Annotated in this window: 61 protein-coding genes (2 of these 61 only partly in view); 34 read left to right on the plus strand and 27 right to left on the minus strand. The window is 65.5% G+C overall.

Features of this window, described 5'->3' with window-relative positions; translation table 11 throughout:
- Positions 1-1572 carry the 3' portion of an ATP-dependent DNA helicase gene (locus ACP97_RS12635; protein WP_049998154.1) on the plus strand. It extends 657 nt beyond the left edge of the window, so 1572 of the gene's 2229 nt are visible here — the last part of the coding sequence; its start codon lies off the left edge, out of view; it ends in the stop codon at positions 1570-1572.
- A gap of 25 nt (positions 1573-1597) precedes the next feature.
- On the plus strand, positions 1598-2095 hold the full coding sequence (cgi121, locus tag ACP97_RS12640; protein WP_049998155.1) for a KEOPS complex subunit Cgi121: 498 nt from the start codon (positions 1598-1600) through the stop codon (positions 2093-2095).
- A 108-nt stretch (positions 2096-2203) separates the two neighbouring features.
- On the opposite strand, the gene ACP97_RS12645 is transcribed toward cgi121, so the two are convergent.
- Complete coding sequence (locus ACP97_RS12645) at positions 2204-2731, minus strand: hypothetical protein (protein WP_049998156.1); 528 nt, start codon at positions 2729-2731, stop codon at positions 2204-2206.
- 311 nt (positions 2732-3042) lie between these two features.
- Here ACP97_RS12645 and ACP97_RS12650 point away from each other — a divergent pair, with 311 nt between their 5' ends.
- A complete protein-coding gene (locus tag ACP97_RS12650; RefSeq protein WP_049998157.1) occupies positions 3043-3888 on the plus strand; it encodes an alpha/beta fold hydrolase in 846 nt (281 codons plus the stop codon).
- On the opposite strand, the gene ACP97_RS12655 is transcribed toward ACP97_RS12650, so the two are convergent.
- Positions 3885-4460 carry a MaoC family dehydratase gene (locus tag ACP97_RS12655; RefSeq protein WP_049998158.1) on the minus strand — a complete coding sequence of 192 codons (576 nt, stop codon included), beginning with the start codon at positions 4458-4460 and terminating at the stop codon, positions 3885-3887. The two genes, ACP97_RS12650 and ACP97_RS12655, sit on opposite strands and share 4 nt — an antisense overlap.
- Positions 4461-4679: 219 nt before the next feature.
- Here ACP97_RS12655 and ACP97_RS12660 point away from each other — a divergent pair, with 219 nt between their 5' ends.
- From ACP97_RS12660 to ACP97_RS12685, 6 genes are all read left to right on the plus strand, one after another.
- Entirely contained in the window at positions 4680-4985 is a 306-nt protein-coding gene (locus ACP97_RS12660; protein ID WP_049998159.1) for an AbrB/MazE/SpoVT family DNA-binding domain-containing protein, read from the plus strand.
- On the plus strand, positions 4982-5650 hold the full coding sequence (locus tag ACP97_RS12665; RefSeq protein WP_049998160.1) for a hypothetical protein: 669 nt from the start codon (positions 4982-4984) through the stop codon (positions 5648-5650). Before ACP97_RS12660 ends, ACP97_RS12665 begins: the two co-directional genes overlap by 4 nt.
- Positions 5651-5690: 40 nt before the next feature.
- Complete coding sequence (locus tag ACP97_RS12670) at positions 5691-6233, plus strand: poly(R)-hydroxyalkanoic acid synthase subunit PhaE (RefSeq protein ID WP_049998161.1); 543 nt, start codon at positions 5691-5693, stop codon at positions 6231-6233.
- A complete protein-coding gene (phaC, locus tag ACP97_RS12675) occupies positions 6233-7630 on the plus strand; it encodes a class III poly(R)-hydroxyalkanoic acid synthase subunit PhaC (protein WP_049998162.1) in 1398 nt (465 codons plus the stop codon). The genes ACP97_RS12670 and phaC overlap by 1 nt, the downstream gene beginning before the upstream one ends.
- Before the next feature lie 105 nt (positions 7631-7735).
- Complete coding sequence (locus ACP97_RS12680; protein ID WP_049998163.1) at positions 7736-8872, plus strand: glutamate-cysteine ligase family protein; 1137 nt, start codon at positions 7736-7738, stop codon at positions 8870-8872.
- Positions 8873-9067: 195 nt separating this feature from the next.
- Positions 9068-9748, plus strand: a complete 681-nt coding sequence (locus tag ACP97_RS12685; protein WP_049998164.1) for a type 1 glutamine amidotransferase — start codon at positions 9068-9070, stop codon at positions 9746-9748.
- A 13-nt stretch (positions 9749-9761) separates the two neighbouring features.
- Here the strand turns inward: ACP97_RS12685 and ACP97_RS12690 are convergent, their stop codons facing one another.
- Complete coding sequence (locus tag ACP97_RS12690; RefSeq protein ID WP_049998165.1) at positions 9762-10361, minus strand: SCP2 sterol-binding domain-containing protein; 600 nt, start codon at positions 10359-10361, stop codon at positions 9762-9764.
- An 84-nt stretch (positions 10362-10445) separates the two neighbouring features.
- Between ACP97_RS12690 and ACP97_RS12695 the strand changes: the two genes are divergently transcribed.
- Both ACP97_RS12695 and ACP97_RS12700 read left to right on the plus strand, forming a co-directional pair.
- Positions 10446-11609, plus strand: a complete 1164-nt coding sequence (locus ACP97_RS12695) for an acyl-CoA dehydrogenase family protein (RefSeq protein WP_049998166.1) — start codon at positions 10446-10448, stop codon at positions 11607-11609.
- Positions 11610-11649: 40 nt separating this feature from the next.
- Positions 11650-12603 (plus strand): nucleoside hydrolase, encoded by a 954-nt coding sequence (locus ACP97_RS12700; protein WP_049998167.1) that lies wholly within the window; start codon positions 11650-11652, stop codon positions 12601-12603.
- Positions 12604-12627: 24 nt separating this feature from the next.
- Here the strand turns inward: ACP97_RS12700 and ACP97_RS12705 are convergent, their stop codons facing one another.
- Genes ACP97_RS12705 through ACP97_RS12715 form a run of 3 tightly spaced genes read right to left on the minus strand, consistent with a single transcriptional unit; the run spans position 12628 to position 13840 of the window.
- Positions 12628-12996: a DCC1-like thiol-disulfide oxidoreductase family protein gene (locus ACP97_RS12705; RefSeq protein WP_049998168.1), complete on the minus strand. Its 369-nt coding sequence runs from the start codon at positions 12994-12996 to the stop codon at positions 12628-12630.
- 56 nt (positions 12997-13052) lie between these two features.
- A complete protein-coding gene (locus ACP97_RS12710; RefSeq protein WP_237561160.1) occupies positions 13053-13289 on the minus strand; it encodes a hypothetical protein in 237 nt (78 codons plus the stop codon).
- Between the two features lie 59 nt (positions 13290-13348).
- Positions 13349-13840, minus strand: a complete 492-nt coding sequence (locus tag ACP97_RS12715) for a cupin domain-containing protein (protein ID WP_049998169.1) — start codon at positions 13838-13840, stop codon at positions 13349-13351.
- Positions 13841-13941: 101 nt separating this feature from the next.
- Between ACP97_RS12715 and ACP97_RS12720 the strand changes: the two genes are divergently transcribed.
- Entirely contained in the window at positions 13942-14571 is a 630-nt protein-coding gene (locus ACP97_RS12720; protein ID WP_049998170.1) for a hypothetical protein, read from the plus strand.
- A gap of 3 nt (positions 14572-14574) precedes the next feature.
- On the opposite strand, the gene ACP97_RS20470 is transcribed toward ACP97_RS12720, so the two are convergent.
- A complete protein-coding gene (locus tag ACP97_RS20470) occupies positions 14575-14742 on the minus strand; it encodes a DUF6757 family protein (RefSeq protein WP_202593609.1) in 168 nt (55 codons plus the stop codon).
- Positions 14743-14819: 77 nt separating this feature from the next.
- Positions 14820-15623, minus strand: coding sequence for a PHP domain-containing protein (locus ACP97_RS12725; RefSeq protein ID WP_049998171.1), 804 nt, complete (start codon positions 15621-15623; stop codon positions 14820-14822).
- A gap of 122 nt (positions 15624-15745) precedes the next feature.
- On the opposite strand from ACP97_RS12725, the gene ACP97_RS12730 reads away from it, so the two are divergent.
- On the plus strand, positions 15746-16033 hold the full coding sequence (locus tag ACP97_RS12730; protein ID WP_049998172.1) for a DUF5789 family protein: 288 nt from the start codon (positions 15746-15748) through the stop codon (positions 16031-16033).
- 1 nt (position 16034) lies between these two features.
- On the opposite strand, the gene ACP97_RS12735 is transcribed toward ACP97_RS12730, so the two are convergent.
- On the minus strand, positions 16035-17033 hold the full coding sequence (locus ACP97_RS12735; protein ID WP_049998173.1) for a DUF5784 family protein: 999 nt from the start codon (positions 17031-17033) through the stop codon (positions 16035-16037).
- Between the two features lie 127 nt (positions 17034-17160).
- On the opposite strand from ACP97_RS12735, the gene ACP97_RS20475 reads away from it, so the two are divergent.
- Entirely contained in the window at positions 17161-17325 is a 165-nt protein-coding gene (locus tag ACP97_RS20475; RefSeq protein ID WP_202593610.1) for a DUF5786 family protein, read from the plus strand.
- On the opposite strand, the gene ACP97_RS12740 is transcribed toward ACP97_RS20475, so the two are convergent.
- On the minus strand, positions 17312-18037 hold the full coding sequence (locus ACP97_RS12740) for a DUF7530 family protein (protein WP_049998174.1): 726 nt from the start codon (positions 18035-18037) through the stop codon (positions 17312-17314). The genes ACP97_RS20475 and ACP97_RS12740 overlap by 14 nt on opposite strands.
- A complete protein-coding gene (locus ACP97_RS12745; protein WP_049998175.1) occupies positions 18037-18963 on the minus strand; it encodes an NAD(P)H-binding protein in 927 nt (308 codons plus the stop codon). The genes ACP97_RS12740 and ACP97_RS12745 overlap by 1 nt, the downstream gene beginning before the upstream one ends.
- A 236-nt stretch (positions 18964-19199) precedes the next feature.
- On the opposite strand from ACP97_RS12745, the gene ACP97_RS12750 reads away from it, so the two are divergent.
- The 3 genes from ACP97_RS12750 (at position 19200) to ACP97_RS12760 (ending at position 22651) form a co-directional block, all read left to right on the plus strand.
- Positions 19200-19409 (plus strand): DUF7561 family protein, encoded by a 210-nt coding sequence (locus tag ACP97_RS12750; protein ID WP_049998176.1) that lies wholly within the window; start codon positions 19200-19202, stop codon positions 19407-19409.
- Positions 19410-19480: 71 nt separating this feature from the next.
- The gene (locus ACP97_RS12755) at positions 19481-21211 is read left to right on the plus strand and encodes a helicase C-terminal domain-containing protein (protein WP_049998177.1); all 1731 of its coding nucleotides are present in this window, start codon (positions 19481-19483) and stop codon (positions 21209-21211) included.
- Positions 21212-21343: 132 nt separating this feature from the next.
- Positions 21344-22651, plus strand: coding sequence for a dicarboxylate/amino acid:cation symporter (locus ACP97_RS12760; protein ID WP_049998178.1), 1308 nt, complete (start codon positions 21344-21346; stop codon positions 22649-22651).
- A 16-nt stretch (positions 22652-22667) separates the two neighbouring features.
- Here the strand turns inward: ACP97_RS12760 and ACP97_RS12765 are convergent, their stop codons facing one another.
- Together ACP97_RS12765 and ACP97_RS12770 are read right to left on the minus strand one after the other, a co-directional pair.
- The gene (locus ACP97_RS12765) at positions 22668-24338 is read right to left on the minus strand and encodes a Na+/H+ antiporter NhaC family protein (RefSeq protein WP_049998179.1); all 1671 of its coding nucleotides are present in this window, start codon (positions 24336-24338) and stop codon (positions 22668-22670) included.
- 152 nt (positions 24339-24490) lie between these two features.
- Positions 24491-25585: a 60S ribosomal export protein NMD3 gene (locus tag ACP97_RS12770; RefSeq protein WP_049998180.1), complete on the minus strand. Its 1095-nt coding sequence runs from the start codon at positions 25583-25585 to the stop codon at positions 24491-24493.
- Positions 25586-25718: 133 nt separating this feature from the next.
- On the opposite strand from ACP97_RS12770, the gene htpX reads away from it, so the two are divergent.
- From htpX to ACP97_RS12790, 4 genes are all read left to right on the plus strand, one after another.
- Positions 25719-26591, plus strand: coding sequence for a zinc metalloprotease HtpX (gene htpX, locus ACP97_RS12775; protein WP_049998181.1), 873 nt, complete (start codon positions 25719-25721; stop codon positions 26589-26591).
- A gap of 315 nt (positions 26592-26906) precedes the next feature.
- Positions 26907-27506, plus strand: a complete 600-nt coding sequence (gene pspAB, locus ACP97_RS12780) for a PspA-associated protein PspAB (protein ID WP_049998182.1) — start codon at positions 26907-26909, stop codon at positions 27504-27506.
- Between the two features lie 87 nt (positions 27507-27593).
- Positions 27594-28628, plus strand: a complete 1035-nt coding sequence (gene radA, locus ACP97_RS12785) for a DNA repair and recombination protein RadA (protein ID WP_049998183.1) — start codon at positions 27594-27596, stop codon at positions 28626-28628.
- Positions 28629-28963: 335 nt separating this feature from the next.
- Positions 28964-30016 carry an aldo/keto reductase gene (locus ACP97_RS12790; RefSeq protein WP_049998184.1) on the plus strand — a complete coding sequence of 351 codons (1053 nt, stop codon included), beginning with the start codon at positions 28964-28966 and terminating at the stop codon, positions 30014-30016.
- Between the two features lie 255 nt (positions 30017-30271).
- On the opposite strand, the gene ACP97_RS12795 is transcribed toward ACP97_RS12790, so the two are convergent.
- Positions 30272-30733 carry an MGMT family protein gene (locus tag ACP97_RS12795; RefSeq protein ID WP_202593611.1) on the minus strand — a complete coding sequence of 154 codons (462 nt, stop codon included), beginning with the start codon at positions 30731-30733 and terminating at the stop codon, positions 30272-30274.
- 94 nt (positions 30734-30827) lie between these two features.
- On the opposite strand from ACP97_RS12795, the gene trpC reads away from it, so the two are divergent.
- The 5 genes from trpC (at position 30828) to ACP97_RS12820 (ending at position 35872) form a co-directional block, all read left to right on the plus strand.
- A complete protein-coding gene (gene trpC, locus ACP97_RS12800) occupies positions 30828-31586 on the plus strand; it encodes an indole-3-glycerol phosphate synthase (protein WP_049998186.1) in 759 nt (252 codons plus the stop codon).
- Positions 31583-32827, plus strand: a complete 1245-nt coding sequence (gene trpB / locus ACP97_RS12805) for a tryptophan synthase subunit beta (RefSeq protein ID WP_049998187.1) — start codon at positions 31583-31585, stop codon at positions 32825-32827. The genes trpC and trpB overlap by 4 nt, the downstream gene beginning before the upstream one ends.
- A complete protein-coding gene (gene trpA / locus ACP97_RS12810) occupies positions 32824-33636 on the plus strand; it encodes a tryptophan synthase subunit alpha (protein ID WP_049998188.1) in 813 nt (270 codons plus the stop codon). Before trpB ends, trpA begins: the two co-directional genes overlap by 4 nt.
- A gap of 23 nt (positions 33637-33659) precedes the next feature.
- Positions 33660-34454 (plus strand): 2-amino-3,7-dideoxy-D-threo-hept-6-ulosonate synthase, encoded by a 795-nt coding sequence (locus ACP97_RS12815; protein ID WP_049998189.1) that lies wholly within the window; start codon positions 33660-33662, stop codon positions 34452-34454.
- Between the two features lie 227 nt (positions 34455-34681).
- The gene (locus tag ACP97_RS12820; RefSeq protein WP_049998190.1) at positions 34682-35872 is read left to right on the plus strand and encodes a 3-dehydroquinate synthase II; all 1191 of its coding nucleotides are present in this window, start codon (positions 34682-34684) and stop codon (positions 35870-35872) included.
- Between the two features lie 89 nt (positions 35873-35961).
- On the opposite strand, the gene rimI is transcribed toward ACP97_RS12820, so the two are convergent.
- The gene (rimI, locus tag ACP97_RS12825; protein ID WP_049998191.1) at positions 35962-36453 is read right to left on the minus strand and encodes a ribosomal protein S18-alanine N-acetyltransferase; all 492 of its coding nucleotides are present in this window, start codon (positions 36451-36453) and stop codon (positions 35962-35964) included.
- A gap of 61 nt (positions 36454-36514) precedes the next feature.
- On the opposite strand from rimI, the gene ACP97_RS12830 reads away from it, so the two are divergent.
- Complete coding sequence (locus ACP97_RS12830; protein ID WP_049998192.1) at positions 36515-36880, plus strand: cell division protein SepF; 366 nt, start codon at positions 36515-36517, stop codon at positions 36878-36880.
- 90 nt (positions 36881-36970) lie between these two features.
- On the opposite strand, the gene ACP97_RS19100 is transcribed toward ACP97_RS12830, so the two are convergent.
- Positions 36971-37573, minus strand: a complete 603-nt coding sequence (locus tag ACP97_RS19100) for a hypothetical protein (protein WP_237561161.1) — start codon at positions 37571-37573, stop codon at positions 36971-36973.
- A gap of 43 nt (positions 37574-37616) precedes the next feature.
- Between ACP97_RS19100 and ACP97_RS20480 the strand changes: the two genes are divergently transcribed.
- The gene (locus ACP97_RS20480) at positions 37617-38069 is read left to right on the plus strand and encodes a hypothetical protein (RefSeq protein WP_202593625.1); all 453 of its coding nucleotides are present in this window, start codon (positions 37617-37619) and stop codon (positions 38067-38069) included.
- A 37-nt stretch (positions 38070-38106) separates the two neighbouring features.
- On the opposite strand, the gene ACP97_RS12840 is transcribed toward ACP97_RS20480, so the two are convergent.
- Together ACP97_RS12840 and ACP97_RS12845 are read right to left on the minus strand one after the other, a co-directional pair.
- Positions 38107-38499: a DUF5611 family protein gene (locus tag ACP97_RS12840; RefSeq protein ID WP_049998194.1), complete on the minus strand. Its 393-nt coding sequence runs from the start codon at positions 38497-38499 to the stop codon at positions 38107-38109.
- Positions 38500-38525: 26 nt separating this feature from the next.
- Positions 38526-39302 carry a DUF7093 family protein gene (locus ACP97_RS12845; RefSeq protein WP_049998195.1) on the minus strand — a complete coding sequence of 259 codons (777 nt, stop codon included), beginning with the start codon at positions 39300-39302 and terminating at the stop codon, positions 38526-38528.
- Positions 39303-39391: 89 nt separating this feature from the next.
- Here ACP97_RS12845 and ACP97_RS12850 point away from each other — a divergent pair, with 89 nt between their 5' ends.
- Positions 39392-39685, plus strand: coding sequence for a DUF6432 family protein (locus tag ACP97_RS12850; protein WP_049998196.1), 294 nt, complete (start codon positions 39392-39394; stop codon positions 39683-39685).
- A 37-nt stretch (positions 39686-39722) separates the two neighbouring features.
- Positions 39723-40805 carry a CAF17-like 4Fe-4S cluster assembly/insertion protein YgfZ gene (gene ygfZ / locus ACP97_RS12855; RefSeq protein WP_049998197.1) on the plus strand — a complete coding sequence of 361 codons (1083 nt, stop codon included), beginning with the start codon at positions 39723-39725 and terminating at the stop codon, positions 40803-40805.
- Here the strand turns inward: ygfZ and ACP97_RS12860 are convergent.
- Positions 40802-41887 carry a geranylgeranyl reductase family protein gene (locus ACP97_RS12860; protein WP_049998198.1) on the minus strand — a complete coding sequence of 362 codons (1086 nt, stop codon included), beginning with the start codon at positions 41885-41887 and terminating at the stop codon, positions 40802-40804. The two genes, ygfZ and ACP97_RS12860, sit on opposite strands and share 4 nt — an antisense overlap.
- A 90-nt stretch (positions 41888-41977) precedes the next feature.
- Positions 41978-43006: a porphobilinogen synthase gene (hemB, locus tag ACP97_RS12865; protein ID WP_049998199.1), complete on the minus strand. Its 1029-nt coding sequence runs from the start codon at positions 43004-43006 to the stop codon at positions 41978-41980.
- 80 nt (positions 43007-43086) lie between these two features.
- Here hemB and ACP97_RS12870 point away from each other — a divergent pair, with 80 nt between their 5' ends.
- Positions 43087-43611, plus strand: a complete 525-nt coding sequence (locus ACP97_RS12870) for a DedA family protein (protein WP_049998200.1) — start codon at positions 43087-43089, stop codon at positions 43609-43611.
- 15 nt (positions 43612-43626) lie between these two features.
- On the opposite strand, the gene ACP97_RS12875 is transcribed toward ACP97_RS12870, so the two are convergent.
- The 5 genes from ACP97_RS12875 to ACP97_RS12895 form a co-directional block, all read right to left on the minus strand.
- Positions 43627-45780 carry a heterodisulfide reductase-related iron-sulfur binding cluster gene (locus tag ACP97_RS12875; RefSeq protein ID WP_049998201.1) on the minus strand — a complete coding sequence of 718 codons (2154 nt, stop codon included), beginning with the start codon at positions 45778-45780 and terminating at the stop codon, positions 43627-43629.
- Positions 45781-45879: 99 nt separating this feature from the next.
- A complete protein-coding gene (locus ACP97_RS12880) occupies positions 45880-46218 on the minus strand; it encodes a hypothetical protein (RefSeq protein ID WP_237561162.1) in 339 nt (112 codons plus the stop codon).
- 25 nt (positions 46219-46243) lie between these two features.
- Positions 46244-46948, minus strand: a complete 705-nt coding sequence (locus ACP97_RS12885) for an energy-coupling factor transporter transmembrane component T family protein (protein ID WP_049998202.1) — start codon at positions 46946-46948, stop codon at positions 46244-46246.
- Positions 46942-47655, minus strand: a complete 714-nt coding sequence (locus tag ACP97_RS12890; protein WP_049998203.1) for an energy-coupling factor ABC transporter ATP-binding protein — start codon at positions 47653-47655, stop codon at positions 46942-46944. The genes ACP97_RS12885 and ACP97_RS12890 overlap by 7 nt, the downstream gene beginning before the upstream one ends.
- Positions 47652-48233 carry a biotin transporter BioY gene (locus ACP97_RS12895; RefSeq protein WP_049998204.1) on the minus strand — a complete coding sequence of 194 codons (582 nt, stop codon included), beginning with the start codon at positions 48231-48233 and terminating at the stop codon, positions 47652-47654. The genes ACP97_RS12890 and ACP97_RS12895 overlap by 4 nt, the downstream gene beginning before the upstream one ends.
- Positions 48234-48336: 103 nt before the next feature.
- Between ACP97_RS12895 and ACP97_RS12900 the strand changes: the two genes are divergently transcribed.
- Positions 48337-48927, plus strand: coding sequence for a hypothetical protein (locus ACP97_RS12900; protein WP_049998205.1), 591 nt, complete (start codon positions 48337-48339; stop codon positions 48925-48927).
- 132 nt (positions 48928-49059) lie between these two features.
- Here the strand turns inward: ACP97_RS12900 and ACP97_RS12905 are convergent, their stop codons facing one another.
- Positions 49060-49923 carry an ATP-grasp domain-containing protein gene (locus ACP97_RS12905; RefSeq protein WP_049998206.1) on the minus strand — a complete coding sequence of 288 codons (864 nt, stop codon included), beginning with the start codon at positions 49921-49923 and terminating at the stop codon, positions 49060-49062.
- A gap of 41 nt (positions 49924-49964) precedes the next feature.
- A complete protein-coding gene (locus tag ACP97_RS12910) occupies positions 49965-50495 on the minus strand; it encodes a 50S ribosomal protein L16 (protein WP_049998207.1) in 531 nt (176 codons plus the stop codon).
- A 106-nt stretch (positions 50496-50601) separates the two neighbouring features.
- On the opposite strand from ACP97_RS12910, the gene ACP97_RS12915 reads away from it, so the two are divergent.
- Together ACP97_RS12915 and katG are read left to right on the plus strand one after the other, a co-directional pair.
- A complete protein-coding gene (locus ACP97_RS12915) occupies positions 50602-51609 on the plus strand; it encodes a glutathione S-transferase family protein (RefSeq protein ID WP_049998208.1) in 1008 nt (335 codons plus the stop codon).
- Between the two features lie 194 nt (positions 51610-51803).
- Positions 51804-53894, plus strand: the 5' portion of a protein-coding gene (gene katG / locus ACP97_RS12920; protein WP_049998209.1) for a catalase/peroxidase HPI. 54 nt of this gene lie beyond the right edge of the window; the window shows 2091 of its 2145 coding nt (coding positions 1-2091); its start codon is at positions 51804-51806; the stop codon falls past the right edge of the window.

The following is a 53894-nucleotide window of genomic DNA, read 5'->3' on the forward strand; positions in this document are numbered from 1 at the left end:
GACGGCGAACAACACGAACTCGGGGTCGAGGACGGCGAGAAGCCGACTGCGGCCATCGTGCGCGATACGCTCGCCGACGAGGGATCGACGCTCGTGTTCGTCAACTCCCGGCGCAACGCCGAGGCCGAAGCCCGCCGGCTCGCCAACACAGTCGAAAGCGAACTCACAGGGGAGGAACGCGACCGCCTCGCCGGCGTGGCCGCCGATATCCGCGACGTGAGCGACACCGAGACGAGTACCGATCTGGCGAACGCGGTCGAAAGCGGGGCGGCCTTTCACCATGCCGGTCTGGCCTCTGACCATCGCGAACTCGTCGAGGACGCCTTCCGCGAGCGCCTGCTGAAGGTGGTCTCGGCGACACCAACGCTCGCGGCGGGCGTCAACACGCCGAGTCGCCGGGTCGTCGTCCGCGACTGGCGGCGCTACTCCGGCGAAGCCGGCGGGATGCAACCGCTCTCGGTGCTCGAAGTCCACCAGATGTGCGGCCGTGCGGGCCGGCCGGGTCTCGATCCCTACGGCGAAGCGCTGCTGCTCGCCAAGAGCCACGACGAACTCGACGAACTCTTTGACAGGTATATCTGGACCGAACCCGAACCTGTCCGCTCGAAACTCGCCGCCGAACCCGCTCTCAGAACCCATCTGCTCGCCACCATCGCCTCCGGGTTTGCGGGGTCGCGCGAGGGACTGCTCGAATTCCTCGACAGAACCCTCTATGCCACCCAGACCACCGAAGGTGGCCGTCTCGAACGGGTCACGGACTCGATGCTCGACTATCTCGTCGCCAACGACTTCCTCGAACGCGACGGCGATGACCTGGCCGCGACCTCGCTCGGCCATACGGTCTCGCGACTCTATCTCGACCCGATGAGCGCCGCCGAAATCGTCGACGGTCTCGAGAGCGCCGACGATCGCCCGAGCGCGCTCGGCCTCTTCCATCTCGTGAGTCGCACACCCGACATGTACGAACTCTATCTCCGATCCGGTGACCGCGAGGAGTACACCATGATCGCCCACGAGCACGAGACCGAGATGCTGGGCAGCGTTCCGAGCGAGTTCGAGGAACGCTGGGAGGACTGGCTCTCGGCGCTCAAGACTGCGAACATGCTCGACGACTGGGCGAGCGAACTCGACGAAAGCACCATCACCGACCGCTACTCGATCGGGCCGGGCGACCTCCGAGGGAAGGTCGACACTGCCGAATGGCTGCTGTCGGCCGCCGAGCGTCTCGGGGGCGAACTCGGACTGGAGTGGGCACCCGCCGTCAGAGAAGCCAGGACGCGCGTCGCCCACGGCATCCGTCCGGAACTCATCGACCTCGCGGGCGTGCGCGGCGTCGGTCGCAAGCGCGCCCGCCGGCTGTTCGAGAACGACATCGAGACGCGCGCCGACCTCAGAAACGCCGAGAAATCGGTCGTGCTAGGCGCGCTCCGCGGGCGGACGAAGACTGCAGAGAACGTGCTGGAGAACGTCGGTCGGAGCGATCCCTCGATGGCGGACGTCGAACCGGCGGGGTCGGTGGCGGTCGTCGAGGGCGAGGAACGCGAAGACCAGTCGAACCTCGGTGAGTTCTGATGGCCGGAGTTCGGAGGAGACGCTGATGGAACTCGTCGAGGGCCGGGCGACAGTCGAGAACGTGGACGAGTTCGTCGCCCGCCTCGGGGCGATTGGCGACGAGCATGACTGTGCGATACAGGCGTTCGACGCGCGCTACATCGTCTCGCGTACTCATCTCGAACGCGCGCTCGAACTCGCCGACCGGGCACGTGAGCGCGGCGAGGCGGTCGCGCGCGAGCGTGCGGTCGAAATCCTGCTGTACGCCGCCGGACGCCGGCAAATCGAGCAGGCGCTCGAACTCGGTGTCGGCGAGGGCGAACAGCCGGTCGTCGTACTCGTCGCCGGCGAGAACGGGCGCGCGGAGCGGGCAGCGGCGAACGACGTCGAAGCGCTGCTCGACGCCGAGGACACGCTCGATTCGTTCGACACCGAGCGCGTCGGTGAGTTCTTCGACATCGACGAGCGCGAACTCGTGGCGACGGACGCGGGTCTCGCGGCACTCGTCTGTGAACGGGTCGCGCTGCTCGACGTCGAGAAATAATCGTTGCGGCGGTCGTGAAGGCAGTCTCGATGTGGGGGCGAGCGAACACAGGCCGGTTATATACTGTTACGAAGATCGATGGTGCCGGTAGCCGCGGTGGCGGATACTTCAGCTCGTCGTCGATGTCGAGTCGGAGCTCGTTCCATCGGACTCCGGTGGCGTGTATCCGTTCTTCGAGAACTGGGTGAGTGCTGCACCGGCAAACACACCGACAGCAACCGGCAACGAGATAGTGGCGAATAGGCGCACAATCAGTGCTGTCGTCACGAGAACACTGAACCCGCCGAAGCTCCCGAGGACGAACGCTCCTGCCACTACTACCCACGCTACGACGAGAGGAATCGTCGTCCCAGCCACGACTGCCGCGCAGAACTGTCGGTATGCATCACGAAGGTCGAGTTCTCGGCTCGCGTAATACCCGAACCCGACCGCGAGGGCTACCATCAGAACGGCTCCAACGATATCCGCACCATAGATATACAGCGTCGTTGATTGCCCAACCGTTCCGAACATGGGTAGCCAGCCCGGAGGCCCGCGCTCGAACAGGCCACCGAGAAGAATCCCAGGCACGATCTTCACGACTGCACTAAGGATACCAATCGCACCGGCCAATATAGCGATACGTTTGCCGTCCATAATAGAATCAAGCTCTCATCTCGTAATAAAACCATTGGCGACATGATGAGTTTGGTGCTCTGCCAGCAACCACCCTCGTTTACGGGCTGTACGCAACGCCGACTCTTTCCATAATCGAAAAGATGCAAACGAGAGCGGCCTACCGAGGATCGATAGTCATACGCGCTTCGTCGGTGTCGCTGAGCAGGCGGTCGGTATCGTCGCTTTAGTGAGGGGAGATCGGCGTGTCTCGTTTTGCGCCACTCACGTCGTGAGTTCGTCGTCGTTTGGCGTTTGCGAACCCTCATGCGCGTGCTCCACGAGTGGTAGACATGACTCGGGGGCAAGCGGGCGCGGAGTCGAAACGAATCGAGGTCGATACCGGCGACGAATCCGTCGACATCCGATACCTGACCGCCGGCGAGGGCGACCCTATAATCTTGCTCCACGGCATCGGACTCGACGCGGCGAGCGTCTCGTGGAAACACACTCTCCCGCATCTCGCCGAGAATCACCGAGTCATCGCGCCGGACTTCCCGGGTCACGGCGAGAGCGACGGGGCCGAGGAGTACACGATGGAGTCGTATCTCGCCGTTCTCGACGGTCTCCTCGACGCGCTCGCCATCGAGCACGCGAGTCTCGTCGGCATCTCGATGGGCGGGGCCGTCGCGCTCGGGCACGTACTCGACGATGGAGAGCGAATCGAGCGGCTCGTACTCGTCGATAGCTACGGACTGGGCCGCGACGCGCCGTGGCGACCGGGTGGGGCGGCGCTACTCAATACTCCCGGGTTCGACGGGTTGATGGGTGCAGGATTGCTCAATCCGGCGCTCGTCGCGACCAGCCTCACGGGACTCACGGTGAGCCCTTCTCCGGAGTTCGTCACTGATGTCCAGCGGGCGGTCAGTCCGGCGGCGGCGCGCGCGCTCGGCGCGTGGCAGCGCGACGAGTTCCGGGCCTGTGGACTACGAACCTGTTATCTCGACCGGCTCGACGAACTCGAAGCCCCAACGCTGCTGGTTCACGGCCGCGAGGACCCCATCTTTCCCATCGCGTGGTCCGAGCGGGCCGCCGAGCGAATCCCCACCAGTGAGTTCGTCCCGTTCGAGCGATGTGGTCACTGGCCGCCGCGAGAACATCCCGAAAAGTTCGACCGTGTCGTGAGCGACTTTCTCTAGGGTTCGTCGAGCATGACGACCGCCTCGCCGTCGATGACCGTCTCCTCAGCGTCCCGTACCGTCGTCCGCAGTCGATAGCGGTTCTCGCCGAGGTCCTCGACGATCTCGCACTCGGCGGTCACGCGGTCGTCGATGCCTACCGGGTTGTGGAACTCGACGTCCTGTGAGAGGTAGATGACGAGTCCGGGTAGGCGTGCGAGCGCGGCGCTGATGAGTCCCGAGACGAGGGTCCCGTGGGCGATGCGTTCGCCGAACATCGTCTCCTCTGCGTACTCCTCGTCGAGGTGGAGCGGGTTCGTGTCGCCGCTGGCCGCGGCGAACGCGCGCACGTCGTCGTCGGTGAGTCGCTTCGAGAACTCGACTCTGTCGCCGACCGAGAGCGCGGCGCGCCGGTGTTCGGTGAGTTCGACGTTCCACTCCGGGCGCTCCTCGCCGGCGACGACTTCCTCGTCGCTGTCGACGCCGAATGCGGCGAGCGTGGCGCGGTTGGCCGCGAGAACGCTGTCGAGGAGGAACGTGGAGTTGCGGACCCACGCATCGGTCAGCGTGGAGGGCTTCGATTCGGAACTCATGGGCTACCTCGTATATGTGACCGACGTATATAAAAGGTTCCAACTCCCATGCAGGTGCTTTTTGTCGCCTGTGGGCGTCCACTCGTCCGATTCCGGCCCGAATCCGATAGCAAACACGACGCCACCCGCCCCCGACGAACCATCCTTTGCCATCGAATGGTTCTCTGTGGTGACGAGCGCAACACTTATCCTCTCAGGGGATGTAGGTGGGGATGAGCGATGACCGACGAAGACGACGCGACGTGGCCGCCGGCACTGTGGGCAAAGCAGTTTCAAGAGGCCAGCGAGCAGGCCGTCGAGCAGCAGACGGCGTTCGCAAAGCAGATGATGAACGCCGGGTCGGGAACGGGAGGTCTCCCGGAGATCGCCGCCACGACCATGGGAACGGCGACGTTCAAGACGCGCGTCCAGAGCGGCGGGCGGATCTCGATTCCCGACGCCGAACGCGAGGCGCTCGACATCGAGGAAGGCGACATCGTTCAGACGGTCGTCGTCCCGGTCAAACGCAACAGAGACACATCATGAGTCAGTACACCACACCGATCGAAGCGACGTTCGCGATGCAGCGCACAGCCCTGAAAGGGAGTCAGCAGGCCATCGAGCAGGGTATCGATCTCCAGCAGAACATGGGGAAGATGCTGCTCTCGGGCATCGAGAGCCAAGAACAGCTCCAGCGACAGAGCGTCGAGGCCGCCGAAGGCGCGACGAAGCAGTACTTCCAGGCGATGGAGACCGCCACGCCCGCCGGGGGCAGCGTCCGCGGGCTCCGCGAGCCGACCGAGGAGGGCTTCGCCCAGCTGAAGGAGGTCCACGCCGAGAGCTTCGACCAGCTCACGAGCGCTGTCGAGCAGGGTCTCGACAGCCACGAGGAGTTCGCGGGCGAATACACCGCGACGATGGACGAGGGCTTCGACGAACTGTTCGAGGCCCACGAGGAGATCCAAGAGCGGATGGTCGAGATGGTCGAACAGGCCGAGAGCCAGAACGAGGAACTCGCCGAGAGCTTCGAGGCACAGCTCGACGAGCAGATGGAGCGCATGGCCGACCTGCAAGAGCAGTTCGAGGCCCAGTCCGAGCGCCAGCTCGAACAGGCCACGGAGTTCCAAGAACAGCTCCAGTCACAGGTCGAGCAGTTCCAGAGCCAACTCGAATCCCAGGCCGAGCAGTTCGAGTCGCAGGTCTCGGCCTAGACGGACACACACTTTTCACACCCACACACCAATGAGCAGCATGTCCAATACCGACCCCGAGGAGATACAGGAGAACTGGGCGACGATGATGAACGACATGAACGACGCGGTCGCCAAATCGTTCGAGCAGAACATGGAGGCCCAAGCGGCGTTCATGGAGTCGTGGATGGGCGCGTTCGAGGACTCGACGCCCGACGCCGACACGATGGAGGAGGGCATGGCCGGCTACGGCCGCGCCTACGAGGTATGGGTCGAGGCCGCCGAACAGATGAGTTCGCGCATCGCCGACGCCGCCGAGGGCGAGGACGTGAACATGACCGAGTTCCGTGACATCTGGCTCCAGAGCGCCAACGAGGCCTTTTCCGAGGTGATGGGCACGACCGCCTTCGCCGCCGGCACTGGTGAACTGGTCGGCGACATGATGGACCTCCAGCAGGAGGTCGACGACATGAGTCAGGACACCCTCGAAAGCCTCGGCTTCGCCACCCGCGACGACGTCGACGAGGTGGCCGAGCGCCTCATCGAACTCGAACGCCGCCAGCACGAGGTCTCGAAGAAACTCGACCGGCTCCTGGAGGAATAATGAGCGAACGCGACGCGCCGTTCAATCCGTTCACGACGAGTCTCGACGCCCAGCGCCAGACGTTCGAAGCCGCGGCCGACGCCATCGAGAAGACCGAACTCGGTCCCGAGCAGCTGTCGCAGATGGCCTCCGTCGAGGTGGGCCAGACCGAAAGCGACGTGGTCTACACCGAGAACAAACTCGAACTGCTGCACTACGAGCCACGGACCGACGAGCAACACGACGTGCCGATCCTCGTCATCTACGCGCTCATCAACAAGCCGTTCATCCTCGATCTCCAGCCCGATCGGTCGGTGATCCGGCGGCTGCTGGAGGCGGGCTTCGACGTCTACATGATCGACTGGAACGAGCCGTCCAGACTCGACCAACATCTGACGCTCGAGGACTACGTCACTAGATATATCGACAACTGCGTCGACGTCGTGCGCGAGGAGTCGGGACAGGACTCGATCAACGTGCTTGGCTACTGCATGGGCGGGACGATGTCGGCGATGTACGCCGCGCTCAACCCCGAGAAAGTCAGGAATCTCGGTCTGATGGCCGCCGGACTCTGCTTCGACGATACTGGGGGAGTGCTCGAACTCTGGGGCGACGACGAGTACTTCTCGCCCGACGATTTGACCGAGACCTACGGCAACGCTCCCGCCGAGATGCTCGACGTGGGCTTTGCGCTGATGGACCCCGTGTCGAACTACGTCTCGAAGTACGTCCGACTCTACGACAACCTGGAGAACGACGACTTCATCGAGAACTTCGGGCGCATGGAGCGCTGGCTCTCGGAGGGTATTGATGTTGCTGGCGACACGTTCGCCCAGTTCGTCACGGACATCTATCAGGACAACAAGCTCTACAACAACGAACTGTATCTGGGCGACCGACACGTCGACATCGGGAACATCGACATGCCCGTCCTCCAGATCACGGGCGAGTACGACCACCTGATCCCCTCCGAGACGAGCAAACCGTTCAACGACGTCATCGGCAGCGAAGACACGGACGTCATCGAATACCCCACAGGTCACATCGGGCTGTCGGTCTCGGGAAGCTCTCACGCGAACGTCTGGCCCGAGGTCTGTGAGTGGTTCGAGGAGCGCTCACAGGTCGATGCCGAGGACATCGAAATCGAAGATGCGAGCGACGAAGCGGATGCGGCGGTCGATACTCAGGAACCGACCAGCACCCACGACGACACCGAGGAGAGCACGGACGCCGCCGAAGACGATGGAGACGACGTCGAGGGCGTCGAGGGTATCGGCCCGACCTACGCCGACCGTCTGCGCGAGGCGGGCATCGAGACGATCGCCGACCTCGCCGCCGCGGACGTCGAAACGCTGACTGACGCCGCCGAAATACCCGAGAGCCGCGCCGAGGAGTGGCTCGAACAGGTTTCCGACTAATTCGCGGATCGTGTAGTCTAATTTTCATAATAGAGATAACTATAAACGTATCCATCTCGTCGGTCGTGTACAGCCCTGCTTTGCGGGGGTTGGGGGTGAGTTATCATGAAGATAGGAGTCGAAACCGAGTACTGGGTAGTCGATGAAACGGGCGCGCTCCGTGACGGGCGCGAGTTAGTTACCGCACACGAGTGCGTCGAACCCGAGTTCGTCGCCGCGATGATCGAAGTCAAGACGCCACCGGTGGCGAGCGAGTTCGAACTCCGTCACACGCTGCAGTCGACGCTGCAAACGGTGCTCGCTGCGGCCGACGCGGAGGGGTTGCGCCTCGTCCCGCTCGGGACACCCCTTGCCGATGGCTCCTCGCCCATCGTGTGCGAGCGGGGGCGACTCCTCGAACGCATCTATGGGGACGGACTGAAGCCCGCGACGCAGTGTGCGGGGACACACGTCCACTTCGACGCCGGCAACGTCGCGCGACAGGTGAACCTCCTCACCGCGCTCGACCCCGCGCTCGCGCTCGTGAGTTCGTCGCCGTACTACGCCGGTGAGGGACTCGCGGCCGCCTCGCGCCCGCACGCCTATCGCACGCTATGTGGCGAGGAGTTCGTTCGATTCCGGGACCTCTGGGAGTACACGACGGACGTCGCGGCGTGGGACGACCGACTCGCCGCGTCCTACGAGGCGTTCCGTGCGCTCGCCCTCGACCGCGGCGTCACGGAGCAGGAGTTCGGGGCCCACTTCCGGCCCGAAGACGCCATCATGGCCCCGATTCGGGTGCGACGTGACTTCCCGACCGTCGAGTGGCGAGCACCGGACACGACGCTTCCCTCGCAGGTCGTGAAACTGACCACCGACGTCTCGCGGCTCGTCGCCCAGACCGCGGTCAAGCCGGTCGAGATCGGCGACCCGGGCGTCGGCCCCCAGCGCATCCGCGTTCCGGCCTTCGAGGACCTCACGGAACTCACGACGGCGGCGATCGAGGACGGTCTCGACTCGCCGGCGGTCTGGACGTATCTCGAACGGATGTCGATCGACCCGCGGGAGTACCGGCCGATCGCGGCGGAGATCGAACGCCGCTCCAGCATCACCGTCCCCGAAGCACGACGAATCCGGCTCGAATACGCCGACCGACTCGAAGACGACGTGCGAACGCTGCTGCGTGGTACCGAAATGCAGCGCTCCCGGAGCGCTTCGATGGGGTGGTCTCGAGCTACGACCGATCGGCTGGAGTCGTGGTGACGGTCGGACCACGACCGTAATCGACGGGCGACCGCAGCGTCACGGACACGCTTGCGGCTGCGGAGGGTTCGCGCCACACTCCCGAATCGTGTAACCCATTGAAACGTCGAACACGGCTCGTCGAGTGTGCAACGGGAAACACTCTGCGGGGAACACAACGTACAATAGGCAGGAGTGCCAAGCATTGGCAGTTAGATGCGTCGGCCCCGGATCGCACTCCTCAACGCCTCACAAGCACCCTCCACACCGCGAAACTTCCGTCGAGAACTCGACGCCGACCTCGTCGAGTTCGACGTTCATCGGGACCTGCCCGACACGTTCGCCTTCGATGCCGCGGTCGTCACCGGTTCGCGTGCCTCCGTCTACTGGGACGAACCGTGGATCGATTCGCTCACCGAGTGGGTGAGCGAAGCCCACGACCGAGGACTCCCCATCCTCGGCATCTGTTTCGGCCATCAGCTGCTCGCCGAAGCGCTCGGGGGAACGGTCGAGGACATGGGTGAGTACGAGATCGGCTACCGCGAGGTCGACGGCGACGGACCCCTTTTCGATGGCTCGGTGACGGTCTTTACGACCCACTCCGACACCGTGACTGAACTCCCACCCGGTGCGGAGCAAACCGCCGACAACGACTACGGGATCCACGGCTTCCGCGTCGGGAACGCCTTCGGCGTGCAGTTCCACCCCGAATACGACATGGACACGGCCGAGAGCGTGACCCGCGGGAAGGACCTTCCAGACGACCGTATTCGAACCGTTCTCGATGGCATCACCGAGGCGAACTACGCGAAGGCCTGCGAGGCAAAGGGGCTGTTCGAGAACTTCACCGAACTCGTCCGTACGGCCGCCGACCGACCGGCGAGCCACACCGCGTAGGCCCATCCCGACGTCAGCCGAACAGATGCGTGGTCTCGACTTCTGCCGCGATGTCGCCCAGCAGGGCGGTCGCGTCCGAATACTGGAGGATCTTCTGCATGTCGCCCTCGACTGCCAGGTCGCCACTCATCACGGCCGGGATGGGTTCGACCTCGCCGTCGACCAGCCCACGCCACGTCTCGTGAGTCCCGCGGAGCCTGAATCCCACGTCGCGTTCGGTGGGATCCTCGACGACGCCGATCTCCTCGCAGCCGCCGTCCTTCAGCCCGACGAAGGCGTAGATCGTGCCGTCGGTGATATCCTCGTCGAGTTGGCGCATGAGGTCGCGGCTCGTCTCCGGCATCTCGTCTCTCACGTCGTCGTCGATGAGGTCGTTCGCCGTCTCCAGTGGGATGTCCGCGAGTTGGTCTCGTAACTGGTCGGGCAGGCCCGCCATCGCTTCCTCCGGGAGATCGCCGAGGGTCGTCTCGTCGAGGGGCAGGTCGGTGATGACGAAGTAGATGTCGCCGTCGAAATCGACGCCCCAGCCCGCGCCGGCCTCGTCGAGTTCGTCGCTGTCGTCGAGGTGTGTCTTGTACTCGTCCAGCCACTGTTCGGTGGGATAGAGCGGCATTCGTCCGTCCATCGACGGAGACGGGCAAAGCGATTGCGCGCCGCATACGGGGAGATTTATCAGGGTCTGCCGTGTAGGTCGTTCATGCTCGACTACGTGGGACTGGAGACCGACCTCGACCAGGAAGAGCGGATGATCCGTGACACAGCGAGGGAATTCGTCGAGGAGCAGGTGAACCCGGACATCGGCGAGCACTTCGAGAACGGCACCTTCCCCGACGAACTGATCTCCGAGATGGGCGAACTGGGGTTCTACGCACCCAACCTGGAAGGTTACGGCCTGCCGAACGTCTCGGAGACTGCCTACGGACTCCTGATGCAGGAACTCGAAGCGGGCGACTCGGGCATCCGCTCGATGGCGAGCGTGCAGGGTGCGCTGGTGATGTATCCCATCCACGCCTTCGGTTCCGACGAGCAGAAGGAGGAGTGGCTCGCCGATCTCGGGACCGGCGAGAAGATCGGCTGTTTCGGGCTGACCGAACCCGAGCACGGCTCCAATCCTTCCGCAATGGAGACGCGCGCCGAGAAAGACGGCGACGAGTACGTGCTCTCCGGCTCGAAGACGTGGATTACCAATTCCCCGATTGCGGACGTCGCCGTCGTCTGGGCGCGCGACACCTCCGCCGAGGACTCACCGGTCAGAGGGTTTCTGGTCGAGACCGACCGCGACGGCGTCAGTACGAACAAGATCGACGAGAAGCTCTCGATGCGCGCCTCCGTGACCGGCGAAATCGGCCTCTCGAACGTCAGAGTTCCTGAGGAGAACGTCCTGCCGGGCGTCGAGGGGATGAAAGGGCCGCTGTCGTGTCTCACGCAGGCCAGATACGGCATCACGTGGGGTGCAGTCGGCGCGGCCCGGGACTGCTTCGAGACTGCCCGTGACTACGCGACCGACCGCGAGCAGTTCGACAAGCCCATCGCGAGTTTCCAGCTCCAGCAGGGCAAACTCGCCGAGATGGCGACTCAAATCACGACCGCACAGCTGCTTTCGCATCGGTTGGCCGACCTCAAGGAACGCGGCGACCTCAGACCACAGCAGGTCTCGATGGCCAAATACAACAACGTCAGCATGGCGCGCGACCAGGCCAGAGTCGCCCGCGAGATGCTCGGCGGCAACGGGATCACCACCGATTATTCGCCGATGCGCCACCTCGCCAACCTCGAAACGGTCTACACCTACGAGGGCACCCACGACATCCACGCGCTGATCCTCGGCCAAGATCTGACCGGAATCGCGGCCTTCGAGTAGCGGGGTGAACTGTTAAGAGGCGGCCATCCATTTGCGGTCCATGACCCGCCGGGTTCTCCTCGATACCGACACCGCCGGTGACGACACGCAGGCCATCCTGCTCGCGGCGCTCGCCGATTCCATCGACCTCGAAGCGCTCACCATCGTCGCGGGCAACGTCCCCTTCGAGTACGAGGTTGAGAACGCCAAATACAGTCTCGACCTCGCGGACGCCACCGACGTGCCGGTTTATGAGGGCGCGCGCACGCCGCTGGTCAAGGGTATCGAGCACGCGACCCACGTCCACGGCGAGGGCGGTCTCGGTGGCGACCTCGTCGCCGACACCGACATCCCTTCGGCCGATGGTCACGCCGTCGACGCCATCGTCGAAACCCTTCGTGACTCGCCCGGCGAGGTGACGCTCGTCTGTATTGGCCCGCTCACCAATATCGCGCTCGCGCTCCGGCGCGAACCCGACCTGAACGACCTCGCCGACGAGATCTGGGTCATGGGCGGGGCTATCGGTACGTTCGGCAACGACACGCCGGCCGCCGAGTTCAACTTCTGGGTCGACCCCGACGCGGCGAAAGTGGTACTGAACGAGTGCGACGTCACGCTCGTCGATTGGGGCCTCTGTCTCCGACGGGGGACCTTCGACGCCGACACGCTCGCCCGCCTCGATGCTGGCGACACGCCGTATGCCGACTTCTTCATCGAAATCACGAAACAGGTCCGCGAGATGAACCGCGAGCGGCGGGGCGAACCGGCCACGACACAGCCCGACCTGCTCACCGCCGCCTGCGTCCTCCATCCCGAACTCGTCACCGAGACCGAGACGCTGTACGTGGACGTCGACGAACGCGAGGGGATGACGCGCGGGTACAGCCTCGCCGACGTTCACGGCATCACCGACGGCGAGCCACGCACACGAGTCGTGCGCGACGTCGACGCCGACCTGTTCGAGACGATGGCGACGGACATGATTCTGCACGGCGACCCCGAGCGCTCGCTGTGAGTCTGGAGATGGGTTCTCGTCCGGTCAGCGCCGTACCGGCGGGTCGGCGCTCACGACCTTTCCCAACTGGTCGCGGTGGTCGGCGACGAACCGGTAGGCGTCCTCGCGGAAGCGCTCGTAATCGGCGAACCCACTCAAGAAATTGAACGGCTCGGCCGGGAGTTTTCCAGTGCGCACCAGTACTTCCTCGGTGGCCCTACCACACGAATACACCCTGTCGTCGGCGATGAGGTGGACACACTCCTCGTAGTCGTCGGGCAGGCGGCGCTGTTCGTCGGGCGTGAGTTCGGCGAATCCGACGGGTTCGAACTCGCCGTTCCGCACGGCCCAGTCGGCACACCACGTACAGAACCCGCAGTCGTCGTCGTAGACGAGTCGCGGCTGTTCGGTCATGGCCCCACTTGCACTCGTGTCCGAAAAATACCGTCGGTTCCGTCGGTGCTGCCGGTTCAGTGCGTTCCTTGGAGGTGGACGCCGTCGTCGTCGACGGTATCGACCATCTCGTCGCGCAGCGCGTAGGTGTCGTCGTCGGTGTCGCCGAAGCCGAGACTCGACTTCACCTCGTCGGTGAGACCGGGGTCGAGGTCGACGTAGGCCGTGTCGTCCTCAACGGTGGCGACCGTCCCCACTTCGTCGCCGTGGGCGTCGTAGACGTCCATCCCGGAATCGATGTCGTTTGTATCCATCATTGCAGGCACACAAACGGATGGCAACGGGCTATGGGTTGTGCCGTCGAGTGCAAGCCTCACTCCTCGCCGGCGACGTCTTCCCAGAAATCGAGACGGTCGTCTTCCCGGAAGAACCCCGACAGCACGCGCTCGTTTTCGTCGCCACCGGGCGGCGTGCCGGCGTAGACGCCGAGCGCGTCCGCGTCGGGATAGCCCACGACATCGGGTTCGTCCATCGTCGAGATCACGAGATACCGAAGCAGCTCTTCGGCATCGTTGACGACGCGGTGGGCACTCTCTTCACCCGTGGGGAAGGCGACGTACGTGCCCGGTGCGAGATCGCGCTCCTCGTCGTTCACTCTGAGTGTTCCGGTACCGGCGAGGACGTACAGCGCCTCCTCGTTGCTCGTGTGGTAGTGATACGGCCACGCGCGCTCGCCGGCCGGGAGTTCATAGAGGCTACAGCCGATGTCCTCGCTGCCGGCGGCCGCCCCGAGCTGTCTGCGTCGGAAGCCAGTGTCGTCGGGTCCGATATCCTGCCACTCGACGTCGGTTTCGTCGATGCGCATCGGGCGATGGGAGGCGCGTCCGACGCATAGTCGTTGTCCCCGTATAGTGGTCCGCGCATGACCGGCCGAGGGGTTATACGCCCGGTCCTCACAGGAATGGCATGCGACGCCGGGAAGCACTCGTCACGCTTGCGGCCGTCGGCACGACCGGCTGTCTCGGCGGCGTGCGCTCGTCGCTCGGTCTCGACGGCGACGAGCCTCCGAAACCCGTTTCACCCACCAAACCGCTCGGCCAGTACGACTGCCCGAAGTTCCAGAATCTGGACTTCGACGCCGTTACGCGCACGATCTGCTACCGCGAGGACGACGACGGGCCGAAGGCCATCACCTACACGGCCTCGAAACGGGAAGCACACCTCCCGCCGGACCTCGTCGAATTCACGGTCAAGCGGGTCGGGTCGGGTGCGGCCTTCTACGTCACCTCTGGTGGTCTCGTGACCCGCCTCACCGAGGAGGGCTGGCGGCTCGTCGCACCCACGAGCGGGGCGAGCGCCGACGAGGCCAACCCGGTCGCGCTCCGCTCTGGCGAGTCGTATACCTGGACTGTGGGAATCGGCGGCGAGGCCCCCAACGAGAAGGCCGCCGGCAACGTGCTCCGCCTCGGCGACGTCGGTCCCGGCGTCTACGCCTTCCGGGCGCGCGGGCGCGTCGACGACGGCATCACCGACGCCACGGACATCGACGTCGCCCACGCGATGCTGTTCACGGTGCGGAAACCGAGTGGAGAATAAACATCAGAATTCCGAGCGGTCGATGTCGAGTTCGTCCTGCAGGCCGGCGAGCGCGTCGTCGTCTGCGAGTTCGCTGAGTCGTTCGCGGAGATGTTCGCGGCAGAGGCCGACTTTCAGAGAATCCTTTTCGACGGCGACGGCGGCCTCGCGGTCGCAGTAGTGACACTGCATCAGCCGTGTTTGGGGGCGACGGGCATTGAACCCTCCGCTATCCTGTTAGCGAGAGTGCCTTTCGGCCGGCGGTCGGTTCACGACCGGACTTCCGCGAGCGACGCCGACAGCCGCTCGTCGAACGCGCCGTATTCCTCAACGTCGAGTCCGGCACGGCCGAGGGTGTCGTCGTGGGCGTCGCTGCCGCCGGTCGCGAGCAATCCATACTGTTCGATTGCGCGCTCCACAGGCGAGCAATCGACCGAGCGGCCGTAGTCGTAGTGGCGCTCGACGGCATCGACGTGTGGCGATTCGGTGAGCGCGAGCGCGCTCTCGGGGTCGCCGTAGCGAAGCGGGTGGGCGAGCGAGACCACGCCACACGACTCGGCGAGAAGGGCGGCCCCGCGCTCGAAGGTTGGGAGGTCACGGGCGACGAAACACGGGCAGTCGTTGCCGATGACGTCGGCGAACGCTTCCTGATAATCGTAGTCCGTGCTGTCGGCGATGGCACGGGCGATGTGCGGGCGGCCGATGCCCTCGGTCGATTCGAGCGCGAGATCGCAGTCGAGGCGCTCCTCCACGCAATCGATGATGGCTCGCCCGCGCTCGATGCGATCCTTTTGGAGGCGATCGAGTTCCGTGCGGAAGTCGCTGGTCGGTTCCACGCCGTAGCCCAACAGGTCGACCTGCCCGCTCCCGGTCTCGACGCGGAGTTCGATGCCGTGAACCACCGCTATTCCGTCGCAGTCGTCGGTCGGCGCGTCGAGAGCGGGGTGGAGGCGTTCGTGGTCGGTGATAGCGACCACCTCGACGCCGGCCGTATGGGCCGCTGCGGGGACCTCGGCGAGTTGCATCGTCCCATCGGAGTTCGTCGTGTGGACGTGGAGGTCGGCGACGGGCATGCTCGCCAAAAACGGGCCGCGGATAAGTCCGTTCTGGGCGATACGGTTCCCTAGATGAACTATTAGGTTCGGGGCAGAGTCTCCAGACAACGTTTATGATGGTTCGACCATCCTCATCGACCATGCGGTTCATGACCGATATCGACGAGCGGCTCGATGCACACAGCTATCCCGCCACGACCGGCGAACTCATCGACGCCCACGGCGACCTCGAACTCGCGCTACCGAACGGGACCGAGACCCTCGGCGACGCACTCGGTCGGGTGGAGTCCACGACCTTCGAGACGGCCGAGGAGGCACGGCTCACGGCCTACAGCGCACTCGGCGAGGAAGCGATCGGTCGCAAGCACTACTCCGACCGCGACCCGACGGCGCTCGGCGTCGAGGGTCACGAACCGGTCTCGCTCTGAATCACGGATCGATGCCGACCGCGGCGAGGTCGAGCGCCACCTCGCCATCACAGTAGCCCGCAATGGAGCCGTCCGGTCGCGCACGGAAGACGACCGCCGGGCGGTGGCCCACCGCCGACCGTTCGCCGGCGAGGGCGGCCCATTCGTCGTCGCGGAAGGAACTACAATCGACGAACAGTATGGTTTCGGGATGGGCGGCGAGCTGACCGTCGGTCTTCGAGCGCGCCGTCTCGCGGGCGGCCGCGGTCGGCGTGTCGGCGGCCCGGCCGGTCGGGCGGCCCGGTCGCGTGACCTCGACGAGCGCGCTCTCGCCGTTTTTCGTCGCCCGGAAATCGAGCGCGTAGCCCGAGTCCATCTCGATTTCGGGTTCCGGGGCGTAGCCGGCGTCGGCGAGGACTTTCGCGGCGTTGAACTCGCCCATCGTCGCGCTCATGCGGGTGCTGTCGACGTGTTCGCTAGTGCCGAGTTTCGCGGCCATCGTGTAGCGCTCGTCGTCGAAGACGCCTGTCGAGAGGAAGCGCTCGTAGAAGGCGAGTGCGTCGTCGCGGTCGGCGTCGGGAAAGCCCGCGGCGTGGTCGGCGAAGAAGGCCCGCGAACTCCGGCGACCGTCCTTCGAGAAGAGCACGGGAAGGAAGAACCACGCGAGATGTCGATAGCGAGCGAGCCACGGGTCCTGGAGTTCGAGTTCGGCGAGCAGTTCGCGCTGTGCCCAGCGCGCGACCGGATAGGCCACCTCGTCGAAACTGTATTTGTCGGTGCGCCAGAGCGCTTCCGGGGTCTGGGTGTTGCCGAGCCAGTAGGCGTCGTCGCCCCAGACGAAGAGCGCGCGGTCGCCGTTGTCCATTTCGAGCCGTCGAGCGTCGTAGCCACCGGGCGGTTTGAACCACGGGGTGGTGAGCCGCGCGCCGATGGTGGCGTCGAGCGGCTCGTAGAGGTCCCGTCGCAGGCGAGCGCCGTCCCAGTGCTCGTGCGACAGACGGAAGCGAAGCGGTCCAGCCACGCTCTTTGTCGGCGTTCCGGGCGTTTATCCGTGTCGATAGCGCCGTTCGGCGGCGATTCACCCGAATCCGAACCACCGATACATTCATGGTCGTGAATGAACAATCGTATCGTGTATCACTATGTCAATGGGTGCCTATGACGCGGCCGAACACCAGCGCCGTGAGGAGAAAGCGAGTGCGGTCGATACGAGCAGTGACGACGACCGCACCGACTACGAGGGAACCGTTGAGTACGACATCACGGACGCCGAGGACCTCCTCGCACAGTTCCGCGAGATCAAATCGCGGTAGCGCCCGCGCTGCCCTCCCCGCCTCGCCACAGCAACCACATCGAGACGCACGTCACCACGAGCACCGCCGCGACGTGGGCGAGCAACACCGCGAGGAGTACCGGGAAGTCGAGCACGAACGGCACCAGTAGCAGTTGGAGTAGGCCGAACGCGATGGTCTCGGCGTCGGCCCGGAGGAAGGTCCTCGTCGTTGCGGCGTCGAACGTGTAGCGATAGGAGCGCCAGACCGCCGTGACGGTCGCCCACCACCCAGTACCGATGCGATAGCAGACGTCCCAGAGCACGAGGAGGAGGAAGTAGACGACCAAGACCGGTGGATTCGGCCCGAGCAGGCGGTCGAGAAACGGTGCGCGCCCGGTCGCGGGGTTGGGCACGAACAGGTAGGTAAGCATCGCGCTGAAGGCGAGCACGGCGAGGACGACCTCCATGTTCGAGCCGAAGAGCAGGCGGCGGTAGGCTCCCGGCATCTCGACGCTGCGGATGCGCCGGGCGACACGGACCATCTCGATCGAGCCGATGCCGGCGACGAAGACGGCCGCGCTCCCCGCGAGCGCGACGTTCCAGAGGTCGTAGTACCACGCGAGGACGACCACGCCTACCTCGAAGATACCGAGTTGAATGGCGAGCGCGAGCGTCGTCGAGACGTGAATGCCCGGAAGCGCGCCGACGATGCTCTCGTAGGTCCACGTCTCGCCGAACTCGGGACCCGCCATCAGTCGGCCCGCACGCGCGCCGTGAGGCGTTCGGGGTCGGGTTCAGGGGCCTTCCCGAACGCGCGCTCGACGGCCGTCTCGAAGTCGGTGCGCTCGAAGGGGAGCAGCTCCTCGATGCGCTCGTCGGTGACGACGACGCGGTTCTTCAATCCGAGAATCAGCGGGCGAGCGACCGATTTGGGAACGTCGGTGACGAGGTCGACCCAGTACGTCGAGAGACTCGGCGAGAGCACCGGAACGGGGATGATGTACAGGGGCCGGCCCGCGACCGCGGCCGTGCGCCGGAGCAACTGCTGGTAGGTGAGCACCTCCGGCCCGCCGATCTCGTACGTTTTTCCTGCGGTTTCGGACACGTCGAGCACGCCGACAAGATAGGTCACGACGTCCGCGATGGCGATGGGTTGGCACTCGGTGCGTACCCACTGTGGAGTAACCATCACCGGCAGGCGGTGGACCAGTTGGTCGATCATGTTGAAACTCGACGAGCCGTCGCCGACGATGATGGCCGCTCGAAGCGTCGTGAGGTCGAACTCGCCCCGTTCGAGGATGGTCTCGACCTCGCGGCGCGACTGGAGGTGTTTCGAGAGGCGCTCGCGCGTCTCGCCAAGCCCGCCGAGATAGACGACCCGCTCGATGCCGGACTCGCTCGCCGCGCGCTGGAAGTTGTGGGCGGCCTTCCGGTCGCGGGCGGCGAAATCGGTGCCCGACCCCATCGAGTGGATGAGGTAGTAGGCGCTCTCGATGTCGTCGAGGGCGTGCTCGAAACTGCCGGGGTCGAGGATGTCGCCTTCCCTCACTTCCTCGGCCGGCCCGTCGTAGTCGTCGGCGTCGCGGGTGAGCACGACGACCTCGTGGCCCGCCGTGAGGAGGGCGGGCACGAGCCGACTGCCCACGAAGCCCGTCGCACCGGTGACCAGAACGCGCATGTGACGTCGAGTAGCGGACGGGTCATAAGTTCACGCTCGGCGGTAGCGAACGCACCGCGCGAATCGGCTGGGGAGGCGTGTGGGCGGTTGCGGGGCGGTGGCGGTCTCTCGCTTGATGCAGGACTCGTGCTGTGCCAAGTAGCGGTTGCTGCCGACCAACTCAATCACAAGCAGGCTGCTCCACGGTCACGACACTGTCGAGAAAGGGCTATCCGCCCTCGAACCCGTTCGTGGACATGGCCACCGAGTCGTGTGACGGCTGCGGGCGTGCGGTGCAGATCGCTGGTGGGGTCGCCAACCTCTGGACGTTCGGCGGCGATAGAGGTGAAGGCCTCACGCTCGAATTCGAGGACGGCTCGGAGCGTTTCCTCTGCTACGACTGTATCGAGGAACTTCCCGAGAACCCCTGTGCGGACGATGTCACAGCCCTCGACGAGCGCGTGTAGCGTCCTCGGTACGTGTTCTGCGAGCGCCCGTCGCTCGGAGGATTTACGTGCCGGGCGGCGGTTCTCTCCTTGTGAACCCCGCGCGGCTCGAAGCCGAATTTCCCGCCCCCTCCTACCGCGGGAACCAGCAGCAGGCCCTCGGGAAAATCGGCGAGGCGTTCGCGGCGGGCAACGACGTCGTGCTCGTGCGCGCGCCGACCGGTTCCGGGAAATCCCTTCTCGCCCGCGCCATCGCTGGCTGTGCGCGCCGACCCGACGAAGCCGACCCGCAGGACGCCATCGGGGCGTACTACACCACCCCCCAAGTGTCCCAGCTCGACGACGTCGCCGCCGACTCCCTCCTCTCGGATTTGCAGGTGATTCGGGGAAAGCGCAACTACTCGTGTCTCCTCCCCGGTGAAACCGACACACCCGTCGACCGCGCGCCGTGTGCGCGCGAGACCGGCTTCGACTGTGAAATACGCCATCGCTGTCCGTACTTCTCCGATCGGACCATCGCCGCCAACCGCTCGATCGCCGCGATGACGCTCGCCTACTTCATGCAGACCGCCGGCTCGGACGCCTTCGGTCGGCGCGACGTGGTCGTCGTCGACGAGGCGCACGGACTCGCCGAGTGGGCCGAGATGTACGCGACCATCGACCTCCGACCGCGGACGGTACCGGTCTGGGACGAGGTCTCGATACCTGACATCGACGGCGTGGAGGCGGCGGCGCGTTTCGCCGACCGACTCGTCGACGTCTGTACGCGCCGAAAGGATACCTTGGTGGGGGCGAAGGAACTCTCGATCGCCGAAGTCACCGAGCGCGACCGCCTGCAGGAACTCATCTCGAATCTGAAGTGGTTCGTCTCGGACTATCGGAACCCGCAGAGTGCGAGCACGTGGGTCGTCGACGGCGAGGGGGAGGGCAGTCCCGTGACCATCAAGCCGCTGAACCCCGAGCGGTATCTCAAACACACCGTCTGGGACAGAGGCAACAAGTTCGCGCTGTTGTCGGCGACGATGCTGGACAAGGAGGGCTTTTGTCGCGGCGTGGGACTCGACCCTGATGCAACGGCGCTGGTCGACGTTTCGCACACCTTTCCGGTCGAGAACCGGCCGCTCTACGACGTCACCCAAGGAAAGATGACCTACGAGCAGCGTGAGGAAACCGTCCCCAAAGTCGCCCGGCTGCTCGTCCGCTTGCTGGCGAAACACACGGACGAGAAGGGGATCGTTCACGCTCACTCCTACGCGATCGCGGAGGCGCTCGTCGACCGACTTCGGGAGTTCGGCGTCGACGGGCGCATCAGGACTCACGACCGCGAGAACCGAGATAGCCAGTTGGCGTCGTGGCTTGCGACCGATGACCCCGAACTGTTCGTCTCGGTGAAGATGGAGGAGGCGCTCGATCTGGAGGGCGATCTCGCGCGCTGGCAGGTGCTCTGTAAGGCTCCCTATCCCAACACGCGCGATTCGCGCGTCGCCCGCCGTCTCGAAGAGGGTCAGTGGGGTTGGTACTACCGTACGGCCCTCAAAACGGTGATTCAGGCCTGCGGTCGCGTCGTGCGCTCGCCCGACGACTATGGACGGACGTATCTCGCCGATGCGAGCCTGCTCGACCTGTTCGAGCGGTCCCGCAGTGCGATGCCCGACTGGTTCGCCGCGCAGGTCGAGCGGATGACCCGTCCGCAGCTACCGGATTTCGACCCGAGCGCCGCCGGCGGGTCGTCGAGCACACCCCCGTCGCGGACCGACCGACGCGAGCGCTCGCGGCGCAATCCCGATAACCACCCGCTCGCCGACGTCTGGGGTACGGACTGAGAGACGGCCTGAAAAACAGTCACGTGGCGGGAGTCGGATGGAACCTTGTGAAACGACACATCGTACGTTATCATAGGTCGATATTGAATAGTCTCCGAAACATTCATCGTTATATCGGGTGGATCGGAGTCCGTGTCATACTCGGTGACGTCTCTCTGGGGACGCTATCGCTCGATACCGATCGTCTATCGCATCGGGGTGGCGTTCGTCCTCGGTTCGATCGCCGGACTCGTCGTCGGTCAGCCAATGACGGCGCTGCAACCGATCGGCGACCTGTTCGTTCGACTGCTGAAGATGATCATCGTCCCCATCGTCTTCTTCACCCTGTTGATGGGCGCACGCCGTCTCACGCCGTCGACGCTCGGGCAAATCGGTGGTGTCACAGTCCTGTGTTACGTCGTGACGACGGCAGTCGCGATCGTGATCGGACTCGGCGTCGGCAACTTCGTGAACCCGGGCGTGGGTCTGGACCTCGTCAGCACGGACGTCCAGACCAAGCAGGCCCCGAACATCGGCGACGTCTTTCTGGGAATCGTGCCGACGAACCCGCTCGGCGCGATGGCCGAGGGCGACATCCTCCCGATCATCTTCTTCACGCTCGTCTTCGGCATCGCGCTCACACTCCTTCAAGAAGAGTTCGACGCCGACACCGCCGTCCACCGTGGCGTCGAGACGATCTTCGACGTCGTCGAGGCGGGGGCCGAGGCGATGTTCAAGATCGTCTGGGGCGTGATGGAGTTCGGTATCATCGGGGTGTTCGCGCTGATGGCCGCGACCTTCGGGACCGCCGGTGTCGACGCCATCGTCCCCTACGCGAAACTCATCGCGGCGCTCGCGCTCGCCGTTGGCATCCACATCACGTTCACCTATCTTCTCGTGATTCAGTGGGGGGTGCTTCGAGAATCACCGATCGCGTTCCTCCGGGGCGCACGCGAGGCGATGGTGACGGCACTCAGCATTCGCTCGTCGAGCGGCACGCTTCCGGTGACGATGAGCGACGCCGACGAGAACTTCGGCATCGCCGAGGAGATTTACAGTTTCTCGCTCCCGCTCGGAGCGACCATCAACATGGACGGCACCGCGATGTATCAGGGTGTGGCGGCCATCTTCGCGGCGAACCTCGTCGGTGAGGCACTCACACTCGGCGAGCAGTTCACCGTCGTCGTCACCGCACTCCTCGCGAGCATCGGCACGGCGGGCGTGCCGGGCAGCGGTCTCATCATGCTGACGCTCGTGCTCACACAACTGGGCCTGCCGCTGGAGGTGGTCGGGATGGTCGCGGGCGTCGACCCGCTGCTCGACCGACTCCGAACGATGAACAACGTCACCGGCGACCTCGCCGTGACGACGCTCGTTGCGCACGTCTACGATGGCATCGACCGAACGGCGAGCGTCTGGTCGTCCAGTGGCGAACCCGCTGGCACGCCCCAGAACGACTGAAAAATGCAGGAAGCGGTCAGTACGGGATGAGCGAGAAATCTCCCGGCACCAGGAAGCCGAGCACGAGAAAGAGCGTGCCGGCGATGGTCGCCGTCACGAGCGCGTAGGGGATCTGCGTACGGACGTGAACCATGTGGTCCGACCCGCTGGTCGAGGAAGAAAGGACCGTGGTATCGGAGATGGGCGAGCAGTGGTCGCCGAAGATCCCACCCGAAAGCACCGCGCCGAGCGCGAGTGGGAGGTTCGCGCCGGTGGTGAACGCCACCGGGATGACGATGGGGAACATGATGCCGTAGGTCGCCCACGAACTCCCATCGGAGAAGCTGACGAACGCGGTCACGGCGAAGACGAGCACCGGGATGAGACCGACGGGGACGCCCCGAAACCAGTCGGTAACGAAGTCCGAAATCCCGAGCGTCGAGACGGTGTTCTGGATCGTGATGGCGAGCGTCAAAATCGCGGCCGCGAGGAAGATACCTTTAAATCCGTTGACCATCGCGTCGGTCGCGTCGGCGTTTGAGGGGATGTCCCCGCGCGCTCGGAAGAGGACGAACCCGACGAGCAAGCCCATCATCGCGGCGAGACCGAGGCGAATCCCGCCGATGTTGAACGACCACGGACCGCCCGCGGGGACGAGCAGCTCGTAGCCGGCGACCGAGAACAGCGTCGACATCTGCGGGGCGTTGATGACTGGCGAGGCGTGCCAGAACATCGCCATGAGACCGACGCCGACGATGGTGAGCACAGGGATGGCGAAGTTGCGCCAGTCGGGCGTCGCGGCCGCGGACATCTCGTAGTTCGCCACCTCGTCGGAGATGAGCGGGTCGGCGTCCGGGCCGACCACGCCGTCGCCCGCACGGGCGCGCGACTCCTCGCGGCCCATCCCGAAGATGTTCGGGACTATCTGCCACGCGACCAGCGCGGCGATAATGAGTGCGGTCCACGAGTAGAAGGCGAATCCGAGCGTATTGAAAAACAGCGGCCAGACCGCGTCGGTGGCCGCCTGCACGCCGTTTCCCGTCTGGGTGACGTAGCCAGACATATCTGGAGGAAGCACGTTCTGTTTCGCCGCGGCGGCGAGACCCGCGCCGATGAAGCCCACGAGTGCGACACCCCACGTCGAGTAGAAGGCGAGTCGAGCGGCCGGACTCCCAGCAGAATCGACGTAGTAGGCGAGTTTCGCCCGCGAGACGTCGTATTCGTCGGTGAGGGGACGCATCATCGAGCCGACCACTAAACAGTTGAAGTAGTCGTCGATGTGGATAATGACGCCGGCGAGAAACGAGGCTTTCTCGGCGTCGGCGGGCGACTCGACGCGACTGGCGAGCGCCTCCAACACGCCACGAATCGCTCCGGCGCGGATCATCAGGCCCATCAACCCGCCGATGGCGAAGAGCGCGAGCAGCACGTTCTTGACGTACCACGGGTCGGCAAAGAGCGGCGACGTGGCGACGAGGTCGGGCACGACGGTGATGCCGAGGAGCGCCCCGAAAACCGATCGAGCGACGCCATCGAGTCCGGCCGGTACGCCGACGGTTTCGGGACGGAAGACGCCGTAGACCATCGCGCCGCCGGCGATCCCAACGAACAGTCCGATGAGTGCGTCCCGGACGTACCACGCCAGCGAGATGGCGAGCAGCGCCGGCAGCAGCGACCATGGGCCCGCCGAGATAGCTTCGAGCGGCATGGTCCCGTCTTCGAGGGACGGGACAAAAAAGTGCGTTCGTGACTCTCAGATGAGCGTGATGGCGTAGGCGAACGACGACCCGACCATCAGGAGGACGAACAGGATGGCGAACAGCTGTTGACGGTTCATACTTCCACGAGTGCCGCGAGCGATTAGTCGGTTTCGGCTGGGAGCACGTACAGCCCCGCCCGGCTCTTGAGGACGTCTACCGTGTCGGCGTCGGTATCGAGATACGCCGGCCGCGCAACCGTCTTCGCGGCGTATGTCTCGGGGTCGAGCACCTGCACCGCCCTGTCGTCCTCGACGGTAACGAGCGTCGTCTCCTCGCCGTCCGCGCGCCGACCGAGCAGCGTCGCCGCGGGCGCGATGCCGTCCTCGAAGGCCGCCTCGTAGGGTTCGCCCGTCGTTATTCGTACTCCCTTCAAGTTGCCTCGAACGCTCTCGACCAGCACCGGTCCGCCCTCGTCGTCGGGGTCGATGACGTCGCCGGGCGTGAACTCCGGGAGGTGGACGGCGTACGTAACTCTGTACACTTCGTTGCCGTCCTCGTCTTCGGTGACGAGCGTCGCCGACTCATCGAACTCGCCGCCGAAGCGTCGGACGATGCGCTCGGCGACCGCCTGTCCGAGTTTCGTCGTCGAGAGCTTGACGTCCGCGCCGTCGCTCGTCTCGTCGATCTCGGTGATGAAGGCGTCGCGGTCGCCGTCGGCCTCGCGCTCTGCCACATAGTCGGTGACGATTTCGAGCGTGCGCTCGGTCTCTTCGTCGGTCGGCGTGCGGCCACGGGCGCGAATCTGGACGGTGCTCGCGTAGTAGTCGCCGGCGATGCGCCCACAGCGCGTGCAGGTGCCCCGCGAGACCTTTACCGGGACCGTCACTCGTTCCTCGACCGGCTCGCTACGGACGACCGCCGAGAGCCGACAGTGCATGCGGATGGTGTTTTCGTCGACCTGTTCGGGGTCGACCCCCCACGAGAACTCGTCGGCGTCGACGTGGACTTCGATGGCTTCGGTCACCTCGTCGACGGCGACGTCGGTGTAATCGCGCGCGCCGACGTCCACCCAGCGGTTGCCCCGTCTGATAGCCCCGCAGGTCGCACAGACGAGCACCTCGATGCGGTCGGGCGCGTCCACGAGGTCGAACTCGTCGAAATAACAGCCCGCACAGAGCGGCGTCCGTCCGCCCGCTTCCGGCTCGCCCTCGACGGGGTCGCCACAGCGCGGACAGAACTGGCGTGACTGGCTCATTGACTCTCGTAGCGCCTCGGGCTGGTTAAACGGCATGCCACGTGGACGGCACAGTCCCCGTGGACGCCGGCCACGGGCTCGATTCGGGCGAGAGCGACGGAGACTTATGAATCGAGCGCCTATAGACGGGTACATGGAATGGAAGACTGATTGGGGTCTCCGTGCCCGGATGGGGCTGACGATGCTCCTGCTGCTCGCGCTGTACGTCGTCTTTCTCGGCGTGCTCGCGTACTCCAACGTCGGGTTGGTCGGCACAGTAGTAATTATGGCGCTGTTCATGGGCGGACAGTTCTTCTTCAGCGACAAGCTCGCGCTCCGGAGTATGGGCGCTCACGAGGTGAGCGAACAGGAGTATCCCGAACTCCACGCGACGATCGGCCGGCTCGCCCAGCAGGCCGACCTCCCCAAGCCCACGGTGGCGGTCGCGGACACGCGGACGCCGAACGCCTTTGCGACTGGACGCTCGCCGTCGAGCGCGACCGTCTGTGTGACGACGGGCATCATGAACACGCTCGACAGGGAGGAGTTGGAGGGCGTGCTCGCCCACGAACTCGCCCACGTCAAGAACCGCGACGTGATGGTGATGACCATCGCCACGTTCCTCTCGACGCTCGCGTTCATGATCGTGCGCTGGGGCTGGCTCTTCAGCGGCGACCGCGAGCAGGGCGGCGCGCCCGTGATGGTCGCCATCCTCGTCTCGCTGGTCGTGGGAGTGGTATCGTTCCTGCTCGTGCGCGTGCTCTCGCGCTACCGGGAGTTCGCCGCCGACAGAGGCGGAGCGGTCATCACCGGCCGACCCTCGGCGCTCGCCTCCGCGCTGATGAAGATCGACAACGGGATGGACAAGGTGCCGAGCGACGACATGCGCGAACAGGCCGACATGAACGCCTTCTTCATCATCCCGATCAAGAGCGGCGCTATCGGGCGCATCCTCTCGACGCATCCCTCGACCGAAAATCGTATCGAGCGGCTGCGCGAGATGGAGCGCGAACTCGAAACGGCCTGAAAATCCCACTTTTTTCTGCGTCGGGTGGCCTCCCTGTGGTCGGCCACCACTCCTTGAAAAACCTGGACTAAAAACTCCCGCTCGCAAACCGCGCGAGCGGTGAACCGCGCTCACGACGTTCGCGCGGATACTACTCTCACCGCCGCACCGCAACCGCCCACATACCTCCCCAGCCGATTCGCTCGCTCCCTTTGGTCGCTCACTCATCCCTCGCACGGGTCGCGCCTTTGGCGCTCCCGCGCGCCGACGCACCATCGGCGTGCGGTGGAAGTCGTATCGCTGCGGGTTTTTACCGCCGACGCCCTAACGGTGGCTATGGGAATTTTCGATGGGTTGCGATCGGTGTTCGGAACGAGTGCGGAGGCAGACGCGACGCGCGACGCCGACCCCGACGACCTCTTCGGGATGAGCACGGCCTACCTCACGATGGAGGCCGATTTGGGCTTCGACCCGGCGGGCGTCGCCGCACTCTGCTTTTCGGGCGTCGACAGCACCGATTTCGCCGACACAGTGGCGGAAGTCGAGGCGATTCTGGACGCCGGCGAGGTCGAGACGGGGACCGAGGCCCGGTTCGTCGACGACTCGCACGGCTACGAGTGGGTCGTGCTCGAAGACTCGGATTTCGAGGACCTCGTCACTAGCGTCCACTTCGCCGCCGACACACTCATCGAGCGTGGGTACGGCTCGCGGCTGCTCGCCGCACTCTTCGGCTTCGAGAAGAGCGGTCCCGTCTACTGGGTGTACTCCTTTCGGCGCGGGGCGTACTACCCGTTCGCGCCGCGTGCGGGCAACGAGCGCGATTCCACAGTCGAATTCAAACTCGAATCCGTCCTCGACGGCGAACTCGACGTCGAGAGCGACAAGGAGTACTGGTACCCGCTCTGGCCCTCCACGGGCACGCATCCGTGGGAGTGACGCGACCGGCCCAGTTCGCGCACCGACGCTTCACTTCCGCCAAGCTGTTAACGAGGCTTTATCCCCGAAGCCGCACAACCCGTTCGTATGGCAGCAACCGAAGATCTAGAGAGCCTGCCGGGCGTCGGTCCCGCGACCGCTGACAAACTTTCAGAATCCGGCTTCGACTCCTATCAGGGGATCGCGGTGGCGAGTCCCGGCGAACTCTCCAATACCGCCGATATCGGCGAGAGCACGGCCGCGGACATCATCAACGCCGCGCGTGACGCCGCCGACATCGGTGGGTTCGAGACGGGAGCCAACGTCCTCGAACGCCGCGAGCAGATCGGCAAGCTCTCGTGGCAGGTCAACGAGGTCGACGACCTTCTTGGAGGTGGCGTCGAAACCCAGTCGATCACCGAGGTTTACGGCGAGTTCGGGGCCGGCAAATCCCAAGTCACCCACCAGCTCTCGGTCAACGTCCAGCTCCCCAACGAGTACGGCGGACTCGAAGGCAGCGCCATCTTCATCGACAGCGAGGATACGTTCAGACCGGAGCGCATCGCCCAGATGGTGCGCGGCCTGCCCGAGGATGCCATCGCCGCCGCGATGGAGGCCCGCGAAATCGAGGGCGGACCCGGTAGTGACGAGGCAATGGAGGAGTTCATCGAGTCGATTCTCGACAAGATTCACGTCGCCAAGGCGTTCAACTCGAACCATCAGATCCTGCTCGCCCAGAAGGCCCAAGAGATCGCCAGCGAACACGAGGATACCGACTGGCCCGTCCGACTGGTCTGTATCGATTCGCTCACTGCCCACTTCCGCGCCGAGTACGTCGGTCGTGGCGAACTCGCCCAGCGCCAGCAGAAACTCAACAAACACCTCCACGACATCGACAAGGTGGGCAACCTCTACAACGCTGCTACTGTGGTCACGAACCAGGTCGCCTCGAACCCCGACTCCTACTTCGGCGACCCGACTCAGCCGATCGGCGGCAACATCCTCGGTCACAAATCGACCTTCCGGATGTATCTCCGCAAATCCAAGGGTACGAAACGCATCGTCCGCCTCGTGGACGCCCCAAACCTCGCCGACGGCGAGGCCGTGATGCGCGTCGAGGAGGAAGGACTGAAGCCGGAATAGCACTTTTTTACTTCGGGGAATCGCGCTCGCTACACTCGCGCTCAACCCCTCGCAAAAACCTGCACTAAAAACACCCGCTCGCGCCTGCGGCGCTCGCGGCGAACCGCGCTCACTGCGTTCGCACGGATGCGACGCTTTCCGCAGCCACAACTACACCGCAGAAGCCCCCGCATCCCTCCGGAAGAGCGAAGCTCTTCCGTGCTCTCGTTCACCTCCGCCTCACGAGAACTTCGGGATGCTCGCCCTTCATCCGCCAGGGACCGCACAGCACCGCGACCGCGCCGCGGCAGCCGCCGACCACATTCGCTAAGTGTGGGCGAACCGAACGTCGACACATGGAGCACCGCGAACTCGGTGATTCGGGGGTCGAGGTATCGACGGTCGGCTTCGGCGCGTGGGTCGTCGGCACCGACTGGTGGGGCGACCGCGGCGAGCAGGAGAGCATCGATCTGGTCCGTCACGCGCTCGATCAGGGCGTCTCCTTCTTCGACACTGGCGACGTCTACGGTCACGGGCGCAGCGAGGAACTCATCGGCGAGGCGCTCGGGGATCGCCGCGACGAAGTCACCATCGCCAGCAAGGTCGGCTACGACTTCTACAACAATCCCCAGGCCGGCCACGGTGAGATCCCGAAGAAGATGACGCCGGAGTACATCCAGGAAGCGGTCGACAAGAGCCTCGACAGGCTCGACATGGACCATCTCGATCTGCTCCAGCTCCACAACGCGGACGTCGACGAAGTGGACGAGGAGATCCTGGAAACCCTCGACGAACTGCGTGACTCGGGCAAAGTCGACGCGGTCGGCTGGGCGCTCGGCCCCTCGATCGGCTGGCTCGCCGAGGGTGATGCGGCCATCGCCAACGAGTTCGACGCCGTCCAGGTCGTGTTCAACGTCTTCGAGCAGACCCCAGGCACGCACTTCATGGAGACCATCGACGACCTCGACGCATCGACGAGCATCCTCGCGCGCGTTCCGCACTCCTCGGGGCTGTTGAACGAGCAGGTCAGACCCGAGACCGAACTCGGCGAGGGCGACCACCGCGGGTTCCGGCCCGACGAGTGGTACGACACCGGCTGGGAGAAAGTCGAGAAACTGCGCTTCCTTGAACGCGACGGCGAGCGCACGATGGGACAGGCGGCCATCCAGTGGCTGCTCGCCCACGACGAGGTCGCCTCGGTCACGCCGACCTTTCGGACGGCCGCCGACGTCGACGAGTGGGCCGCCGCGCCCGACACGCCCGCGCTCTCGGACGAGGAACTCGACCGCGTGGCCGATCTCCACGCCCGCGATTACGACATCGAGCGCGACGACGGGATGACCGGGTTCCGCTCGTCGGTCGACGGCACCGATCTCGAAGCGGTCGGCGCGACGTACGCTGGCGACTGAACCCGTATTTTCGTTTTCACCGACTGTCGCTGCGGCGGCCCGCCGGGGTTGCGGTGGCGGTGCGGTTTGTGGTCCTGGTGGATGAAGGGCGAAACCACGAACGCAGTGAGTGGTTGAGGGCTTCTGCGGTGTGGTTGCAGTTTACGGAAAACGTCGTGTCCGCGCGAGCGCAGCGAGCGCGGTTCGCCGCGAGCGAGGCCGAAGGCCGAGTGGTCGGCGAGCGAAGCGAGCCGACCCGAGGAGTAAAAAAGTGGGCTATAGTCCTTCGAGCGAGCGGAGTTTCTGTTCGACCTTCGGCGGGGCGGCGCTCGGACCGTCGCGCACGCGGTGGTCGGGGATGAGGATCGGGATGGGGTTCTCGTCGAGGGCGGTGCGGACGTGGTCGCGGTCGTCGTCGGCGTCCGCGTCGAGCGTAGGGATTTGCCGCGTGAGTCGTTCGACGGTGGTCTGTTCGCCGTAGGCGAGTTCTCGAACGGCGTCGAGTACCGCGCGCTGGTCGGTCGGGACGGTGAGCGCGAGTTCGATGTCGTCGAACTCGTCGGGCGCACCCGCCAGATACTCGAACAGCCTGTCGAGCAGCGGGTGTTCGTGGTCGGCGTCGGCCGCGAGGCTCGCCGGAAAACTCACCGAGAGTACGCGATCGCCGGCGACGCCGACCTGCACACAGCGGTCGAGGTAGTCGGACTCGCGCGTGTAGATGCCGGCTGCCTCGCTCATGGCACGCATAGCGCCGTGTCGACCTTCAACATTCTGTCCGCGGGCGACGCGTGACGCAAGCCTTATGTACAAAACAGTGCTTCGATGTACAACAATGAACGCCAGCGAGGAGGTCGCTCCCGCGATCGAGTCGATACTGGCCGCCGCCGACGAGCGCGGCGGTGGCGACCGGCGGTTGTCGGTCGCCGCACGATCGCTGCCCGCGGCACTCGCAGCGGCCGACGAGGAGAACCGAGTGCCCGTCATCGGCGAGATCAAGCCCACGAGCCCGACGACCGACGGCCGGCGCGACGACGATCCGGCGGCACTCGCCGAGGCGCTGGTCGACGGCGGTGCGGCGGCACTCTCCGTTCTCACCGAGCCCGACCACTTCGGGGGGTCGCCCGGCGCTCTCCAGCGAGTGCGCGAGACCGTTTCGGTGCCCGTTCTCCGGAAGGACTTCATCCGTCGTGAGGAACAGCTGGACGTCGTCGAAGCCGACGCCGTCCTCCTGATCGCACGGTTCGTCGACGACCTCGCGGGGCTCGTCGCGGCGGCGCGCGAGCGTGGGTTCCAGCCGCTCGTCGAGGTCCACACCCGGGACGAACTCGACGACGCGCTCGCGGCCGGGGCGGAGATCGTGGGCATCAACAACCGCGACCTCGCCCGTCTGGAGGTGAGTCTCTCGACCTTCGAGGAGCTCGCACCCCACGCGCCCGAGGACGTGACGCTCGTCGCCGAGAGCGGCATCGCCAGTGAAGAAGACGCTGCACGAATGCGCCGTGCCGGGGCCGATGGGCTGCTCGTCGGGAGCGCGCTCATGGACGGCGACGTCGAAACGAACACCCGACGACTCGTGGAGGGAGCGAAATGAGCGACACCGACGCGGGCGAGAGACCGGGGAAATTCGGCGAGTACGGCGGCCAGTACGTCCCCGAAGCGCTGATGCCGGCGATTGCCGAACTCGACGACGCCTACCGGCGATACGTGCTCGACAACGAGGACGGGTTCATGGACGAGTTCCGGGCGCGGCTCCGCGATTTCGGCGGGCGACCGACGCCGCTCCAGCACGCCGAGACGCTGAGTTCGCGATACGGGTTCAACGTCTATCTCAAGCGCGAGGACCTTCTTCATGGGGGTGCGCACAAGCTGAACAACGCGCTCGGGCAGGTGCTGCTGGCGAAGTACATGGGCAAAGAGCGGATCATCGCCGAGACCGGTGCGGGCCAGCACGGGACGGCGACCGCGATGGCCGCTGCCCATCTCGATATGGACTGTGAGGTGTTCATGGGCGAGCGCGACATCAACCGCCAGCGCCCGAACGTCTTCCGCATGCGGCTGAACGGCGCAGAGCTCAACCCGGTGAGCACGGGCAGCGGTACGCTGAAGGAGGCCACCAACGAGGCGATGCGCGAGTGGGCGACCACGGTCGAGGACACCCACTACGTCATCGGCTCGGTCGTCGGGCCGCACCCGTTCCCGACGATGGTCCGGGATTTTCAGTCCGTCATCGGTACAGAAGCCAGACGGCAGATGGAGGAGAAACTGGGGTGCCTCCCGGATAGCGTCGTCGCGTGTGCCGGCGGTGGCTCGAACACGATGGGCGCGTTCGACGCGTTCGTCGACGACGATGCCGTCTCGCTCGTCGCCGTCGAGGCCGGCGGCAGCGGGCTCGAAATCGACGAACAGGGAGGGATCGCGCCCAACTCGGCGTCGCTGTCGATCGGCGAGGAGGGCGTCCTCCACGGCGCGCGCACGAAACTCCTCCAGAACTCGGACGGCCAGATCCTCGAATCCCATAGCGTGAGCGCGGGTCTCGACTACGCGGGGGTCGGCCCGGAGCTCGCCGATCTCGTCGACGACGATCGTGTGCGAGCGGTCTCGGTCGACGACGACGCCGCGCTCTCCGCGTTCCATCGCCTCTCGCGGACCGAGGGGATCATCCCGGCGCTCGAAACTTCCCACGCGCTCGCGTATCTCGAAGACGGCGCGGAACTCGGCGAGCACGTCGTAGTCAACGTCTCGGGTCGGGGAGACAAGGATCTGGAGAGCGTCGTCGAGGAGACCGAAAAGCGCGATATCGAAGGCGCACCGTCGATGAGGGTATTCGAGTGAGTTCGATTCGTGCTGCCTTCGAGGACACCGACGCGGCGCTCGTCCCCTACATCACCGCCGGCGATCCCGACCCCGATGCGACCGCCGCACAGGTGCGCGCGCTCGCCGCGGGCGGTGCCGACGTCATCGAGCTGGGGCTACCCTTCTCGGAGCCGATCGCCGACGGCCCCACCATTCAGAACGCGATCCAACGCGCGCTCGACGCCGGCATGACGCCTGATCGGTTCCTCGATCTCGTGAGGGACCTCGACGTGGACGTTCCCCTCGTCTGCATGACCTACTACAACCTCATCTACCAGTACGGACGGGAGGGAGGCGTCGAGCCGTTCGTCGAGGCTGCCGCCGGGGCGGGCCTCTCGGGACTCATCGTGCCCGATCTCCCTGTCGAGGAGAGCGACGCGCTGAAATCGGCCTGCGATTTCCACGATATCGATCTGGTCTTCATCGTCGCGCCGACGACACGCGGCGAGCGTCTGGAGCGTGTACTGGAACGGGTCTCGGGCTTTGTCTATGTGCAGGCTCGCCTCGGGACGACCGGCGCGCGCACGGACGTGAGCGACCAGACCCACGACTCGCTCGCGCGGCTCGCGGAAGCCGACGTTCCCCGGGCAGTAGGATTCGGCGTCTCGGAGGGCGAACACGCCCGCGAGATCGTCGCCGCCGGCGCGGAGGGCGTCGTCGCCGGCAGCGTCTTCGTGGACATCATCGCCGAGAAAGGAGCCGACGCCGCCGACGAGTTGGAGACAAAGGCACGCGAACTCAAGGAGGGCGCGCTGGCGGGAATCGCGCCGCGACCGGAACGAACATAACCGCCGTGGCACCGACTGTCAGTATGCACACCGGTACGCACGCACGACTCGGACGCATCGGAACCGACGGCCGCTACCTCGTGGTGCCGATGGACCACGGCCTCACCCTCGGCGCAGTGGCTGGACTCGCGGACATCGAATCCACCATTGACGCGGTGACACGCGGCGGCGCGGATTCGGTGCTCACACAGAAGGGCATCGCGCCCCGAGTCCATCCCAACTCGAACGAGGCGGGCTACATCGTTCATCTCAACGGCTCGACGGTCGGCGGCCCCGACACGAACGACAAACGAATCACGGGAACTGTGGAGGCGGCTATCCGCGCGGGTGCGGACGCCGTCTCGCTCCATCTCAACGTCGGCAGCGAGAGCGAACCGAAGCAGATCGAGGACCTCGCGCGCATCACCGAGCGCGCGACCGATTTCGGCATCCCCGTGCTGGCGATGACCTACGCGCGTGGGCCGGGCGTCGACGGGGCCGACCCGGAGCGCCTCGCCCACGCGGCCAGACTCGGCGAGGAACTCGGTGCCGACCTCATCAAGACCGGCTACTCGGGCGACGGCGAGAGTTTCAAACACGTGGTCGAGTCCACTCGTCTTCCTGTCCTCATCGCGGGCGGCAAACCCGAGAGCGACCGCGCCTCGCTCGAGGCTGTTCGCGGCGCGATGGACGCCGGCGCGGCGGGCGTCTCGATGGGCCGAACCGTCTTCCAGCACGAAAATCCCGAGGCGATGACGCGCGCAGTCTCCGGTGTGGTGCACGACGACCTCCCCGTTGAGGAAGCCCTCGACAGGGCCGGACTGGCCGTCGAAGCCTAGCGGAGCGCCGGCAGGTCGGCCAGCGGATCGAGCCGATGGGCAGGTTCGATGCCCACTGCGTTCGCGCCGACCACGTCCGACGCGGTGAGTCGTCGACGCGAACCACTCTGTCGAGCGCCTCATCGAGTACGTAATCAGAAATCTCGGTCGATCGTTGTCCAGGCCGTCTCGAAAGTCGCACGGCCGCTTTCGCCACGTTCAAGCCGGCCCGCTTCGAGCGCCACGGTATGACACGCTCGGTCTGGCTCAAAGCCGACGATTCGGTAGGAGATTGGGAGAGTAGGAAACGACGCATCACCGCCGGACTGGAGGCGGGTGTCGATTGGGTGCTCTGTGACGAGAGCGACGTTGCGCGTGTGCGCGAACTCGGCGCGGTGTCGGTCGCGGCCTTCGCCGACGACGGCGTGGACGTCATCGGAGACATCGAATCCGGCGAGCGGGACGCGACCATCGTCGGCAAGGACAGCGAGGGCGACGGGACCGTGGACCTCCCCGCCGACTTCTCCGGCTCGGCGGACCTCTCGGCGCTCAGACGGGGCGAGGCGGCGGGTGCCTACGTGCGTATCTTCAACGACGACTTCGAACAGTTCGCCGAGGAGGCCGCCGCAGCGGCCGACTACACCATCGTCGTCGGCGAGGACTGGACCATCATTCCTCTGGAGAATCTCATCGCGCGCATCGGCGACGAGACCGAACTGATCGCGGGCGTCGAGAGCGCGGCGGAGGCCCGGACGGCTTTCGAGACGCTCGAAGCCGGTGCCGACGGCGTGTTGCTCGACAGCGACGACCCCGACGAGATCCGGGAGACGGTCGAAATTCGGGACGACGCCGACCGCGAGAAACTCGACCTCCAGTGGGCCGAAATCACCGACATCGAGCAGGTCGGCTCCGCCGATAGAGTCTGTGTCGATACGGGGTCGCTGCTCGACGACGACGAGGGAATGCTCGTCGGCTCGATGTCGCGCGGACTCTTCTTCGTCCACGCCGAGACGGCCGAATCGCCGTACGTCGCCTCCCGACCGTTCAGAGTGAACGCGGGGGCCGTCCACGCCTACGTCCGCACGCCCGGTGGCGGGACGAAGTATCTCTCTGAACTCGGCAGCGGCGACGAAGTCCAAGTCGTGAACACCGACGGCCGGGCGCGCGAGGCGCTCGTCGGCCGGGCGAAGATCGAGCGCCGGCCGATGTTCCGCGTCGAGGCCGTCGTCGGCAGCGACATCGACGATGCCGAGGGCGACGACGTCGCCGGCGACCGTATCGAGACGCTGCTCCAAAACGCAGAGACCATCAAAGTCGCCACCCGCGAGGGACCGCGGGCGGTGACTGACCTCGAAGCCGGCGACGAGGTGCGCGTCCACTACGAGGCGACGGCCAGACACTTCGGCGAGGCGGTCGACGAGCGCATCGTCGAGAAATAGCGTGCGAACGGTCGTTTTCGTCCGTTTCGGATGTATCGTCGAGCAACCGCGCGTCGGGGCGGTCGACGGTTGCGAGCGTGGTGAGCGGGTCAGTCGAGTTCCCGGACGAGCACGAGCGCGTCCTCGCCGTCGGCGTAGTAGCCCTGCGCAGTCCGTCGGTGGACGAAGCCGTACCGTCGATAGAGCGCGAGCGCGGGGTCGTTGCTCTCGCGGACTTCGAGTTTCACCGTTCCGACCTGCTGGCGGCGCATGGTGTCGAGGGCGCGTTCGAGCAGCGTCGCGCCGATGCCCCGCCCTCGGTAGGTAGGTGCGACCGCGATGTCCTTGACGTGGCCGACCGCTTGACCGCGATGGCGTTCGCTGTTGGCGACCACGTAGCCGGCCACCTCGCTCGCTTCGTCACCGACGTCGGCGACGAGAAAGCCCGGACTCCCGAGAAAGCGCTCGAACGCGCGGTAGGGCCACGGCTGGGGGAAGGAGGCCTTCTCGATGCGAAATACCGCGAGCAGGTCGGCACGGACGGTCTCGCGGGTCCGTACGGGCTGGACGGCCGTCACACGACCGATACGGCCACGCGCCATATGAACACACCGGCCGTAGAGGGGTCGTAAGAGATATACCGAATCCGGCCGGCGTGAGCGCATGGGACTCATGGACGATCTTCTCGGGGGTGGCGGCTCCCGGCAGCGACAGGCCGGCGGCGAGTACGTCTCCCTCGACATCGACGACGTCGAGGGCGGCGTCGAGGCGGCGACGACGCAGGTACACATCGCGCGCATCGAGGGCCAGCGCGACGTCATCGACATCAAAAACGCCATCTACGACGGCGACATCGTCATCGCCGACATCACCCGTCACGCCACGACCGACCGCACGATGGAGCGCATCACGCAGGACCTCCAGGAGATCACCCGCGAGGTCGGCGGCGACATCGTCCAGAAGGCCGACGACCAGCTCATCATCACGCCCGCCACGGTCGGTATCAGCCGGACGAAACTCGGCGAGTAGGCTGACTTTCGCCGTCAGAACGGAATCGGTCGTCCTTTCGATAGCGCGAATCGCGCAGCAACCAGCGCATCTATCGGTCGATCCGACCTCCTACTCTCCTTTGGACACCTCTTCACCCGGCTGGAGGGTCGCCCACAACTCGTCGTTCTGGTAGATTTTCAGTGTCGCTGTTCCGTTGTTCGTCACCCTCGTGAGCCTGTGGTCGGACGAGAACGAATCGACACCACCGTCGGCGACGAATCCACCGGCGGCGGAATGGATTTGACCGGCGTTGTCGATATTCGAATAGTCGGGATGTTTCGCCGTTTGGTAGGGATTTGCCCCGTATTCCAGATAGATGGGATTGTACGACTCGTTTTTCGACGAGAGCCTATATCTCGATGCACCATCGCCGGCGGCTTCGACGGTAATCGTGTTGTTTCCCTTGGGCGGTGCCGACGGGCCGAAATCCTCTTCGACCCCCTCGCCCGGAGCAACGGTCCGTGTTTGGTTGCCGTTGACGTAGACGTACAACGTCGCGTTCCCGTTGTTTCTGAAGGAATAATGGGGAATCTCACCGGGGCTACCACCGTATGTATAGTAGCTATCTACTCCGCCATCGCCGATGTAGCCTTGAATGTAGTACGGATCGTCGTTGTATATCGCATCCGGGTACTTGGCGTTCTCTCTATCGGCCTCGGGACCGAGCTTCATTCCGACCTGATCGACATACACCCGATAATGTGACTCGCCGTCGTTGGCTGCGACGATCGTCAGGTTGTACGTGCCGTCGGGTCTCGACCGATCCGTTTGCGTCGCGGACTGCGTCGGAGTCGTCGTGGGCGTATCGGTCGATGTCGCCGTCCGTGTAGACGTCTCGGTTCGTGTCGGCGTGGACGTCGGTGTTGATGTCTCCGTTGGCGTGGGTGTGGATATTGGTGTCGGCGTTTTCGTCCCCGTCTCCGTCGCAACACTCGTCGGGCTGGCTGTGGATGTCACCGTAGCCGTCGCGGTCCCCGTCGTCGTAGTCGCACCGGACGAAACGGATGTCGCCGTCTCCTCCAACACTGCGCTGGTGGTTTCCTGTGCGTTTGGGTCGTCGGTGAGGCTCGCACAACCGGCGGACAAGACGAGCACCATCGCAATCACGGCGACGGCCGTCCGTCGCATCGACTTCGTCGGCATGGGTAGGACTCATTGCCCTGCCTAATAACGCTACATGGATCACGACCGACCTGTGGACGACTTCAGACGTTTTCCGGTGTGTCCGCGTCGTCTTCGACTGTCCGCTTCATCGACTCACGACGACTTTTCGCATCCCTCCCGGTCGCTTCGAGCAGGAAATCGTTCTTCGCGTCCACCGCATCCGCCGCGGCGTCGGCGTTGCCCTCGGCGATGACCTCCTCGGCGGGGCGCTCCTCGAAGTGCACAGCCAAAGTATCCTTCTTCGAGCCGTACTCAACCGTGCCGGCGACGATGCGCTCGAAGACCGGATTCTCTGGGTCTTCGACTACGTAGAGGTCGCTGCCCTCGTAGGCCTCGGTCGCGGTCGGCGGGCCGAAGTACTCCTCGATGGTCGCTTCCATGTCGGGGATTCGCTCCTCCAAGTGCTCGCCGCGGCGCATCTTGTACTCACGCATGGACGCCTGCTTTGCGAGGGGTGAATTTACCCCTTTCGCGTCTCCCACGCGAGGTACCCCGTCCCACAGTCGGGACAGATGTCGCCCGCTCGCAGCGGCGAGTCCGCGATCGGGCTGGTGAACGTACAGGCCCCACACGAAAGCGCGTCGCCCGGCTTCCGGCTCTGTCGCTTCCCGCGGGTCGCCGCTTCGCCCTCCTCGCTTTCGTGTGTCGTCCCCGCGGTGGTTCCGTCGGGCCAGCGACCGACGGCCGCGCCGCCGTCGACGAGCGACCCCGAGGAATCGAGACCGTCCGCCGCGGTGTCGGGTTCGCCCGGCCACTCGCCGGGTTCGCGCGCCGGCCGCTGCGGGTCGCTGCCGTGCTCGATGCGGTCGATCGGGACCGGTTCCGTGGGTTCGACGGGCTCCGATTCGTCCCTCCCGGTTTCGGACACCTCCGCCGGCTCGGCCGTCTCGGGGGAGTGGCTCGCCGGCGATTCGCGCTCGTCCGCGGGCGGGTCGGCCGGTGTGGGTTCCTCGACCGTTCGTTCGTCCCCCTCGGTGGTCTCGATGGCGACGCCCTCCTCGGTCATCGCCGAACCGTTCGTGGCGACGACCGTGCCGTCGGGTTCGCGGACGACGCCGGCGGCCGATTCGAGCGCCGTGACTTCCGTGTTTGCGGAGATCGTTCGTGTGTGGCCGCAGTTGCGACAGCGCTCGACGCGCTTTGCCGTTCGAATCAGTTCGTTGCCGTCCTCGTCGCGCTCGCGCTCGACCTCGCTGTCGCCGTAGTCGTGCCCGAGCAGCGAACACTTGACTCCCATCGGGATGTGGTTTCGTATCCCGTGCAATAAAGACTACTGTTGTTCGCCGAGGGATAAGCGTAAGACAGGTCCCGACGAACCACCCATCCATGAGGGCAAAGCGCGAGTTCCGGGACCGCGGGACGACCGAGGTGGCCGTCCTCGACGCGCTGGTCGACCGTCAGGAGGGCATGACGGTGTTCGAACTCCGCTCGCACGCCGACGTCGGCATCGACGAACTCGAAACCGCGCTGGCGGCGCTCAAAGACGACGGTCTCATCGAGACCAGCACCGAAAACGGCCGTCTGCACATCGCCCCCGACGAACGGGTCGTGCCGGACCCCGGTGAGGACAACCACGACCCGTCGTTTTTCGACAGGCTCCGCGAGCGCTTTGGCCTGTAGGACACGCCTTATCCGCGACCGAGACCCACCGTTCGTAATGACGCTCGTCGAAACCCTTCACGAATCGCACGGCGCGACCTTCGAAGAGCGCGGTGGCGTCCGCGTCGCCAGTCATTACGGTCGCCCCGAGCGCACGCAGCTGGCAGTCAGAAACGTCGTCGGCGTCATCGAGATGGGGTATGGCGTGCTGACCGTGACTGGTGAGGACAGAGTCGAGTTCGTCGACAACGCCGTCTCGAATCGCGTGCCCCGCGAGGACGGCGCGGGCTGTTACGCATTGCTCTGTGACCCACAGGGCAAAATCGAGACCGACCTCTACATCTACACCACCGCCGAGCGCCTCCTGATTTTCACCCCGCCCGACCGCGCCGAAGCCGTGGCGGAGGACTGGTCGGCGAAGACGTTCATCCAGGACGTGGAAATCGAGGTTTCGACCACCGAATTCGGCGTCTTCGGCGTGCACGGCCCGAAGGCCACCGAGAAGATCGCCAGCGTCCTGAACGGCGCGAGCACGCCCGAAGAAAAACTCCGATTCGTCCGTGGGTCGATGGGCGACGACGGCGTGACGGTGATTCGAGAGGACGGTCTCACCGGCGAGGAGGGCTATACCGTGGTCTGTGCCGCCGACGTGGCCGAATCGGTGTTTGACACGCTCATCAACAACGGCCTGAACGCCGCACCCTTCGGCTATCGGACGTGGGATGCGCTCACGCTCGAAGCCGGCACGCCGCTGTTCGACACCGAGCTTCGCGGGCGAATCCCGAACGTGCTCGGCCTGCGCAACGCGCTCGACTTCGAGAAGGGCTGTTATGTGGGTCAAGAAGTCGTCTCACGCGTCGAGAACCGTGGACAGCCGAGCCGCCGACTCGTCGCTCTCGCTCCCGACAGCCTTCCCGAAGCGGGTGCGGCGGTCTTCGACGGGGATAGCACAGTCGGCGAGGTGACGCGCGCGGTCGAGAGTCCCGTGCGCGAGAGACCGCTCGCGCTCGCGCTGGTCGGGTTCGACTGCGACGCCGAGGACGTAACTGTCCGCATCGACGGCGAGGAGCGCGCGGCGACCGTCGAGACGCTCCCGTTCGTCGACGGCAGCGACCGCTCGGCGCGGCTACCCACCTATTAGGACCGCGAGAGCAGTGTCTTCAAACTCTCCGGCGAGAACAGCGTCGAGGGCTTGTCCATGTGGACGCCGATTTCGCCCGACAGCGCGCCGAGACCCGCTTTCTGGACGGGTTCGGGCAGTGAATACGCCCGCCGGACCCAGTGGCCGAGCCGAATCTCGCGCGCGAGGTCCCCGCGCCACGCCTCCTCGTATTTTTCGAGGGTTTCGGGTCGCCGGGGATCGATCTCGCGGGCGGCGTGGTCGGCGGCGGTCATCCCGTAGAGGATGCCGCCGCCGGTGAACGGTTTGGTCTGGGCGGCGGCGTCGCCGACGAGGAAGGCCCGGTCGCTCGTGACGCGCTCTGCCGGTCCGATGGGGATCATCCCGGCACAGTTCTCACCGGTCTCGACGCCATATTCGTCGAGGAATCGGTCGAACAGGTCAGTCGCGTTCTCGCCCGGTGCGGCCCCGAGACCGTACTCGACGCCCGCCTCGCCTCTCGGGATGCGCCACGCGAAGAATTCGGGGACCGTGAGGTGGACGTCGACGTGCGCGCCGGGGTCGCGTTCGTCCGAGAAGGCGAGGATTCCCTGGAGTTTCTCGCCCGGTTCGGGCATGGCGAGTTCGCGGCGTACCCGCGAAACCGGCCCGTCACAGCCCGCGACCATCCTCGTTCGGACGGTCTCGGTGCCGTCGGGCGTGCGCACCGTCACCGTTGCGTGATCCTCGTTCTCCTTGACGCCGACGACGCTGTGGTTCTCCCGGAGGTCGGCTCCCGCCTCGCGGGCCGCGCGCGCGAGCGTACGGTCGAGTCCTACCCTGTCGATGACGTTTGAAATGGTCTCGTCCTTGTAGAAGAGCTGGCTGTCGCTGCCGGGACCGCCGACGTGAAAGCGCGCGCCCGAAATCTCGTTCTGGAGCAGTTCCTCGCGCGCGCCCTCGGGCGTGAACTTCCAGATGTCGGTGGAGACGTGGCCTGAGCAGGCGAGCGGGCGTCCCACCTCGCCGCGTTCGAGACAGAGCACGTCGTGGCCCGCATGGGCCGCCTGCCGGGAAAAGCGCGCACCGGCGGGTCCGGCCCCCACGACGACGAAATCGTACATGGAGTAGCTCTGCCCGCGTTCGTCCAAGTATCTTCCCTCTCGCCGGCGCCCGGCTTGATGTCCACTCGCCTCCGACGGGTTGCAACGGATTCAGAGCGTCTCGGCGACGCTCTCGGCGAAGTAGGTGACGATCAGGTCCGCGCCGGCGCGTTTTATCGAGAGCAGCGACTCGTGGGCGACCTCTTCGATGTCGAGCCAGCCGTTCTCGGCGGCCGCGTGGAGCATCGCGTACTCGCCGGAGACGTTGTAGGCCGCCACGGGCCGGTCGGTGTGCTCGTCGACCCGCCCGACGACGTCGAGATAGGGGAGTGCCGGTTTGACCATCAGCACGTCCGCGCCCTGCTCGACGTCGAGATCGACCTCCCGCAGCGCCTCGTCGGAGTTTGCGGGGTCCATCTGGTAATGCCGGCGGTCGCCGAAGGCCGGTGCGCCGTCGGCGGCGTCCCGAAACGGTCCGTAAAAGGCCGATTCGTACTTCGCGGCGTAGCTCATGATCGGAATATCGGTGTATCCCGCTCCATCAAGCGCCTCCCGGATCGCGCCGACCATCCCGTCGGTGGCGCTGCTCGGGGCGATCATGTCCGCGCCCGCCGCGGCGTGGCTCTTGGAGATCTTGCCGAGCAAGTCTAGGGTTTCGTCGTTGTCCACGGTGAGGTCCGATTCCTGTTCGCTCGCCGCTACACCGCCATCGGTTTCCACACGTTCCCAGCGCTCGCGCGCGCCGTCGTCGAGCACCCCGCAGTGGCCGTGGTCGGTGTACTCACAGAGACAGACGTCGGTGATCGTGAAAACGTCCGTTTCGTCGGAAATACGGCGGAGTGCGCGCTGGACGACGCCATCCTCGGCCCACGCGCGGGTCCCTCGGGCATCCTTCGATCCGGGGATGCCGAACAGGATGATCGACTCGACGCCCGTTTCTTGGATTTCCTCGACGCGCGCGACTGCCTCGCTCACGGGCACGCGCTCATGGCCCGGCATGGATTCGATGGGCACCTGCTCGTCGGTCGTGGCGTCGACGAACACCGGCGCGACGAGGTCGCTTTCGTGGAGGTGCGTCTCGCCGACCAGTTCCCGAAGTCCGTCCCGGCGGAGCCGTCGCGGGCGGCGCGTGAGGTCCATATTCCTCTATCGCCCGCGAGCGTCAAAACACCCGCGCCATGACGCAAACGATTTACGAATCTGCGGAGTAACCTCCGCCAATGGCTGCGGTCCTCCAAATCGCCGAGATGCCGCCCTACCTTCGGGACCTGCTGAACTCCGAGTACGCCCTGCTCATCCTCTTCGGTGTGTTCGTCCTCGAAGGGGCGATGTTGATGTACTTCATGCCGAGCGAGGCCATCGTGCCCGTCTCGATCGGTCTGCTCGGCACCACGATCCCGACCATCACGACCATCATCGGCGTCGCCGTCCTCGGCGCGACCGTCGGGCAGGTCGGCCTGTTCGTGCTCGCGAAGCGCGGCGGCCGCGAGTGGCTGCTCGAAAAGCGCTGGTTCCGGGTGAGCGATTCGAGTCTCGACCGTTTCGACGGCTGGTTCGAGCGCTGGGGGCCCGTGGTGGTGCCGGTGAGCAACGCCCTGCTGTTCACCCGCGGGATGCTCACCGTGCCCGCGGGCTTCGCCGAGATGAGCACCCGAAAGTTCGTCGTCCTCTCGGCGATCGGCACCGTGATCTTCGAGTCGGCGCTCGCTGCGCTCTCGCTCGGCGTCATCGAAGTCGCGTTCTGAAACCCGTCGACGGCGTCAGTCGTCTGCCGGGGCTGCGCCCGCGTTCGTCCCGGCCGCTTCGGCCGCACCGCCCGATTCGAGCGCCTCCGCCAGTAGCTCCGAGAGGCCGACGATCTCGATGCGCTCCTCGAAATCGCCCGTCTTCCGGCCGTCCTCGTACATCGTCATGCACATCGGGCAGGCGACGACGAATTTTTCAACGTTGCTCCCGGCGTCGGTGTCTTCGAGCGCCTCCCGCAGGCGCTCCTCGCTCGGTTTGGGCTCCTCGTCGAAGTCCATCCAGAGCCCGCCACCACCGCCGCCACAACAAAAGGAGTTCGCCCGGTTTCGCGGCATCTCGTGGAGATCCGCGCCGGTGCGCCGGACGAGGTCGCGAGGAGCCTCGAACTCGTCGTTCATCCGCCCGAGATGGCAGGGGTCGTGGTAGGTCACCGTATAGTCGAGTTCGGTGCCCGAGAGATTCAACGCGCCGCCGTCGGCGAGGTCCTGAACGACCTGTGTGTAGTGATGGACGTCGACTGCGCCATCCGAATTCCACTCGACGCCGTCGAGTTCGGGATACTCGTTTTTGAACGTATTATAACTATGAGGATCGGTACAGACGAGTGTCTCGAATTCGCACTCCTCGAAAGCGGCGGCGTTGTCCTCGGCGAGCATCTCGTAGAGACCCTCTTCGCCGACCCGCCGCACGTCGTTGCCGTCGTTCTGCTCGTCCTCGTAGAGGATACCATAGGAAACGTCCGCGTGCTCGAAGATGGTTGCCAGCGAGCGCGCGATGCGCCTGTTGCGCTCGTCGTAGGAGGGATAGTCGCCGACGTACCAGAGATATTCGACGGACTCGTCGCGCGCGTCGGGCACGTCGAAATCCAACTCCTCGACCCAGTCGGGGCGTTTGCGTTCGGGGTCCCCAAATGAATTGCCCTGCTGGAAGACGTCCATCATCGTCTCCTGCACGTTGTCGTCCATCTCACCCATCTCGGTCAGCCGGCGGTTCATCTCCGTGAATTGGGGAACGTGCTCGATATCGACGGGGCAGGCGTCCATACAGGCCATACAGGACATACAGGACTCCATCGTGCGCGAATCGACGACGCCACCGCCGTCGGCGACGATCTCCTTGGTCTCGCCGCCGGCGTTCACCGACTCGCGGTAGCCTTTCAGATCGAGAATGACGTTACGAGGATCGAGCGGTCGGCCCGACGCTTTGGCCGGACAGACCGACGAACAGCGCCCGCACTTGGTGCAGGCGTCCTGGTCGAGCATCTGTTTCCAGGACATGTCCTCGATTTCGGTGAAGCCGATCTCGTCGGGGGCCGCGTCGGTCGGCACCCCAGGTAGGCGGACGCCCGCTTTCTCGTCGCGCGTGACGACGTTGGCGAAACTCGATAGCATGTGGAACGGTTTGGCGTATGGCACGGCGGCGACGAACCCGAGGGCGAGCAGCGAGTGCGACCACCACGTCACGGGGTATATCGTGCGTGCGAGTTCGCCAGAGACGCCAGCGCCTTGGAGGACGAGCGCGACGAACCACCCCACGAAACTCACCGTCTCGAAGTCCGGGAAGCCGGTTCCGAGGATGCGCACGCCCTCGACGAGATAGCCGCCGACGGCGAGCAAGAACAGCGTCCAGACGAACGCGCCGTCTTCGAGGCTCGTGTGTCGGTCCCAGAGGCGCTCGTTGCGGACGCCGTATCGCCGGTAGATCGCCATGCCGAGACCGACGACGAACAGCAGTCCAAGCGCGTCCATCACCAGCGAGTACGAGAGGTAGAAATCGCCGACGAAGAAGGATTGCTCCTCGCCGAGGAACCCGGTGATCAGTCGGTAGCCGTCAATGTCGACCATTAGAATGGTGGTGCCGATGAGCAGCGTGAGAAACCCCCACATGATGAAGGCGTGCATCAACCCTCCATAGAGGTCGCGGTTGAACTGCTTCTCGTTCGAGACCACGATTTTGGCGGCGCTGGCGATCCGTCCGGGGAGGTCGTCGAGGCGGGCGAACGCGTCCTCGGTCCCGCGGAGATAGCGTCCGAAGCGGTCGTACACTCCGTAGAGGAGGACGGCGATCGCCAGGAAGGCGAGGAAGTAAAAGAGCGCCTTGCCGACGGGACCGATCAGCCAGAACGTCTCACGGGTGACGGTTTCACCCGTCTGGAGCACGAGTGTCATCGATTATCGTCGTAGAGTCGGGCGGCCGGGTTAAATCTTGGCAACGTCACACCGTCTGCCTGCCGTCGTGCGGAAACTGACAACGTGTTTCGAATTCCCTCACGCCGCCCGGTAGTACGCGACGACGTCGTCCTCCTCCCGGCGCACGCGCTTTTCGGCCGCACCGTCGGCGACGAGCCGTTCGAGGGCCATCTCGACGAGCAGCTCAGAGCGCGTCTTCGAGGCCTGCCAGTCGAGCGCCTCGACGAGGGCGGTCAGCGGTTCGAACCCCTCCGCTTCCGGGCCCGCGTCCCGGAAGAAGTCCTCGACGCAGTACGCCCGTTCGGCGTCCTCGGCGAGCACTTCGTGGACGCGCGCGAGGACGTCCCGCGTCGGTTCGGCCTCGTCCCACTCGGCTTCGGTGAGCACCATATCCCGCCGTTCGGGACCATCGCCCATACGTCTGCTGCCGGCAACGCCGGACTCACCACAGCGCCCAGCCGAACAGCCCGAGCGCCAGCACGAGCGCCGGGACGTCGATCCGTGAGAACCGAAGCACCGGCAGCGTCGGGTTCCACGCGAAACAGCGCGCACGGAGCGCCAGTTCCAGCCGCTCGGCCCGCGCGAACGCCCGGCGAACCCCCGCGACGGCGACGAGTTCCATCCGCTCGCCGAGCGCGCGCTCGCTTCCGAGGCGTGCCCGCATCGCCGTGCGCGCCCGCGTGAGGTCGGCAAAGATCACCGGAAGGAACCGGAAGACGAGCGCCACGCCGGTTCCACAGAGCCGCCCGAGTCGGCCCGGCAGGATTCGCTGAATCGCCGCCCGCGAGTCGCGCACCGGCGTCGTCCTGACGTAGGCGACGCTCACGACCAACACGAGCAGCACGCGATAGCTCGCAAGCGCGGGCGCGAGCGCCTCGACAGGGGCGACCCACGGTGGATCGAGCACGAGCGCGGCGAGCAGCGGTCCGGCGACCAGAAACGGTAGCGCGTAGCGGACCTCCCACGCCGCGACGAGCGGCGACAGCCTCGCTGCCGCGAGGACGCCCCCCACGAGAAGCGTCGCAATCGCAAGCCCGCGCGGGCTGGTGTGGGAAAAGGCCGCGAGCGCGAAACCCACCTGAACGGCGAGTTTTGCCCGCGGGTCGAGCCGGTGGGCGAGGGAGTTCCCGGGGTCGTAGCTCAACACGGCGCGCGGACGCCGAGTTCGGGGAGTTGCTCGCGCGCCGCTTCAGGGGCGGCGTCGACCGCCACGCGACCGTCGGCCATCACGAGTACGCGGTCGGCGAGCGCGAGCAGGTCGCGCAGGTCGTGTGTGACGACGACGATGCCCGTCCCCGCGGCGTGCAGCGCGCTCAATCGTGAACAAACCGACTCGCGCGCTGGCTGGTCGAGTCCGGCGAACGGCTCGTCGAGCACCAGATGGTCGGGACTCATCGCCAGCGCGCCCGCGATGGCGACCCGGGCCTGCTCGCCGCCCGAGAGCCGGTCGATGCGTTCGTCATCTCGGCCCTCCATCCGCACCGCCGCGAGCGCCTCGGCCACCCGCCCGTCGATTTTCTCCCTCCCGAGTCCGAGGTTCTCCGGCCCGAAGGCCACGTCCGCGCCCACCGTCGCAGCGACGAACCCGTCGCGCGGGTCCTGAAACGTCATCGCCACGGCGGTCCGGGCGGCCACGAGGTTTTCACCGACCGGCTGGCCGTTCACCGACACAGTTCCCGAATCGGGTTCGAGGAGTCCGTTGAACTCCCGGATGAGCGTCGTCTTACCCGACCCGTTGGGTCCCGCGAGCACGACGAACGACCCGTCTTCGATGGTGAGCGAGACGCCATCGACGGCCGGTGTGCCCGGCCCGTCGTCCCCGTGGCGATAGACGAGGTTTCGGGTTTCAATCATGTGGCGACGATCGCGTCGCTGCGGACGATGGCGACGGCCGCGGCGATCTTCAACAACTCGGCCGGCACGAACGCCGCCGCGCCGGCGAGAAACGCCTCGACGGGATCCAAATTCTGGACAACCATCAGCCCGAGCACGCCGCTGGCGTAGATGACGACGGTACCGACCAGCAACGCACCGACCAGCCTCCCCAGCCCCACCTCATCGGGGTCGGCGAGCGTCCGCCCACCGTGGACGACAGCACCGATGACCAGCGCCGCGAACGGGTAGGCGAGGAGATAGCCGGCCGTCGGGCCGAGCAAGACCCCCAATCCCGCTGCCCCGCTCGAAAACACCGGTGCGCCGAGCGCGCCCGCGAGCAGATACAGCCCACAGGCCGCGGCCCCCCAGACCGGCCCGAGGAAGACACCGGCCAGAAAGACGCCGAGGACCTGTAACGTGACCGGCGCGGGCGAGACCGGGTTCGGAAAGCTCACGTAGGCGAACGCACCGAGCAGGGCGGCGAACAGCGCTGCACGCGCGAGGTTCCTCACAATCTCGTCGTCGACGAGTTCCGTCTCCCGGTTTTCGGCGCTCATGTCTCTCACGGTCGCCGTCAACCAGTATAATCGAATCGGTTGACGAACCGGCCCTCGCCGGCGGCAGGCTTTTATCGACGGGTGTCAGACGGTCCGTCCCCGGATGGACGAGAAAACGGAGTCATTGCGTGACATCTTCATCGACGTCACCGACGAGTCGACCGTGACCGAACGACAGGAGGACACGCGCGGCTCGCTCGCGCGTGAGGGCACGCCCGAGGAGCGGACGCGGGAGGTCGTCGAGGCGATGGACGAGCGCTACGACCTCACGACCGACCTCGACGTGGAGCGGCTGGTCGAACTCGTCGCAGCCTTTTACGGCGAAGAGGACGACGCCGCCATCGCCGAGGCGCTGGGCGTATCGCCCGAAACCGTCGAGCGCGCCCGTCTCGACCTCCACCTCGCCCGCGAGCGCGACACTGACGCCCCCATCGAACCGAGCGCGCTCCGCGAACGCCTTGACGACGCCGACGCCGCAACGGTCGCCGCCGATCTCGGCGTGCCCGAGTCCACGGTCGAGGACTACCGACGGGTCGCCGAAACGCAGGCCGCCCGCCGCACGGTCGGCGACCGCTTTCGCGAGGCGTTCGACGAGATCTATCTCGACACCGACCTCGCCGCCCACACCGACGACGTCACTCGGGACGGACTCGACGAGGCGACCGAGGGGATGGAGAACGAACTCTCGCTCTGAAGCCCACCGTCGCACCCGTCGGGGCGCTTGTTTTCGTCGCCACGAACGGCCTGTAGCCGTTCGGATGATCTCGTCGATTCGCCACGGCCGACACCGCCAGCACCGCCGGCCCGCACGGCGACCGCACCGCAGTCACGCTTGTGCACGCACGAGCGCCGCGAGGTCGTCGTAGAAGCCGGGTTCGTACTTCGTCTCGTCGTCGATGGTCGGGCGGGCGTTGGTCTCCGAGATCACCGCGCGCTCGTCACCGACGAGCAGATCCACGCCGAGCCACGGGATGTCGAGGATCTCGGCCGTGCGCTCGGCCAACGCCCGAAGCCTCGCCGGAAGGTCCACGCCCGTGGCCTCGGCCCCGCGGTGGACGTTGTGCTTCCATCCGCCCGCGGCGCGAACGGAGTCGGGCAGTCGGCGTTCGACCGCGCCGACACAGCGGCCGTCGATGCACATCGCGCGGTAGTCGGTCGCCGTAGGGACGAACTCCTGGACGAGAAACGAGCGGTCGCCGGTCGCCGGGTTCCGATGGATGAGACCTAGATAGTCCGCCACGCCGAGAAAGGAATCGCGGTCGGCGACCTTCACCACGCCCGTGCCCCGCGTCGTGGAGTTCGGCTTCACCACCACTGGCGGGTCGAACCGGGAGAAAGCGTCAATCAGTTCGGTCTCGTCGACGGGGTTCGACACCAGGACCGTCTTCGGTACTGGAATCTCAGCACGAGCGAGACGGGCGATGACACCGGCCTTGTTTCGTGAGGTCAAGATTGCGTCACGGTCGTTGATCCACGGCACGTCAAGCAGTGCGTCGGCGACGCCACCTTCCATAAGGCGTGAGGGATGGACGAAGCCGACGTCGAAGCCCGCCCACTCCTCGCCGGGGTCGGTGAGCGGGACGGTCCGCTCGTCGGTTTGGACGTGCCGAACGTCGATGTCGCGCTCGGCGAGCGGGCCGCCCATCCGCTCGAAACTCTCCTTTCGGGTGGCGACGGCGAGACTGAGCATGAGACGTCGAGAACCGCCGGCGCGAAAAGCCTTCGAGTGTGTTATCGGACGAGCAGTTCGTCGCCGCGCTCGACGGTAATATCACAGGGCGAGCCGATCTTGTTGTACGCACGCCGGAGCGCCTCCTTGGCGACGTCGGCTTGGTCGACGTCACACCAGATGGTGAAGATGCGCTCGCCGGCACCGACGCGGGCGGCCGTGCCCACGGGTTTGCCGAACGCCTGGCGCATGCCGTCGGAAACGCGGTCCGCGCCCGCGCCGGTCGCCTGTTTGTTTTCTCTGAGGACGTGATGCGGGAACTTCCGGAGGATCATCTTGTAGTTGCCCTCGCCGAGGCTCTTGAGCAGGTGGCGGTTCGCCGACAGGCGCGAGGATTCGAGCGCGCCGTGGCGGATCTGGATCTCCTCCTCGACGGCGAGGCTGATCTGGACGGGGAACTCCTCGGGATCCGCGCGCACGTCGCCCATCTTGTGCTGGGCGATCTTCGAGCCGGGAATCCCGGTGATGTACTCCTTGCGGGTGTATGCGGGTTTGGATATTTCCCGATACATCGAGGCGGGTTTGTCGGCCATAGTGGGAGAGACGACGCCGAGGGCGCGAATAAACCCTTCGAAGCCACCGTGTGCCGTCCACACACGCCCGCGACGGGGCTTTAGGGATGAGAGCCCTCTGTCCTGTGTGAACCAACTCGTCGACGGCGAGTGGCGGACCGATGCCTACGAAACGACGAACGACGACGGCGAATTCGACAGACAGGAGACCAGTTTCCGGGATTGGGTCGAGGCGGATCCGGACGCAAAATTCCCCGCCGAGGCGGGCCGCTACCACCTCTACGTCTCCTATGCCTGTCCGTGGGCCCATCGAACGCTCGTGACGCGCGCGCTGCGCGGTCTCGACGACGTGATCTCGGTCGACGTCGTCGATCCCTACCGCGACGAGGACGGCTGGCAGTTCACGCCCACGCGCGAGGGCGCGACCGCCGACTCGCAGAACGGCTTCGACTACCTCCGAGAGACCTACGTCGCGGCCGACCCCGACTTCACGGGTCGCGTGACCGTTCCCGTGCTCTGGGATAAGGAAAAAGAGACCGTCGTCAACAACGAGTCCGAAGAGATCATGCGGATGCTCGATACGGCCTTCGACGAGTACGCGAACGACGCGACGCTCTACCCCGAGGGCCACCGGGAGAAAATCGACGAGACCATCGACGCCATCTACGAACCGATCAACAACGGCGTCTATCGCGCTGGTTTCGCGGACACGCAGGACGCCTACGAGGGGGCTGTGGGGGACCTCTTCGACGCGCTCGACCACTGGGAAGGGGTCCTCGACGACCAGCGCTACCTCTGTGGGGAGGTCCTCACCGAGGCCGACGTCGCCATGTTCACGACGCTCGTTCGCTTCGACGACGTCTATCATACCCATTTCAAGTGTAACGTCCGAAAGATCGCCGAGTACCCGAATCTCTGGAACTACCTGAAAGAACTCTATCAATTGTCCGGCGTGGCCGACACGGTGTGGATGGACCACATCACGGAGCACTACTACGAGACGCACACCGACGTCAACCCGAAAGGCATCGTCGCCGTCGGGCCGGACCACGACTTCGGTGCCGACCACGACCGCGAGCGGTTGGCCGGCGGGCCGCCCGCGGCACTCCGTCGGTCAGTATCGACCGCCGACTGAGATCCATCCATCTGGCCGTCGGACCGCACTCTGCCATCACCCGACACCGGATCGAACGTCGAGCCATCCGAGATCGAGCGACGTCGGTGGCCGTCCCGCGGGGTGGTCTCACGAGGTGCCGAACTGTCGGACCACGGGGACGAGGCCTTGCCGAATGAAACAGTCTTAACACGCGAAAGCAGCAACGACCGACGATGAGTAAGTCCAACCGAGACTGGTGGCCGACGCAGTTGAATCTGGCAATCCTCGACCGGAACGCCCGCCGGTCGGGACCGATGGACGAGGAGTTCGACTACGCCGCGGCGTTCGAGTCGCTCGATCTCGACGCGGTGAAAGCCGACATCGAGGAGACACTGACGACCTCGCAGGACTGGTGGCCGGCCGACTACGGCCACTACGGACCGCTGATGATTCGGATGGCGTGGCACAGCGCCGGCACCTATCGCACCTCCGACGGGCGTGGTGGTGCCAACCGCGCCGGCCAGCGCTTTGCACCGCTGAATAGCTGGCCCGACAACGCGAACCTCGACAAGGCGCGTCGACTCCTCTGGCCGGTCAAGGAGAAGTACGGTCGCAAGCTCTCGTGGGCCGATCTGCTGGTGCTCACGGGCAACGTCGCCCTCGAATCGATGGGCTTCGAGACGTTCGGCTTCGCCGGCGGCCGCGAAGACGCCTTCCAGCCCGACGAGGCCGTCAACTGGGGGCCCGAAGACGAGATGGAGACGACCTCGCCCGAGCGCTTCGACGAGGACGGCGACCTCAGGAACCCGCTCGGCAACTCCGTCATGGGTCTCATCTACGTGAATCCCGAAGGGCCGTACGGCGAACCCGATCTGGAGGGGTCGGCGCACAACATCCGCCAGACGTTCGGCGAGATGGCGATGAACGACGAGGAGACCGCGGCGCTCATCGCCGGCGGTCATACCTTTGGCAAAGTCCACGGCGCCGACGAGCCGACGAACCTCGGTCCCGAACCCGAGGCAGCCCCCATCGAATCGCAGGGACTCGGCTGGGCGAACGACCACGAATCGGGGAAGGGAGCCGACACCATCACCAGCGGCATCGAGGGACCGTGGACCAGTGCGCCGATCAACTGGGACATGGGCTATCTCGACAACCTGCTCGACTACGAGTGGGAGGCCGAGAAGGGTCCTGGCGGCGCGTGGCAGTGGACGCCCGCCGACGGCGAACTCGAAGAAAGCGTGCCCGATGCCCATGATTCGGAGGCGAACGTCGACCCGATGATGCTGACGACGGACGTCGCCTTGAAGGACGACCCCGACTACCGGGAAATCCTCGAACGCTTCCAAGAGGATCCCCAGTTCTTCCAGGAGGCCTTCGCCAAGGCGTGGTACAAGCTGATCCACCGCGACATGGGTCCGCCGACGCGCTTTCTCGGCCCGGAGGTCCCCGACGAGGCGATGCTGTGGCAGGATCCCATCCCCGACGCCGACTACGAGACGGTCGACGACGAGGCCATCGAGACACTCAAACGGGACATCCTCGATTCCGACCTCTCGATCCCCGAACTGGTCAAGACCGCGTGGGCGTCGGCATCGACCTACCGCGACAGCGACAAGCGCGGCGGCGCAAACGGTGCCCGACTCCGCCTCCGACCCCAGCGCGACTGGGAAGCGAACGACCCCGAGGAACTGACGACCGTGCTCGACACCCTCGACGAGATCAAAACGGCGTTCAACGACTCGCGCTCGGACGGAACGCAGGTCTCGCTCGCCGACCTCATCGTCTTGGGAGGGACTGCGGCCATCGAGCAGGCGGCGGCCGATGCTGGGCACGATATCCATGTGCCGTTCGAACCTGGCCGGACCGACGCCTCACAGGAGTGGACCGACGTCGAGTCCTTCGAGGCGCTCAGACCCGAAGCGGACGGGTTCCGGAACTATCGTGGTGCGGAGGCCGACCGACCGGCCGAGGAGATGCTGGTCGACAGAGCCGAACTGATGAACCTGACGCCCTCGGAGATGACGGTGCTGGTCGGCGGCATGCGGGCGCTCGGCGCGAACCACGGGAACACGGACCTCGGCATCCTCACCGACCGACCGGGAACGCTGACCAACGACTTCTTCGCCAATCTGCTCGGCATGGACATCGAATGGGAACCCGTCTCGGAGGACGAGGAGGTGTTCGAAGGTCGCGACCGCGAGACGGGCGACCTCGAATGGAAAGGAAGCCGCACCGACCTCATCTTCGGGTCGAACGCCCGGCTGCGAGCCATCGCCGAGATCTACGGAGCCGACGACGGCGAGGAGAAGTTCGTCGGTGAC

This window comes from Halococcus sediminicola (assembly GCF_000755245.1).
GTDB classification, from domain to species: domain Archaea; phylum Halobacteriota; class Halobacteria; order Halobacteriales; family Halococcaceae; genus Halococcus; species Halococcus sediminicola.

What these genes read in the sequence shown, in the direction of transcription:
- cgi121 (WP_049998155.1), top strand. Translation starts at nt 1,598, where the DNA reads ATGGAACTCGTCGAGGGCCGGGCGACAGTCGAGAACGTGGACGAGTTC.
- ACP97_RS12645 (WP_049998156.1), bottom strand. Translation starts at nt 2,731, where the DNA reads ATGGACGGCAAACGTATCGCTATATTGGCCGGTGCGATTGGTATCCTT.
- ACP97_RS12650 (WP_049998157.1), top strand. Translation starts at nt 3,043, where the DNA reads ATGACTCGGGGGCAAGCGGGCGCGGAGTCGAAACGAATCGAGGTCGAT.
- ACP97_RS12655 (WP_049998158.1), bottom strand. Translation starts at nt 4,460, where the DNA reads ATGAGTTCCGAATCGAAGCCCTCCACGCTGACCGATGCGTGGGTCCGC.
- ACP97_RS12660 (WP_049998159.1), top strand. Translation starts at nt 4,680, where the DNA reads ATGACCGACGAAGACGACGCGACGTGGCCGCCGGCACTGTGGGCAAAG.
- ACP97_RS12665 (WP_049998160.1), top strand. Translation starts at nt 4,982, where the DNA reads ATGAGTCAGTACACCACACCGATCGAAGCGACGTTCGCGATGCAGCGC.
- ACP97_RS12670 (WP_049998161.1), top strand. Translation starts at nt 5,691, where the DNA reads ATGTCCAATACCGACCCCGAGGAGATACAGGAGAACTGGGCGACGATG.
- phaC (WP_049998162.1), top strand. Translation starts at nt 6,233, where the DNA reads ATGAGCGAACGCGACGCGCCGTTCAATCCGTTCACGACGAGTCTCGAC.
- ACP97_RS12680 (WP_049998163.1), top strand. Translation starts at nt 7,736, where the DNA reads ATGAAGATAGGAGTCGAAACCGAGTACTGGGTAGTCGATGAAACGGGC.
- ACP97_RS12685 (WP_049998164.1), top strand. Translation starts at nt 9,068, where the DNA reads ATGCGTCGGCCCCGGATCGCACTCCTCAACGCCTCACAAGCACCCTCC.
- ACP97_RS12690 (WP_049998165.1), bottom strand. Translation starts at nt 10,361, where the DNA reads ATGCCGCTCTATCCCACCGAACAGTGGCTGGACGAGTACAAGACACAC.
- ACP97_RS12695 (WP_049998166.1), top strand. Translation starts at nt 10,446, where the DNA reads ATGCTCGACTACGTGGGACTGGAGACCGACCTCGACCAGGAAGAGCGG.
- ACP97_RS12700 (WP_049998167.1), top strand. Translation starts at nt 11,650, where the DNA reads ATGACCCGCCGGGTTCTCCTCGATACCGACACCGCCGGTGACGACACG.
- ACP97_RS12705 (WP_049998168.1), bottom strand. Translation starts at nt 12,996, where the DNA reads ATGACCGAACAGCCGCGACTCGTCTACGACGACGACTGCGGGTTCTGT.
- ACP97_RS12710 (WP_237561160.1), bottom strand. Translation starts at nt 13,289, where the DNA reads ATGGATACAAACGACATCGATTCCGGGATGGACGTCTACGACGCCCAC.
- ACP97_RS12715 (WP_049998169.1), bottom strand. Translation starts at nt 13,840, where the DNA reads ATGCGCATCGACGAAACCGACGTCGAGTGGCAGGATATCGGACCCGAC.
- ACP97_RS12720 (WP_049998170.1), top strand. Translation starts at nt 13,942, where the DNA reads ATGCGACGCCGGGAAGCACTCGTCACGCTTGCGGCCGTCGGCACGACC.
- ACP97_RS20470 (WP_202593609.1), bottom strand. Translation starts at nt 14,742, where the DNA reads ATGCAGTGTCACTACTGCGACCGCGAGGCCGCCGTCGCCGTCGAAAAG.
- ACP97_RS12725 (WP_049998171.1), bottom strand. Translation starts at nt 15,623, where the DNA reads ATGCCCGTCGCCGACCTCCACGTCCACACGACGAACTCCGATGGGACG.
- ACP97_RS12730 (WP_049998172.1), top strand. Translation starts at nt 15,746, where the DNA reads ATGCGGTTCATGACCGATATCGACGAGCGGCTCGATGCACACAGCTAT.
- ACP97_RS20475 (WP_202593610.1), top strand. Translation starts at nt 17,161, where the DNA reads ATGGGTGCCTATGACGCGGCCGAACACCAGCGCCGTGAGGAGAAAGCG.
- ACP97_RS12740 (WP_049998174.1), bottom strand. Translation starts at nt 18,037, where the DNA reads ATGGCGGGTCCCGAGTTCGGCGAGACGTGGACCTACGAGAGCATCGTC.
- ACP97_RS12745 (WP_049998175.1), bottom strand. Translation starts at nt 18,963, where the DNA reads ATGCGCGTTCTGGTCACCGGTGCGACGGGCTTCGTGGGCAGTCGGCTC.
- ACP97_RS12750 (WP_049998176.1), top strand. Translation starts at nt 19,200, where the DNA reads ATGGCCACCGAGTCGTGTGACGGCTGCGGGCGTGCGGTGCAGATCGCT.
- ACP97_RS12765 (WP_049998179.1), bottom strand. Translation starts at nt 24,338, where the DNA reads ATGCCGCTCGAAGCTATCTCGGCGGGCCCATGGTCGCTGCTGCCGGCG.
- ACP97_RS12770 (WP_049998180.1), bottom strand. Translation starts at nt 25,585, where the DNA reads ATGAGCCAGTCACGCCAGTTCTGTCCGCGCTGTGGCGACCCCGTCGAG.
- htpX (WP_049998181.1), top strand. Translation starts at nt 25,719, where the DNA reads ATGGAATGGAAGACTGATTGGGGTCTCCGTGCCCGGATGGGGCTGACG.
- pspAB (WP_049998182.1), top strand. Translation starts at nt 26,907, where the DNA reads ATGGGAATTTTCGATGGGTTGCGATCGGTGTTCGGAACGAGTGCGGAG.
- radA (WP_049998183.1), top strand. Translation starts at nt 27,594, where the DNA reads ATGGCAGCAACCGAAGATCTAGAGAGCCTGCCGGGCGTCGGTCCCGCG.
- ACP97_RS12790 (WP_049998184.1), top strand. Translation starts at nt 28,964, where the DNA reads ATGGAGCACCGCGAACTCGGTGATTCGGGGGTCGAGGTATCGACGGTC.
- ACP97_RS12795 (WP_202593611.1), bottom strand. Translation starts at nt 30,733, where the DNA reads ATGAGCGAGGCAGCCGGCATCTACACGCGCGAGTCCGACTACCTCGAC.
- trpC (WP_049998186.1), top strand. Translation starts at nt 30,828, where the DNA reads ATGAACGCCAGCGAGGAGGTCGCTCCCGCGATCGAGTCGATACTGGCC.
- trpB (WP_049998187.1), top strand. Translation starts at nt 31,583, where the DNA reads ATGAGCGACACCGACGCGGGCGAGAGACCGGGGAAATTCGGCGAGTAC.
- ACP97_RS12815 (WP_049998189.1), top strand. Translation starts at nt 33,660, where the DNA reads ATGCACACCGGTACGCACGCACGACTCGGACGCATCGGAACCGACGGC.
- ACP97_RS12820 (WP_049998190.1), top strand. Translation starts at nt 34,682, where the DNA reads ATGACACGCTCGGTCTGGCTCAAAGCCGACGATTCGGTAGGAGATTGG.
- rimI (WP_049998191.1), bottom strand. Translation starts at nt 36,453, where the DNA reads ATGGCGCGTGGCCGTATCGGTCGTGTGACGGCCGTCCAGCCCGTACGG.
- ACP97_RS12830 (WP_049998192.1), top strand. Translation starts at nt 36,515, where the DNA reads ATGGGACTCATGGACGATCTTCTCGGGGGTGGCGGCTCCCGGCAGCGA.
- ACP97_RS19100 (WP_237561161.1), bottom strand. Translation starts at nt 37,573, where the DNA reads ATGAAGCTCGGTCCCGAGGCCGATAGAGAGAACGCCAAGTACCCGGAT.
- ACP97_RS12840 (WP_049998194.1), bottom strand. Translation starts at nt 38,499, where the DNA reads ATGCGTGAGTACAAGATGCGCCGCGGCGAGCACTTGGAGGAGCGAATC.
- ACP97_RS12845 (WP_049998195.1), bottom strand. Translation starts at nt 39,302, where the DNA reads ATGGGAGTCAAGTGTTCGCTGCTCGGGCACGACTACGGCGACAGCGAG.
- ACP97_RS12850 (WP_049998196.1), top strand. Translation starts at nt 39,392, where the DNA reads ATGAGGGCAAAGCGCGAGTTCCGGGACCGCGGGACGACCGAGGTGGCC.
- ygfZ (WP_049998197.1), top strand. Translation starts at nt 39,723, where the DNA reads ATGACGCTCGTCGAAACCCTTCACGAATCGCACGGCGCGACCTTCGAA.
- ACP97_RS12860 (WP_049998198.1), bottom strand. Translation starts at nt 41,887, where the DNA reads ATGTACGATTTCGTCGTCGTGGGGGCCGGACCCGCCGGTGCGCGCTTT.
- hemB (WP_049998199.1), bottom strand. Translation starts at nt 43,006, where the DNA reads ATGGACCTCACGCGCCGCCCGCGACGGCTCCGCCGGGACGGACTTCGG.
- ACP97_RS12870 (WP_049998200.1), top strand. Translation starts at nt 43,087, where the DNA reads ATGGCTGCGGTCCTCCAAATCGCCGAGATGCCGCCCTACCTTCGGGAC.
- ACP97_RS12875 (WP_049998201.1), bottom strand. Translation starts at nt 45,780, where the DNA reads ATGACACTCGTGCTCCAGACGGGTGAAACCGTCACCCGTGAGACGTTC.
- ACP97_RS12880 (WP_237561162.1), bottom strand. Translation starts at nt 46,218, where the DNA reads ATGGGCGATGGTCCCGAACGGCGGGATATGGTGCTCACCGAAGCCGAG.
- ACP97_RS12890 (WP_049998203.1), bottom strand. Translation starts at nt 47,655, where the DNA reads ATGATTGAAACCCGAAACCTCGTCTATCGCCACGGGGACGACGGGCCG.
- ACP97_RS12895 (WP_049998204.1), bottom strand. Translation starts at nt 48,233, where the DNA reads ATGAGCGCCGAAAACCGGGAGACGGAACTCGTCGACGACGAGATTGTG.
- ACP97_RS12900 (WP_049998205.1), top strand. Translation starts at nt 48,337, where the DNA reads ATGGACGAGAAAACGGAGTCATTGCGTGACATCTTCATCGACGTCACC.
- ACP97_RS12905 (WP_049998206.1), bottom strand. Translation starts at nt 49,923, where the DNA reads ATGCTCAGTCTCGCCGTCGCCACCCGAAAGGAGAGTTTCGAGCGGATG.
- ACP97_RS12910 (WP_049998207.1), bottom strand. Translation starts at nt 50,495, where the DNA reads ATGGCCGACAAACCCGCCTCGATGTATCGGGAAATATCCAAACCCGCA.